53 protein-coding genes, 1 pseudogene and 1 riboswitch are annotated in these 57,402 nt (G+C 74.1%); of the genes and pseudogenes, 38 read left to right on the forward strand and 16 right to left on the reverse strand.

Annotated features, from left to right (window positions below; genetic code table 11):
- Positions 1-69: 69 nt before the first annotated feature.
- From iolD to purM, 14 genes are all read left to right on the forward strand, one after another.
- Positions 70-1,998 (forward strand): 3D-(3,5/4)-trihydroxycyclohexane-1,2-dione acylhydrolase (decyclizing), encoded by a 1,929-nt coding sequence (gene iolD / locus GTR02_RS00880; protein ID WP_166605586.1) that lies wholly within the window; start codon positions 70-72, stop codon positions 1,996-1,998.
- Between the two features lie 143 nt (positions 1,999-2,141).
- Positions 2,142-3,041 carry a TIM barrel protein gene (locus tag GTR02_RS00885; protein ID WP_166605587.1) on the forward strand — a complete coding sequence of 300 codons (900 nt, stop codon included), beginning with the start codon at positions 2,142-2,144 and terminating at the stop codon, positions 3,039-3,041.
- Between the two features lie 149 nt (positions 3,042-3,190).
- Complete coding sequence (locus GTR02_RS00890; protein ID WP_166605588.1) at positions 3,191-4,186, forward strand: sugar ABC transporter substrate-binding protein; 996 nt, start codon at positions 3,191-3,193, stop codon at positions 4,184-4,186.
- 7 nt (positions 4,187-4,193) lie between these two features.
- Positions 4,194-5,255, forward strand: a complete 1,062-nt coding sequence (locus tag GTR02_RS00895; RefSeq protein WP_338073487.1) for an ABC transporter permease — start codon at positions 4,194-4,196, stop codon at positions 5,253-5,255.
- A complete protein-coding gene (locus GTR02_RS00900) occupies positions 5,252-6,082 on the forward strand; it encodes an ATP-binding cassette domain-containing protein (RefSeq protein WP_166605589.1) in 831 nt (276 codons plus the stop codon). The genes GTR02_RS00895 and GTR02_RS00900 overlap by 4 nt, the downstream gene beginning before the upstream one ends.
- A 7-nt stretch (positions 6,083-6,089) precedes the next feature.
- Positions 6,090-7,139 (forward strand): Gfo/Idh/MocA family protein, encoded by a 1,050-nt coding sequence (locus GTR02_RS24090; RefSeq protein WP_338073488.1) that lies wholly within the window; start codon positions 6,090-6,092, stop codon positions 7,137-7,139.
- A gap of 106 nt (positions 7,140-7,245) precedes the next feature.
- Positions 7,246-7,539 carry a Dabb family protein gene (locus tag GTR02_RS00910; RefSeq protein ID WP_166605590.1) on the forward strand — a complete coding sequence of 98 codons (294 nt, stop codon included), beginning with the start codon at positions 7,246-7,248 and terminating at the stop codon, positions 7,537-7,539.
- Positions 7,540-7,631: 92 nt separating this feature from the next.
- A complete protein-coding gene (locus GTR02_RS00915; protein ID WP_166605591.1) occupies positions 7,632-8,858 on the forward strand; it encodes an AAA family ATPase in 1,227 nt (408 codons plus the stop codon).
- Positions 8,859-8,923: 65 nt separating this feature from the next.
- Positions 8,924-9,017, forward strand: a riboswitch (glycine riboswitch).
- A 132-nt stretch (positions 9,018-9,149) separates the two neighbouring features.
- Positions 9,150-10,256: a glycine cleavage system aminomethyltransferase GcvT gene (gene gcvT, locus GTR02_RS00920; RefSeq protein WP_166605592.1), complete on the forward strand. Its 1,107-nt coding sequence runs from the start codon at positions 9,150-9,152 to the stop codon at positions 10,254-10,256.
- Between the two features lies 1 nt (position 10,257).
- A complete protein-coding gene (locus tag GTR02_RS00925; protein WP_166605593.1) occupies positions 10,258-11,658 on the forward strand; it encodes an L-serine ammonia-lyase in 1,401 nt (466 codons plus the stop codon).
- 62 nt (positions 11,659-11,720) lie between these two features.
- A complete protein-coding gene (locus GTR02_RS00930) occupies positions 11,721-12,125 on the forward strand; it encodes a sterol carrier family protein (protein ID WP_166605594.1) in 405 nt (134 codons plus the stop codon).
- Positions 12,122-12,529: a hypothetical protein gene (locus GTR02_RS00935; protein WP_166605595.1), complete on the forward strand. Its 408-nt coding sequence runs from the start codon at positions 12,122-12,124 to the stop codon at positions 12,527-12,529. The genes GTR02_RS00930 and GTR02_RS00935 overlap by 4 nt, the downstream gene beginning before the upstream one ends.
- Positions 12,530-12,583: 54 nt before the next feature.
- Positions 12,584-14,107, forward strand: a complete 1,524-nt coding sequence (gene purF / locus GTR02_RS00940; RefSeq protein ID WP_166605646.1) for an amidophosphoribosyltransferase — start codon at positions 12,584-12,586, stop codon at positions 14,105-14,107.
- Positions 14,104-15,219, forward strand: a complete 1,116-nt coding sequence (gene purM / locus GTR02_RS00945; RefSeq protein WP_166605596.1) for a phosphoribosylformylglycinamidine cyclo-ligase — start codon at positions 14,104-14,106, stop codon at positions 15,217-15,219. The genes purF and purM overlap by 4 nt, the downstream gene beginning before the upstream one ends.
- Positions 15,220-15,280: 61 nt before the next feature.
- On the opposite strand, the gene GTR02_RS00950 is transcribed toward purM, so the two are convergent.
- Positions 15,281-15,526: a DUF3073 domain-containing protein gene (locus GTR02_RS00950; RefSeq protein ID WP_166605597.1), complete on the reverse strand. Its 246-nt coding sequence runs from the start codon at positions 15,524-15,526 to the stop codon at positions 15,281-15,283.
- Positions 15,527-15,725: 199 nt separating this feature from the next.
- On the opposite strand from GTR02_RS00950, the gene xylB reads away from it, so the two are divergent.
- Positions 15,726-17,138 carry a xylulokinase gene (gene xylB, locus GTR02_RS00955; protein ID WP_166605647.1) on the forward strand — a complete coding sequence of 471 codons (1,413 nt, stop codon included), beginning with the start codon at positions 15,726-15,728 and terminating at the stop codon, positions 17,136-17,138.
- Between the two features lie 26 nt (positions 17,139-17,164).
- On the opposite strand, the gene GTR02_RS22590 is transcribed toward xylB, so the two are convergent.
- From GTR02_RS22590 to GTR02_RS00970, 3 genes are read right to left on the reverse strand one after another with little or no spacing between them, the layout of a single operon-like run.
- Positions 17,165-18,025, reverse strand: a complete 861-nt coding sequence (locus tag GTR02_RS22590; RefSeq protein WP_166605598.1) for a diguanylate cyclase domain-containing protein — start codon at positions 18,023-18,025, stop codon at positions 17,165-17,167.
- Entirely contained in the window at positions 18,022-18,330 is a 309-nt protein-coding gene (locus tag GTR02_RS00965) for a hypothetical protein (protein WP_166605599.1), read from the reverse strand. The genes GTR02_RS22590 and GTR02_RS00965 overlap by 4 nt, the downstream gene beginning before the upstream one ends.
- 45 nt (positions 18,331-18,375) lie before the next feature.
- Entirely contained in the window at positions 18,376-19,038 is a 663-nt protein-coding gene (locus tag GTR02_RS00970; RefSeq protein ID WP_205708398.1) for a LuxR C-terminal-related transcriptional regulator, read from the reverse strand.
- Positions 19,039-19,181: 143 nt separating this feature from the next.
- On the opposite strand from GTR02_RS00970, the gene GTR02_RS00975 reads away from it, so the two are divergent.
- From GTR02_RS00975 to GTR02_RS00985, 3 genes are all read left to right on the forward strand, one after another.
- Complete coding sequence (locus GTR02_RS00975) at positions 19,182-19,460, forward strand: GlsB/YeaQ/YmgE family stress response membrane protein (RefSeq protein WP_166605649.1); 279 nt, start codon at positions 19,182-19,184, stop codon at positions 19,458-19,460.
- A gap of 134 nt (positions 19,461-19,594) precedes the next feature.
- Positions 19,595-21,004, forward strand: coding sequence for a TonB-dependent receptor (locus tag GTR02_RS00980; protein ID WP_166605600.1), 1,410 nt, complete (start codon positions 19,595-19,597; stop codon positions 21,002-21,004).
- 126 nt (positions 21,005-21,130) lie between these two features.
- Positions 21,131-22,348 (forward strand): FAD-dependent oxidoreductase, encoded by a 1,218-nt coding sequence (locus tag GTR02_RS00985; RefSeq protein ID WP_166605601.1) that lies wholly within the window; start codon positions 21,131-21,133, stop codon positions 22,346-22,348.
- Between the two features lie 45 nt (positions 22,349-22,393).
- Here the strand turns inward: GTR02_RS00985 and GTR02_RS00990 are convergent, their stop codons facing one another.
- From GTR02_RS00990 to GTR02_RS01005, 4 genes are all read right to left on the reverse strand, one after another.
- Positions 22,394-23,716, reverse strand: coding sequence for an MFS transporter (locus tag GTR02_RS00990; protein WP_166605602.1), 1,323 nt, complete (start codon positions 23,714-23,716; stop codon positions 22,394-22,396).
- A gap of 98 nt (positions 23,717-23,814) precedes the next feature.
- Complete coding sequence (locus tag GTR02_RS00995; RefSeq protein WP_166605603.1) at positions 23,815-24,822, reverse strand: amidohydrolase family protein; 1,008 nt, start codon at positions 24,820-24,822, stop codon at positions 23,815-23,817.
- Positions 24,823-24,844: 22 nt separating this feature from the next.
- The gene (locus GTR02_RS01000) at positions 24,845-25,549 is read right to left on the reverse strand and encodes a TetR family transcriptional regulator (protein ID WP_166605604.1); all 705 of its coding nucleotides are present in this window, start codon (positions 25,547-25,549) and stop codon (positions 24,845-24,847) included.
- A gap of 5 nt (positions 25,550-25,554) precedes the next feature.
- On the reverse strand, positions 25,555-26,715 hold the full coding sequence (locus GTR02_RS01005; protein WP_166605605.1) for an LLM class flavin-dependent oxidoreductase: 1,161 nt from the start codon (positions 26,713-26,715) through the stop codon (positions 25,555-25,557).
- A gap of 277 nt (positions 26,716-26,992) precedes the next feature.
- Between GTR02_RS01005 and GTR02_RS01010 the strand changes: the two genes are divergently transcribed.
- The 13 genes and pseudogenes from GTR02_RS01010 (at position 26,993) to GTR02_RS01070 (ending at position 37,542) form a co-directional block, all read left to right on the forward strand.
- Positions 26,993-27,472 (forward strand): nuclear transport factor 2 family protein, encoded by a 480-nt coding sequence (locus GTR02_RS01010; RefSeq protein ID WP_166605606.1) that lies wholly within the window; start codon positions 26,993-26,995, stop codon positions 27,470-27,472.
- Positions 27,462-27,722, forward strand: a pseudogene (locus GTR02_RS01015) (hypothetical protein); the annotation flags it as partial. The gene GTR02_RS01010 and the pseudogene GTR02_RS01015, both read left to right, overlap by 11 nt.
- 211 nt (positions 27,723-27,933) lie before the next feature.
- Positions 27,934-29,124 carry an acyl-CoA dehydrogenase family protein gene (locus GTR02_RS01020; RefSeq protein ID WP_166605607.1) on the forward strand — a complete coding sequence of 397 codons (1,191 nt, stop codon included), beginning with the start codon at positions 27,934-27,936 and terminating at the stop codon, positions 29,122-29,124.
- Between the two features lie 59 nt (positions 29,125-29,183).
- The gene (locus GTR02_RS01025; RefSeq protein WP_205708401.1) at positions 29,184-29,588 is read left to right on the forward strand and encodes a hypothetical protein; all 405 of its coding nucleotides are present in this window, start codon (positions 29,184-29,186) and stop codon (positions 29,586-29,588) included.
- Positions 29,589-29,704: 116 nt separating this feature from the next.
- Complete coding sequence (locus GTR02_RS01030) at positions 29,705-30,907, forward strand: aromatic ring-hydroxylating oxygenase subunit alpha (protein WP_420814669.1); 1,203 nt, start codon at positions 29,705-29,707, stop codon at positions 30,905-30,907.
- Positions 30,904-31,428, forward strand: coding sequence for an aromatic-ring-hydroxylating dioxygenase subunit beta (locus GTR02_RS01035; protein ID WP_166605608.1), 525 nt, complete (start codon positions 30,904-30,906; stop codon positions 31,426-31,428). Before GTR02_RS01030 ends, GTR02_RS01035 begins: the two co-directional genes overlap by 4 nt.
- Entirely contained in the window at positions 31,425-32,195 is a 771-nt protein-coding gene (locus GTR02_RS01040; RefSeq protein ID WP_338073491.1) for an SDR family NAD(P)-dependent oxidoreductase, read from the forward strand. The genes GTR02_RS01035 and GTR02_RS01040 overlap by 4 nt, the downstream gene beginning before the upstream one ends.
- A gap of 63 nt (positions 32,196-32,258) precedes the next feature.
- Positions 32,259-33,209: a 2Fe-2S iron-sulfur cluster-binding protein gene (locus tag GTR02_RS24095; protein WP_166605609.1), complete on the forward strand. Its 951-nt coding sequence runs from the start codon at positions 32,259-32,261 to the stop codon at positions 33,207-33,209.
- 141 nt (positions 33,210-33,350) lie between these two features.
- Positions 33,351-33,884 (forward strand): flavin reductase, encoded by a 534-nt coding sequence (locus tag GTR02_RS01050; protein WP_166605610.1) that lies wholly within the window; start codon positions 33,351-33,353, stop codon positions 33,882-33,884.
- Positions 33,881-35,146, forward strand: coding sequence for an amidase family protein (locus GTR02_RS01055; protein ID WP_166605611.1), 1,266 nt, complete (start codon positions 33,881-33,883; stop codon positions 35,144-35,146). The genes GTR02_RS01050 and GTR02_RS01055 overlap by 4 nt, the downstream gene beginning before the upstream one ends.
- Before the next feature lie 47 nt (positions 35,147-35,193).
- Positions 35,194-36,312 (forward strand): mandelate racemase/muconate lactonizing enzyme family protein, encoded by a 1,119-nt coding sequence (locus tag GTR02_RS01060; RefSeq protein WP_166605653.1) that lies wholly within the window; start codon positions 35,194-35,196, stop codon positions 36,310-36,312.
- Between the two features lie 56 nt (positions 36,313-36,368).
- Complete coding sequence (catA, locus tag GTR02_RS01065) at positions 36,369-37,229, forward strand: catechol 1,2-dioxygenase (protein WP_166605612.1); 861 nt, start codon at positions 36,369-36,371, stop codon at positions 37,227-37,229.
- A 7-nt stretch (positions 37,230-37,236) separates the two neighbouring features.
- Positions 37,237-37,542: a muconolactone Delta-isomerase gene (locus GTR02_RS01070; RefSeq protein ID WP_338073493.1), complete on the forward strand. Its 306-nt coding sequence runs from the start codon at positions 37,237-37,239 to the stop codon at positions 37,540-37,542.
- A gap of 74 nt (positions 37,543-37,616) precedes the next feature.
- On the opposite strand, the gene GTR02_RS01075 is transcribed toward GTR02_RS01070, so the two are convergent.
- Complete coding sequence (locus GTR02_RS01075; protein ID WP_205708402.1) at positions 37,617-39,038, reverse strand: aldehyde dehydrogenase family protein; 1,422 nt, start codon at positions 39,036-39,038, stop codon at positions 37,617-37,619.
- A 228-nt stretch (positions 39,039-39,266) separates the two neighbouring features.
- Between GTR02_RS01075 and GTR02_RS01080 the strand changes: the two genes are divergently transcribed.
- Both GTR02_RS01080 and GTR02_RS01085 read left to right on the forward strand, forming a co-directional pair.
- Complete coding sequence (locus GTR02_RS01080; protein WP_166605614.1) at positions 39,267-39,944, forward strand: response regulator transcription factor; 678 nt, start codon at positions 39,267-39,269, stop codon at positions 39,942-39,944.
- 7 nt (positions 39,945-39,951) lie between these two features.
- Complete coding sequence (locus GTR02_RS01085; protein WP_205708403.1) at positions 39,952-41,433, forward strand: ATP-binding protein; 1,482 nt, start codon at positions 39,952-39,954, stop codon at positions 41,431-41,433.
- On the opposite strand, the gene GTR02_RS01090 is transcribed toward GTR02_RS01085, so the two are convergent.
- Positions 41,420-42,391: an AraC-like ligand-binding domain-containing protein gene (locus GTR02_RS01090; RefSeq protein ID WP_166605615.1), complete on the reverse strand. Its 972-nt coding sequence runs from the start codon at positions 42,389-42,391 to the stop codon at positions 41,420-41,422. The two genes, GTR02_RS01085 and GTR02_RS01090, sit on opposite strands and share 14 nt — an antisense overlap.
- A 184-nt stretch (positions 42,392-42,575) precedes the next feature.
- Between GTR02_RS01090 and GTR02_RS01095 the strand changes: the two genes are divergently transcribed.
- Positions 42,576-44,087, forward strand: coding sequence for a GMC family oxidoreductase (locus GTR02_RS01095; RefSeq protein ID WP_166605656.1), 1,512 nt, complete (start codon positions 42,576-42,578; stop codon positions 44,085-44,087).
- A 26-nt stretch (positions 44,088-44,113) separates the two neighbouring features.
- Here GTR02_RS01095 and GTR02_RS01100 read toward each other — a convergent pair whose 3' ends face one another.
- A complete protein-coding gene (locus tag GTR02_RS01100; protein ID WP_166605616.1) occupies positions 44,114-45,361 on the reverse strand; it encodes a haloalkane dehalogenase in 1,248 nt (415 codons plus the stop codon).
- Between the two features lie 246 nt (positions 45,362-45,607).
- On the opposite strand from GTR02_RS01100, the gene GTR02_RS01105 reads away from it, so the two are divergent.
- From GTR02_RS01105 to GTR02_RS01115, 3 genes are all read left to right on the forward strand, one after another.
- On the forward strand, positions 45,608-46,621 hold the full coding sequence (locus GTR02_RS01105) for a DJ-1/PfpI family protein (protein WP_166605617.1): 1,014 nt from the start codon (positions 45,608-45,610) through the stop codon (positions 46,619-46,621).
- A 212-nt stretch (positions 46,622-46,833) separates the two neighbouring features.
- Complete coding sequence (locus GTR02_RS01110; protein ID WP_166605618.1) at positions 46,834-47,466, forward strand: HD domain-containing protein; 633 nt, start codon at positions 46,834-46,836, stop codon at positions 47,464-47,466.
- 177 nt (positions 47,467-47,643) lie between these two features.
- Positions 47,644-49,302 (forward strand): amidohydrolase, encoded by a 1,659-nt coding sequence (locus GTR02_RS01115; RefSeq protein WP_166605619.1) that lies wholly within the window; start codon positions 47,644-47,646, stop codon positions 49,300-49,302.
- A gap of 51 nt (positions 49,303-49,353) precedes the next feature.
- On the opposite strand, the gene GTR02_RS01120 is transcribed toward GTR02_RS01115, so the two are convergent.
- The 4 genes from GTR02_RS01120 to GTR02_RS01135 form a co-directional block, all read right to left on the reverse strand.
- The gene (locus tag GTR02_RS01120; protein WP_166605620.1) at positions 49,354-50,568 is read right to left on the reverse strand and encodes a thiolase family protein; all 1,215 of its coding nucleotides are present in this window, start codon (positions 50,566-50,568) and stop codon (positions 49,354-49,356) included.
- Positions 50,569-50,641: 73 nt separating this feature from the next.
- Complete coding sequence (locus tag GTR02_RS01125) at positions 50,642-51,037, reverse strand: YybH family protein (protein WP_205708404.1); 396 nt, start codon at positions 51,035-51,037, stop codon at positions 50,642-50,644.
- A gap of 210 nt (positions 51,038-51,247) precedes the next feature.
- The gene (locus GTR02_RS01130) at positions 51,248-54,109 is read right to left on the reverse strand and encodes a SpoIIE family protein phosphatase (protein ID WP_338073494.1); all 2,862 of its coding nucleotides are present in this window, start codon (positions 54,107-54,109) and stop codon (positions 51,248-51,250) included.
- Positions 54,110-54,216: 107 nt separating this feature from the next.
- Complete coding sequence (locus GTR02_RS01135; RefSeq protein ID WP_166605622.1) at positions 54,217-55,794, reverse strand: ATP-binding protein; 1,578 nt, start codon at positions 55,792-55,794, stop codon at positions 54,217-54,219.
- A gap of 319 nt (positions 55,795-56,113) precedes the next feature.
- On the opposite strand from GTR02_RS01135, the gene GTR02_RS01140 reads away from it, so the two are divergent.
- Positions 56,114-56,848 (forward strand): DUF4184 family protein, encoded by a 735-nt coding sequence (locus GTR02_RS01140; protein WP_166605623.1) that lies wholly within the window; start codon positions 56,114-56,116, stop codon positions 56,846-56,848.
- Positions 56,849-56,875: 27 nt separating this feature from the next.
- Here GTR02_RS01140 and GTR02_RS01145 read toward each other — a convergent pair whose 3' ends face one another.
- Entirely contained in the window at positions 56,876-57,379 is a 504-nt protein-coding gene (locus tag GTR02_RS01145) for a MarR family winged helix-turn-helix transcriptional regulator (protein WP_166605624.1), read from the reverse strand.
- Positions 57,380-57,402 lie beyond the last annotated feature (23 nt).

Raw genomic sequence — 57,402 nt, forward strand, 5'->3', positions numbered from 1 at the left:
CGCCCGGACCGTTCCCGCCCGAGCCGACCACCCGTCTGACCCGACCACCCCCGACCGGAGCCGATCGCCATGAGCGTCACCCCGACCCCCCGCGAGACCGTCCGCCTCACCGTGGCCCAGGCCGTGGTCCGGTTCCTGGCCGCGCAGTTCTCCGAGCGCGACGGGGAGCGCCGGCAGTTCTTCGGCGGGGTGTTCGGCATCTTCGGCCACGGCAACGTCGCGGGCGTGGGGCAGGCGCTGCTGGAGGCCGAGCTGGCCGTCGACGCGGGTGACGGCTGGAAGCCGCCGGCCCACGTGCCCTACGTGACGGGGCGCAACGAGCAGGCCATGGTGCACGCGGCGGTCGGCTACGCGCGCCAGCAGGACCGCCTGCAGACCCTCGCGGTGACGGCCTCGGTCGGCCCCGGGGCGACGAACATGCTGACGGGCGCCGCGCTCGCGACCATCAACCGCCTCCCCGTGCTGCTGCTGCCCAGCGACGTGTTCGCCACCCGGGTGTCCTCACCCGTGCTGCAGGAGCTGGAGCTGCCGTCCGGGTACGACGTCTCGGTCAACGACGCCTTCCGTCCCCTGTCGCGGTTCTTCGACCGCGTGTGGCGCCCCGAGCAGCTGCCCGCCGCCCTGCTCGGCGCGATGCGCGTGCTCACCGACCCCGCCGAGACCGGCGCCGCCACGATCGCGCTGCCGCAGGACGTGCAGGCCGAGGCGTTCGACTGGCCCGTCGAGCTGTTCCGCGAGCGCACGTGGCACGTCGCCCGGCCGGTGCCGGAGACCGCGCTCCTCGCCCGCGCGGCCGACCTCGTCCGCGGCGCCCGGACTCCGCTCGTCGTGGCCGGGGGCGGCGTCACCTACTCGGGCGCGACGGACGCGCTGCGGGCCTTCGCCGAGGCGACCGGCATCCCCGTCGCGCAGTCGCAGGCGGGCAAGGGGACGCTGCCCTACGACCACCCGCTGTGCCTGGGGGCGATCGGCGCCACGGGCACGACGGGAGCCAACGAGATCGCCGCCGAGGCGGACCTCGTGATCGGCATCGGCACCCGGTACTCCGACTTCACCACCGCCTCCCGCTCGGCGTTCCAGAACCCCGGCGTGCGGTTCGTCAACATCAACGTGGCCTCCCTCGACGCCGTCAAGCACGCAGGGCTCGCGGTGCAGGCGGACGCGCGCGAGGCGCTGGTGGCGCTGACGGCTGCGCTGCAGGGGTTCTCGGTGCCGGACGCCTACCGGGAGCGGACGGCGCGGCTGAACGCGGAGTGGGACGCCGTCGTCGAGGGGTTCTACCGCTCGGGGATCGGGGAGCGCACGGGCGTGCTCGCGCAGGCGGAGGTCCTCGGGGCCCTGGACGAGGTGGCCGGCCCGCGCGACGTCGTGGTGTGCGCCGCCGGGTCGCTGCCCGGGGACCTGCACTGCATGTGGCGGGCGCGCGACCCGAAGGGGTACCACGTCGAGTACGGCTACTCCTGCATGGGTTACGAGATCCCCGGCGGGATCGGCGTGAAGATGGCGGCACCCGACCGCGACGTCTTCATCACGGTGGGGGACGGCTCGTACCTCATGATGCCGACGGAGCTCGTGACGGCGGTGCAGGAGGACGTCAAGGTCATCGTCGTCCTGCTGCAGAACCACGGGTTCGCCTCGATCGGCGCGCTGAGCGAGTCCCTGGGCTCGCAGCGCTACGGCACCCGCTACCGCAGGCGCTCGGCCTCGGGCCGCCTCGACGGCGACAAGCTCCCCGTCGACCTCGCGGCCAACGCCGAGAGCCTCGGGGTGCGGGTCCTGCGGGCAGGCACCCGCGAGGAGCTCGTGGAGGCGCTGCGGGACGCCAAGGCGTCCACGGAGTCGACCCTCGTGCACGTCGAGACCGACCTGCACTCGGAGGCCCCCGACGGTGGCGGCTGGTGGGACGTCCCCGTCTCCGAGGTCTCCCACGTCGACTCCACGCGCACGGCGCGCGTCGCCTACGAGGCGCACAAGGCGCGGCAGCGACCGCTCGTCTGACACCCCTCGGCCGGGGGCCCTCGGGAGGCCCCCGGAGAGGTGAGCATGTCCGGACAAACTCTTGACACCGTCCGGGCCGCGCAGCAGAGTTCCAGGAGCCCGCACGAGGCGCAGGCGCACGACGACGTGGAGGACACCGCGACATGGGCCGCACCATCACCATCGGCTCCGCCCCCGACTCCTGGGGCGTGTGGTTCGCCGACGACCCGCGCCAGGTCCCGTACGGGCGGTTCCTCGACGAGGTCCGCGCGGCGGGCTACGAGTGGATCGAGCTGGGACCGTACGGCTACCTGCCGGCCGACCCGGGACGCCTCACCGAGGAGCTCGGCCGCCGCGGCCTGAAGGTGTCGGCCGGGACGATCTTCGCGGCCCTGCACCGGCCCGACCACTACGACGAGGCGTGGGCCCAGGTCGAGCTCGTCGCCTCGCTCACGCAGGCCGTCGGGGGCACGCACCTCGTGGTCATCCCCGGGCAGTGGCGCAGCGACACGACGGGGGAGGCGCTGGAGGACCGCACCCTCACCGACGAGGGCTGGCAGCGGCTGGCCTCGGGCACGGACCGCCTCGCGCGCGACGTGCGGGACCGCTACGGCCTGCAGCTGGCCTTCCACTCCCACGCCGACACCCACGTGGACACGCACGAGCAGATCGACCGGTTCCTCGAGATGACCGACCCCGAGGTCGTGAAGCTCTGCCTGGACACCGGGCACGTCAGCTACTCGGGCGGGGACAACCTCAGGATCATCGCCGAGCACCCCGACCGGATCGCCTACGTCCACCTCAAGCAGGTCTCGCCCGAGGTGGTCGCGAAGGTCAAGGCCGAGGACCTCGGCTTCGGCGAGGCGGTGGCGATGGGTGCGATGGTCGAGCCGCCCACGGGCGTCCCGGACATGCCCTCGATCCTCGCCGCGCTGGAGGGGCTCGACCGCGACCTGTTCGCCATCGTGGAGCAGGACCTCTACCCGGTCGCCCCCGACGTCCCCCTGCCGATCGCCCGCCGGACCTTCTCCTACCTGACGTCCTGCCGGACGCCCGGCGCCTGACCGGGACCGGGGCCGGGCGCCCGTCGTCGGGCCCGGGTACCGTCCGGACGGCACCGCACCGCCGCAACACCGCACCCCCGCACACCGGATCGGGCCCGCAGCCCCAGGACCGGGCCGCTCCCCGCGGCCCGACAGGAAGGACCGGATCGATGAGGATTCGCTCGCGCAAGGCCGCCGTCATCGCCCTCGCCGCCACCGCGGCGCTCACCCTGGGCAGCTGCAGCAGCAGCGGCGGCCGGGAGGACACCGACACCGGAGGGGCGGCGGCCGGGGTCGCGGACACGCCCCGCATCAAGATCGCCATGGTGACCCACGCGGCGCCGGGCGACACGTTCTGGGACATCGTCCGCTCCGGCGCGGAGGCGGCCGCGAAGAAGGACAACGTCGACCTGAACTACCAGGGCGCACCCGAGGCGGCGGACCAGGCCAACCTCGTGCAGAGCGCCATCGACGCCAAGGCCGACGGGATCGCCGTCACGATGGCCAAGCCGGACGCCATGGCCCCGACCGTCAAGGCCGCGGTCGACGCCGGCATCCCCGTCACCGTCCTCAACGGCGGCATCGACGCGTGGCAGGCCACCGGCGCGATCGGCTACTTCGGCTCCAACGAAACCGTCGCGGGCGAGGCCGTCGGCACGCGGCTCAGCACCGAGGGCGCGAAGAAGGTCCTCTGCGTGATCCAGGAGCAGGGCAACGTCAGCCTCGACGCCCGCTGCGCCGGGGTCAAGAACACGTTCACGGGCACGACCGAGAACATCTTCGTCACCGGCACCGACATGCCGTCGGTCCAGCAGTCGATCACCTCCAAGCTCCAGCAGGACCCGGCCATCGACCGGGTGGTCGCCCTGGGCGCGCCGTACGCCCTCACGGCCGTCAAGGCCATCGCCGACGCGGGCAGCCAGGCGAAGGTGGGAACGTTCGACACCAACGAGGAGCTCGTCAAGGCCATCCAGGGCGGCACCGTGGAGTGGGCCGTCGACCAGCAGCCCTACCTGCAGGGCTACCTCGCGGTCGACGCGCTGTGGCTGTACAAGACCAACGGCAACTCGATCGGCGGGGGCCAGGCCACGCTGACCGGGCCCGCGTTCATCGACTCCACCAACGTCGACCGCGTCGCCGACTTCGCCGCCAAGGGAACCCGGTGAGGCTCGCGTGAGCACCTCGGTGAGCAGCCCCAGCGCCTCCGCGGCGCTGCAGGGCAAGGACGACCGCGTCAAGACGCGCTCGGTGACCTCGCGGCTGCTGTCGCGTCCCGAGATCGGCTCCCTCATCGGTGCGGTCGCGGTCTTCGTGCTCTTCTGCGTCGTCGCCCCGACGTTCCGCACGGCCCCCTCGCTGGCCACCGTCGCCTACTCGGCGTCCACGATCGGCATCATGGCCGTCGCGGTCGCCCTGCTCATGATCGGCGGGGAGTTCGACCTGTCGGCGGGCGTCGTCGTCACCACGTCGGCGCTGGCGGCGTCGACGTTCGCCTTCCAGCTGCGGCTGAACCTGTGGGTCGGCATCGTCGTGGCCCTCCTGCTCGCGCTGGCCGTCGGGGCGTTCAACGGCTGGCTCCTGATGCGCACGGGGCTGCCCAGCTTCCTCATCACGCTGGGCACGTTCTTCATGCTGCAGGGCCTGAACCTCGGGGTGACGAAGCTGCTGACGGGCGGCGTCTCGTCGGACTCGGTGGCGGACATGGACGGCTTCTCCGCCGCCCAGGCGGTGTTCGCCTCGACCGTCCAGGTCGGCGGGGTCGGCGTCAAGATCACCGTGTTCTGGTGGATCCTCTTCGTCGCCATCGCCACCTGGACGCTGCTGCGCACGCGAGTCGGGAACTGGATCTTCGCGGCCGGCGGGGACGCCGCGGCGGCCCGTGCGGTCGGCGTCCCCGTGCGGCGCACGAAGATCGGCCTGTTCATGGCGGTCGGGTTCTGCGGCTGGTTCGTGGGGATGCACCAGCTGTTCAGCTTCGACTCGATCCAGTCCGGCGGCGGCGTCGGGCAGGAGTTCATCTACATCATCGCCGCGGTCGTCGGCGGCTGCCTGCTGACCGGCGGGTACGGCTCCGCGATCGGGTCGGCCATCGGTGCGCTGATCTTCGGCATGACGAGCCTCGGCATCGTGTACGCGGGCTGGGACGCCAACTGGTTCAAGCTGTTCCTCGGCGTCATGCTCCTGCTCGCGACGATCGTGAACCTCGTCGTGAAGAACCAGGCGTCCAAGCGGTGAGCGCCGCGACCGCGGGCGCGGCCCCCACGAGCGAGATCCTCCGGCTGACGGACGTCGGCAAGAGCTACGGCAACGTGCACGCCCTGCGCGGGGTGTCGCTGTCGGTGCGCCAAGGCGAGATCACCTGCGTCCTGGGCGACAACGGCGCCGGCAAGTCGACGCTGATCAAGGTCATCGCGGGCCTGCACCAGCACACCGAGGGGCAGCTGGTCGTCAACGGCGAGGAGGTCCGCTTCACCTCGCCGCGCGACTCGCTGGAACGCGGCATCGCGACGGTCTACCAGGACCTCGCGCTGGTGCCGCTCATGTCGATCTGGCGCAACTTCTTCCTCGGCGCGGAGCTCAGCACGGGGTGGGGCCCGTTCAAGCGCCTGGACGTCAGGACCATGGTGCGCACCACCGACGAGGAGCTGACGAAGATGGGCATCAGCGTGCCCGACCTCGAACGCCCCGTCGGGGCCCTCTCGGGCGGGCAGCGCCAGTGCATCGCCATCGCCCGGGCCATCCACTTCGGGGCGAAGGTCCTCATCCTCGACGAACCCACCGCGGCGCTCGGCGTGAAGCAGTCCGGGGTGGTCCTGAAGTACGTCGCCAAGGCCCGCGACGCGGGCCTGGGCGTCATCTTCATCACGCACAACCCGCACCACGCCTACCTGGTCGGCAACCACTTCGTCATCCTCAACCGCGGCAACGTGTCCCTGGACCGGTCGCGGCAGGAGATCACGCTGGAGGAGCTGACCAACGAGATGGCCGGCGGCGCCGAGCTGGCGGCCCTGAGCCACGAGCTCTCCACCGCCGTGCCGGCTCCCGACACCACCGGACGGTGATCCCCGCGTGAGCACGGCGACGGCCCCCCGGGCCCCCCGTCCGGGGGGCGACCGGGACCTCCGCGTCGCCGTGCTCGGCGTCGGGGCGATGGGCCAGGACCACGCCCGGCGGCTCGCGCGGCTGACGAGGGGGACGCAGCTCGTCGTCGTCAGCGACGTCGACGCGGCCCGGACCGACGCCGTGGCCGCCGAGTTCGGGGTCCGCGCGGTGCACGACCCGGTGGCGGCGGTCCACGACCCGGACGTCGACGCCGTGGTGATCGCCACGCCCGGTTCCACGCACGAGGGCCTGGTGCTGGAGGCGCTCGCGGCGGGCAAGCCGACGCTGTGCGAGAAGCCGCTGACCACGTCCCCAGCGACGGCCCGCAGGATCGTCGACGCCGAGCACGCGCTGGGGCGCCCGCTCGTGCAGGTCGGGTTCATGCGCCGCTTCGACGCCGAGTACGAACGGCTGCGCGCTCTCGTCGCCTCCCGCGAGCTGGGCCGGCCGCTGTTCCTGCACTGCGTGCACCGCAACGCGAGCACGCCGCCGAACTTCTCCTCCGAGATGCTCGTCCTCGACTCGGTGGTCCACGAGGTCGACGTCACCCGGTTCCTGCTGGACGAGGAGGTCACGGCCGTCACCGTGCTCACGCCCCGGCGCAGCGCCACGGCCCCCGAGGGGCTGCAGGACCCGCAGTTCGTGCTGCTGGAGACCGAGAGCGGCACGCTCGTGGACGTCGAGGTCTTCGTCAACACCACCACCGGCTACGTCGTGCGCACCGAGCTCGTGGCCGAGCGCGGCAGCGCGCAGATCGGCCTCGGTGTCGGCCTGGTGCAGCAGTCGGGGACCGGTTGGGGCGGCGCGGTGGCCCCGGGGTTCAAGGAGCGCTTCGGCGCGGCCTACGACACCCAGGTCCAGCGCTGGGCCGACGCCGTGCGCAGCGGGGCGGGCGTCGACGGGCCCGGGGTGTGGGACGGCTACGCCGCGGCCGCCGTCTGCGCGGCCGGGGTCGAGTCGCTGCGCACGGGCCGCCGCGTGGAGGTCGACCTGGGCGCCCGTCCCGGCGGCGCCTGAGGCAGGTGGTGCTCGACGCGGCGCGCCCTCGACGCCACCACGGAGCGCGGGGGCCCGTCGTGCCGGCCGCTGGTGACCCGACGGTGTCCTCCGGCACAGTGGGCCCGTGATCGAGCACACCGTCTGCTTCACCCTCGTCCACCCCGAGGGCTCCCCGGCCGAGCGGGACTTCCTCACCGAGGGCCGCGACGTCCTCACCGCCGTCCCGGGGGTGGAGGACTTCACCGTCAGCCGCCAGGTCAGCCCGAAGAGCCCGTTCCGCTTCCGGTTCTCCATGCGCTTCGCCGACGAGGCCGCCTACCGCGCCTACGACGAGCACCCCGCGCACCGCGGCTTCGTCGAGCAGCGCTGGGCCGTCGAGGTCGCCGACTTCCAGGAGTTCGACTTCACCGCCTGGTGACGAGGTCGGCGCTCCTCGAGCTGGGTCCTCAGTCGAAGTGGCCGACTTCATCGACATAGGATAAAGCCAGGCAAAGCTCCTAAGGTGAGGCCGTGCGCGCTCTCACCAACCCGTACACGCCCAACGCGGGTGCAGAGCCCGAGGCCGTCGTCGGTCGCGACGACCAGCTGGAGTCGTTCGACCTCCTCCTCGCCCGTCTCGCTCGCGGCCGCACCGAGCAGTCCATGATCGTCACGGGACTGCGCGGAGTGGGCAAGACCGTCCTCCTGGGCCAGTTCCGCTCCAAGGCGCTGGCGCAGGAGTGGGTCGTCATCGAGCAGGAGGTCAGCAAGCACGACGAGGCCGACTTCCGCCGGGACATGTCGAGCCGGCTGCGAGCCGGCCTGCTGGAGCTGTCACCACGTGCACGGTGGAGCGACCGCTTCCAGCACGCTGCGGCAGTCCTCCAGTCCTTCGCGCTCAGCGTGGACCCGTCCGGCGGCTGGTCCGCCGGCCTGGACGTCCAGGCGGCCGAGGGCTTCGCCGACCACGGCAACCTCGCCATGGACCTGACGGACGTGCTCCTCGCCCTGGGAGAGGCGGCGAGGGAACGGGAGCGCGGGGTGGTCCTCCTCCTGGACGAGGTCCAGTTCCTCAGCAAGCAGCAGCTCGAGGCGCTGATCCAGGCGCTGCACAAGATGGTGCAGCGCAAGCTGCCCATCACCATGGTCGGTGCCGGTCTGCCGCAGATCGCCGAACTGGCTGGTGACGCCAAGTCCTACGCCGAGCGGTTGTTCAAGTTCCCCGAGATCGGCGACCTCTCGGACGCTGACGCGAGGGCTGCGCTGGCGCGACCGGCTCGGGAGGAAGGTGTCACCTACACCGCGAGCGCGCTCGATCGAGCGGTTGACATCACCGGTGGCTACCCCTGCTTCGTCCAGGAACTGGGGTACGCGGTGTGGACGGTGGCCGTGGGTCCCGAGGTGATCGAGGAGGACGTCGAGGCGGCTGTCCCCGCCTACGAGGCGAAGCTGGACGCGTCCTTCTTCCGAATCCGCCTCGACCGTGCGACGGACCTGCAGCGCGCCTACCTGCGGGCCATGGCCCAACTCGGGCCTGCCGCGCAGAAGGCGTCCGATGTCGCCGACGTGATGGGGCGTGCCTCGACCAACCTGGGCCCGACGCGAGCCGAGCTGATCAACATGGGACTGCTCTGGACGCCTCAGCACGGCTACGCCGCCTTCACCGTTCCCCACTTCGACCGCTTCCTCCTGCGGGCGATCCCCAGGCTCGACGTACCGGCACACCGTCCCCGCGGCCGGCGCTCCTCGAGCGAGTAGCCCAGGCCGTCGCCGTTGTGCGACGCTCGGCCTGCACGCACAACAGAACAGCACCACCAGGCCGCATCCCCCGGGCGGGAGAGCCCTGCCGCGCCAGCGGTGGGCACCGAAGGAGCAACCACCCCGGAACCTCTCAGGTCCACGGACCGCCACGGGCAGGCCGCTCTGGAGAGCCGGGCCACGTCGTGGTCCCCGTCGACGGACCCGCTGCGGCGCCGCGGCCCGACGGCTCGACAGAGGGGGTCCCCGTGCGGTCGCACCCGGCGACGGCACGCTTCGAGAGGAGCCCCGATGAGCCGCCCGTCCCCCCTGCACGAGGTCCACGCCGCCCTCGGCGCCACGTTCACCGACTTCGCGGGCTGGTCGATGCCCGTGCGCTACGCCTCCGACCTCGCCGAGCACCGGGCCGTGCGCGAGACGGCCGGCGTGTTCGACCTGTCCCACATGGGCGAGATCCGGGTCACCGGGCCCGCCGCGGGCGCCGCGCTCGACGCGGCCCTCGTGGGGACGCCGTCGGCCATGCCGCTGGGCCGGGCCGCCTACGGGATGCTCGTCGACACCGACGGCGGGATCCTCGACGACCTCGTGACGTACCGCCTCGGCGAGCAGGAGTTCCTCGTCATCGCCAACGCCTCCAACGTCGAGGTCGTGGCGACGGCGCTGACCGAGCGCGCCGCGGGCTTCGACGCCGTCGTGGCCGACGAGTCCGAGCAGCACGCCCTCGTCGCCGTGCAGGGCCCGGCGTCCGCGGCGATCCTCGCGCCGCTCGTCGACGTCGACCTCGCCGTCGTCCGCTACTACCGCTCGCAGCCCGCGACCCTGCGCACCGCAGGCGGTCCCGTCGACGTGCTGCTCGCCCGCACCGGGTACACGGGGGAGGACGGCTTCGAGGTGTTCACCGCGACCGGCGACGCCGTGGCCGCCTGGGAGGCCCTGCTCGGCGCCGGCCGCGAGCACGGCGCCGTCCCCGCCGGCCTGGCCTGCCGCGACACGCTGCGCCTGGAGGCCGGCATGCCGCTGTACGGCCACGAGCTGACCCGGGACCGGAACCCCTACGAGGCGCGGCTGGGCCGCGTCGTGAAGCTCGACGCGCCGGGCGACTTCACGGGCCGCGCGGCGCTGGAGGCGGCCGCCGCCGCCGAGCCCGCCGAGCTGCTCGTGGGTCTGCGGGGCAGCGGCCGGCGCGCGGGCCGCGAGGGGTACGCGGTGCTGTCGGGCGACGACGTCGTCGGCCGCGTCACCAGCGGCGCGCTCTCCCCGACGCTCGGGTACCCGGTCGCGATGGCCTACGTGCGGGCGGACCTCGCGGCCGTCGGGACCGCCCTGGCCGTCGACGTGCGCGGCAGCGCGCAGCCCGTCGAGGTCGTCGAGCTGCCCTTCTACCGCCGGGTGCGCTGACGTGGCCGTCAGCGTGTTCGACATGTTCTCGATCGGCATCGGCCCGTCGAGCTCGCACACCGTGGGGCCGCTGCGCGCCGCCTGCGCCTTCGCCGAGGCGCTCGAGACCGACGGGCACCTGCCCCGGACCGCCCGCGTGAGCGTGGAGCTGTGGGGCTCGCTCGGCGCCACGGGACGCGGGCACGGCAGCGACCGGGCCGTGCTGCTGGGCCTGCTGGGCCAGCACGCCGAGACGGTGGACATCGAGATCGTCCCGACGCTGCTGGAGTCGGTGCGCGAGCGCGGCACCCTCGACCTCCTGGGCCGGCACCGCATCGCCTTCGACGTCGACGCCGACCTGGTGCTCGTCGGGAACCGGGCGCTGCCGGACCACCCGAACGGGATGGTGTTCCGCGCGTTCGCCGCGGACGGTGCGCTGCTCGCCGAGCGGACCTCCTACTCGGTCGGCGGCGGGTTCGTCCGCGACCACCCGCTGGACGCGACCGCCCCCGTCGCCGAGGTGGGCGCGGAGCTGCCGCACCCCTTCCGCACGGGCGCGGAGCTGCTCGACGCGTGCCGCGCCACGGGGCTGAGGGTCGCGGACCTGGTGCGCCGCAACGAGGAGCACGTGCGGACGTCCGCGGAGGTCGACGCGGGCCTGCTGCGCATCTTCGCGGCCATGGCGGCCTGCGTGGACCGCGGCCTGGTCTCGGGCGGCACCCTGCCCGGCGGCCTCGGCGTGCGCCGCCGCGCTCCCGGGCTGCACGCGCAGCTGCTCGCCGAGGACGCCGATGCGGACTCACCCGTCGACGCCCTGCGCGCCATGGACTGGGTGAGCCTGTTCGCGCTCGCCGTCAACGAGGAGAACGCGGCGGGCGGACGGGTCGTGACGGCGCCCACCAACGGCGCCGCGGGCATCGTCCCCGCCGTCCTGCACTTCTACCGCCGCTTCGTGCCCGGCGCCGACGACGCCGGCACCGTCCGCTTCCTGCTCGCCGCGGGGGGCCTCGGGATCGTCCTGAAGGAGACGGGGTCCATCTCGGGCGCGGAGGTCGGCTGCCAGGGCGAGGTCGGGTCCGCGAGCGCCATGGCCGCGGCCGGTCTCGCGGAGGTGCTGGGGGGGACCCCGGAGCAGGTCGAGAACGCCGCCGAGATCGCGATCGAGCACCACCTCGGCCTGACGTGCGACCCCGTCGGCGGGCTCGTGCAGATCCCCTGCATCGAGCGCAACGCGGTGGGCGCCACGACCGCGATCCACGCGGCGCGCACCGCGATGCGTGGCGACGGGGTGCACGTCGTCAGCCTCGACACCGTGATCCGCACGATGCGCCAGACCGGGGCGCACATGCGCTCGGAGTACAAGGAGACCTCCCGGGGCGGGCTCGCGCTCACGGTCGTGGGGGTCAACGTCCCCGAGTGCTGAGGGCCGGGTGCTGAGGGCCGGGTGCTGAGGCGGGCCGCCGCCGCGTGCCGGACGATGGGAGCATGCCCGCACGTCGTCGCACCGATCCCGTCGAGGGGCTCGCGGCCGCCCGGGCCGCTCTGAGCACCATCGCCGAGGGCGGCCAGCCCCCGCGCTCGGTGCTCGCCACCGGCGTCCGCTACGCCCTCGAGGAGCTCGCCGCGCGCTACCCCGGCGGCAGCGTCGAGGTGCGCGTCCCGCCCTTCGGTGCGGTGCAGGTCATCGAGGGCCCGCGGCACACGCGCGGCACGCCTCCCGCGGTCGTGGAGATGGACGCCGTCACGTGGCTCGAGCTGGCGGGCGGGCGGGTGCCCTTCGAGGTCGCGCGCACCGCCGGACGGGTCCTCGCCAGCGGCAACCGCGCCGACCTGAGCGACCTGCTGCCGGTGCTCGAGCCGGACGCGGCAGGACGTACGGTCGCAGGGTGACCGACGCCGAGCACCGCCCCGCTCTCGACGAGCCGGCCGGGGACCCCGACGCCGCCGCCCGGCCCGCGGCGGCGCCCGAGCCCGTGGCGTCGCCCGAGCCCGTGGCGTCGCCCGAGCCCGTGGCGTCGCCCGCGCCGGGGAGCGAGCCCTCCGACGCCGCCGCGGAGGCGGCCGACGGGACGGCCTTCGTGCAGGTCACCCGCCGGCGGGCGCCGCGGTACAAGGCCTTCGTGCTCACGGGGATCGGCGTCGCGGTCCTCGTCGCGTTCGTCACGGCCCTCGTGAGCACCCCGAACGGGGGGTACTCGCAGCGCCAGCTGTTCGGCTTCCTGCTCGTGTCCCTCGGCATGGTGGGGGCCATCGTCGGCGGCCTCGTCGCGGTCCTGGTGGAACGCCGGCGCTGAGCCGGGGCCGCACCCACGCGGTCGGCCCGGGCGGGCCCGGTGTGCCACACTCGGATCGTGGCCCGCGGTGACGGACGTCTCAACCACGACCTGCTTCCCGGAGAGAAGGGACCTCAAGACGCGTGCGGCGTCTTCGGGGTCTGGGCTCCCGGTGAGGAAGTCTCCAAGCTCACCTTCTACGGTCTGTACGCCCTGCAGCACCGGGGGCAGGAGGCCGCCGGCATCGCCGTGAGCAACGGCGAGCAGATCCTCGTGTTCAAGGACACCGGGCTCGTGTCCCAGGTCTTCGACGAGTCGGCGCTGGAGTCCCTGCAGGGGCACATCGCGGTCGGGCACACCCGCTACTCCACGACCGGTGGGGGTGGCTGGGAGAACGCGCAGCCGACGCTCGGCGCGACGGCCGGTGGCACGGTCGCCCTGGCCCACAACGGCAACCTCACCAACTCCTTCGCCCTGCGGGAGCTGCTCGCGGAGCGCTACCCCGACCAGCCGGGGCCGGCGGGCCGCGCGTCCTCCGTCGGGGAGATCGCCCGCGGCAACACGACCGACACGGCGATCATCACGGCCCTCTTCGCGGGCGACCCCGACCACACGCTCGAGGCCACCGCGACCGAGGTCCTGCCGCACGTGGAGGGCGCGTTCAGCCTCGTGTTCATGGACGAGCACACGCTCTACGCCGCGCGCGACCGCCACGGCATCCGTCCCCTCGTGCTCGGCCGCCTCGACCGCGGCTGGGTCGTGGCCAGCGAGACCGCCGCGCTCGACATCGTGGGCGCCAGCCAGGTCCGGGAGATCGAGCCGGGCGAGCTCATCGCGATCGACGCCGACGGCCTGCGCTCGTCGCGGTTCGCGGAACCCAAGCCCAAGGGCTGCGTCTTCGAGTACGTCTACCTCGCGCGCCCCGACACGACCATCAGCGGCCGCGTCGTGCACGAGGCCCGCGTCGAGATGGGCCGCACGCTGGCCCGCGAGCACCCCGTCGAGGCGGACCTCGTCATCCCGACGCCGGAGTCGGGCACGCCCGCCGCGATCGGCTACGCCGAGGCGTCCGGGATCCCCTACGGCCAGGGCCTGGTGAAGAACGCCTACGTCGGGCGCACGTTCATCCAGCCGAGCCAGACGATCCGGCAGCTGGGCATCCGGCTGAAGCTGAACCCACTCAAGAACGTGGTGCACGGCAAGAAGCTGATCGTGGTCGACGACTCGATCGTCCGCGGCAACACCCAGCGGGCGCTCATCCGGATGCTGCGGGAGGCGGGCGCCAAGGAGGTCCACGTGCGGATCTCCTCGCCCCCGGTGACCTGGCCGTGCTTCTACGGCATCGACTTCGCGACGCGTGCCGAGCTCATCGCGACGGGCCTGGGCGTCGAGGACGTGCGCACGAGCATCGGGGCGGACTCGCTCGGCTACATCTCTCCCGAGGGGATGATCGAGGCGACCGAGCAGCCCGTCGAGAAGCTGTGCACGGCCTGCTTCAGCGGGACCTACCCCGTGCCGCTGCCCGACGTGGAGCGGCTCGGCCGGCACTCCCTCGACGCGCGGCGCATCCCGATCACGCCCGTCGCCGCCACCCGGTGACGGCCTCCGGCAGCGGGCGGCCCACGGGCGGCACGACGTACGCGGACGCGGGCGTCGACGTCGTCGCGGGGGACCGCGCCGTCGAGCTCATGAAGGCGTCCGTCGCCCGGACGCACGGCCCGCAGGTCGTCGGCGGCTTCGGCGGCTTCGCGGGGCTGTACGACGTCAGCGCGCTCAAGGCGTACCGTCGCCCCCTCCTGGCGACGAGCACCGACGGCGTCGGGACCAAGGTCGCCGTGGCGCAGGCCCTCGACGTGCACGACACGATCGGCGCCGACCTCGTCGGCATGGTCGTCGACGACGTCGTGGTGTGCGGCGCGACGCCGCTGTTCATGACCGACTACGTGGCCTGCGGCCGGGTCGTGCCCGAGCGGATGGCGGCGATCGTCGCGGGCATCGCCCGCGCGTGCGAGGAGGCGGGCGTCGCGCTCGTCGGCGGCGAGACCGCGGAGCACCCGGGGCTGCTGGGCCCCGACGAGTACGACGTCGCGGGTGCCGTGACGGGAGCCGTCGAGGCCGACGAGCTGCTCGGCGCCGAGCGGGTGCGCGCCGGCGACGTCCTCGTGGCGATGGCGTCCTCGGGCCTGCACTCCAACGGGTACTCGCTCGTGCGCCGGGTCGTCGCGGACGCGGGCTGGGGCTACGAGCGCCACGTGGAGGAGTTCGGTCGCACGCTGGGCGAGGAACTGCTCGAACCCACCCGCATCTACGCCCGGCCGGCGCTGGCGACGCTGGCCACCGGCGGGGTGCACGCCATGAGCCACGTGACCGGCGGGGGGCTCGCGGCGAACCTGGCGCGCTGCCTGCCGGCCGACGTCACGGCGGAGGTCGACCGCTCGACCTGGACCCCGGGGGCCGTGTTCTCCACGGTCCGCGACCTGGGGGGCGTCCCCGCGGCGGACCTCGAGCGGACCCTCAACCTGGGGGTGGGGATGGTGGCCGTCGTCACGGCCGGATCGGTGGAGGCCGTCGTCGGCAGCCTCGAGGGCGCGGGCGTCCCGGCGTGGGTGTGCGGTGAGGTCCGGCCCCGCACCGCGGCGGACGGCGAGAGCAACGGCAAGGGAGTGTCAGGCGGCGTGACGCTCCTCCGTGGCCGGCACCCGGGCTGGTGACGGTGGTGGCAGCGGCACGCCGACCGGCATGCGTGACTTCAGGACTGGGACGGACGCTGCGTCAGGCGCGGCGCTTGGTCGCCCAGTCCTCGTAGTCGTCCTCCGGGGGCTGGTACGAGTCCACGTACGGCTCGTCCTCCTCGGCTTCCGGCTCCGGAACGACGGGGGCTGTGTTGCGCCCCGCCGGACTGAAGCGGTCGGGCCCGTGCAGCTCGCGTTGCAACGCGTTGTAGTCGGTCTCGGGACTGAAGTACTTCAGCTCCCGAGCGACCTTCGTCTGCTTGGCCTTCTGACGGCCGCGCCCCATGGCGTCGACCCCCTCGCGCGTCGGCCGGGGCAGGCTGAGCGTGCCCCGGAGCAGCTGTCATCTCTCCGTGGTCCCAAAGGTACATGCCCGCGGGAGCTTCCGGCATCCCGGTCGCGCGCGTCGGCCCCGCACGGTCCCCGGGGTGCCTGCGGAGTCACCCGTGCGGCGCAGCGCACGGCCGACCGTGTTAGCTGTGCGCATGCCGAAGGTGGCGGGGATCGACTCCTCGACCCAGTCCTGCAAGGTCGTCGTGCGCGACGCCGAGACGGGGGAGCTGCTCCGCGCGGGGCGCGCCGGGCACCCCGACGCGACGGAGGTCGACCCCGCGCACTGGTGGCGCGCGCTGACGGAGGCGGTGGCGGACGCGGGCGGCCTGGACGACGTCGACTCCCTCGCCGTGGGGGCGCAGCAGCACGGGTCCGTGCTGCTCGACGACGCCGGTGAGGTGGTCCGGCCGGTGCTGCTGTGGAACGACGGCCGGTCCGCGGCCGCCGCGGCGGACCTCACGGCAGAGCTCGGCGGCCCCGGCGCCTGGGCCCGCGAGGTCGGCAGCGAGCTCGTGGCCTCCTTCACGGTCACGAAGCTGCGCTGGCTCGCCGAGCACGAGCCGGAGTCGGTGGCCCGGACCCGGTCGGTGTGCCTGCCCCACGACTGGCTGACCCACCGCCTCGCCGGCGGGACCGCGGCCGGGGCCGGGCTCGCGACCGACCGCGGCGACGCGAGCGGCACGGGCTACTTCTCACCCGCCTCCGGCGAGTACCGCCACGACCTGCTGCGCCGCGCGTTCGGCGCCGACGCGGAGCTGCCGGTCGTCCTCGACGCGGCCGGCTCCGCCGGGACCAGCGCGAGCGACCTCTCGCGCGGCGCCGTGCTCGCCGCCGGCACGGGCGACAACATGGCCGCCGCCCTCGGGGTCGGGGCCCGGCTGGGCGACGTCGTGGTCTCCATCGGGACGTCGGGCGTGGTCAGCGTCGTCAGCGACGTGGCGACGGCCGACCCGAGCGGTCTGGTGGCCGGGTTCGCCGACGCCACCGGGCACTACCTGCCCCTGGTCTGCACGCTCAACGCGGCCCGCGTCCTGGACTCCGCCGCGACCCTGCTGGGCGTCGACCACGCCGAGCTGTCGCGGCTGGCCCTCTCGGCGCCCGCGGGCTCGGGCGGCCTCGTCCTGGTTCCCTACCTGGAGGGCGAGCGCACGCCCGTGCGCCCGGACAGCACGGGCGCCCTGCACGGGCTGACCCTGGCGACGGGCACACCCGCGCACCTGGCGCGCGCCACCGTCGAGGGCCTGCTGTGCGGGCTCGCGGACGGCCTCGACGCCCTCGCCGCCCAGGGCGTGCGCGTCGGCCGGGTCGTCCTCGTGGGCGGCGGCGCCCGGTCCGAGGCGGTCCGGCGGCTGGCGCCGGCCGTGCTCGGCCACCCCGTCGTGGTGCCCCCGCCCGGTGAGTACGTGGCCGACGGCGCGGCGCGCCAGGCCGCGTGGGCGCTCGCCGGCAGCGACGCGCCGCCGACGTGGGTGCTCGGCGAGAGCGCCACGTTCGAGGCGGACCCGACGCCCGCCGTCCGCGAGCGGTACGCCGCGGTGCGCGAGCTGACGGCGCCCCGGACCTGACGTCCGGAGCCGGCGGGTCCAGCACCTCAGCGCGGCGTCGGGCGGGCCCCGCGCTTGTCCTCGTACATCCGGGCGTCCGCCTCCGCCAGCACGGCCTCCTCGGGCCGGCCGAGGTCGTCGGCGGCCCAGCCGACGCTGAGCCGGACGGGCCGACCGGGGGCTCCGCCGGCCGGGAGGACGTTGCGGCGCAAGCGGTCGCAGAGCCTCGCGACGTGGTCGGCCGGCACGTTCTCGACGAGGAGGACGAACTCGTCACCGCCCAGGCGGGCGACCGTGTCGCTGGGGCGGACCTCGCGCGTGAGCGCCTTCGCGGCCTGCACCAGCACGTCGTCGCCCGCCCCGTGGCCGCGCAGGTCGTTGACGTCCTTGAGCCCGTCCACGTCGCACACCAGCAGGAACGACGTCCCGCCCGTCTGCCGCGCCCGCTCCCGGGCGCTCTGCCAGCGGTCGGCCAGCAGCGCGCGGTTGGGCAGCCCCGTGAGGCCGTCGTGGGTGGCGCGGTGGGTGAGGGCCCGCTCCCGCGCGAGGCGCTCGGTCACGTCCCAGGCCGCGACGGCGACCTCCCCCGTGCGCGTGGCGGAGAGCGCCACCTCCAGGCGCAGCGCCGGGGCGGCGCGCAGCCGGACGACGGCGGTCTCGACGCGTTCGGTGCGGGCCCGGTCCAGGGCCCGGCGGGCGCGGTCCCGGTCGGCCGGGACGAGCAGGCCGGGGGCGTCGGCGCCGCACAGCTCCCCCGAACCGCCGCAGCCCGCGAGAGCCGCGGCGCGCGCCGAGGCCCACAGCACACGGGTGCCGTCGATCAGGGCCGTGGCCGCGGGGCCGCGCACCGCGAGGGCGCGCCAGTCGACGCCTGCCGCGCGGTCCGGGCCCTCGACCGGGTCGGTCACGGCCTGCCGCGGCCTCCGTCGGCCCACGCGGACACGACACCGGTCGCGGCGCCCGTCGCGAGGACGGCCGGCCAGGTGCCGAGGCGGCGCGAGAGCGGGTGCGAGGCGCCGACGAGGGCGACGGTCACGGCGGCGGCCGCCGCGGCGGTGAGGGGGGAGCGGTGGGTGGCCCAGCGGGGCGCGGCGGCCGCGAGACCCGCCGCGAGGGCGACCCCCGCGAGGGCGCGGCGCCCCGTGCGGCGGCCGACGGCGAACCCGGCGACGACGCTCGAGGGGACCAGGAGGGCGGACGGGATCCGGGGCACGACGGCAGGGTAGCGACGCAGGGGCGCGACCCGACGACCGCCCGGTCAGGGCCCCCCGAGCCAGTGGTCGATGCGGCGGTGGTCGGGCGTGAAGCCGTGGGCGACGCCCCACAGCACCGCCCGGGTCCGGCTGTCCACGTCGATCTTGCGGTAGATCGAGCGGATGTAGGACTTCACGGTGTTGGGGCTCAGGTACGTGAGCCGGGCGATGTCGGCGTTGTTCTTGCCCTGGGTGATGAGGGCGAGGATCTCCGACTCCCGGTCGGTGATCCCCTCGGTGCGCCCCGGCCAGTCGAGGCCGAGCGCGCTGGAGGCGCGGCGCGGCGGCGTGCTGAACACCCGCTCGCCGGCGTGCACGGCCTCGATCGCCGCGACGAGGTCGCGCGCGGGCAGGGTCTTCGAGAGGTAGCCGTGCACCCCCAGCTCGCGGGCCGTCTCGACCAGCGTGGGCTGGAAGTTCCAGGTGTAGACCACGACGCGGTGGACCCGCGGGTTGCGGACGAGGGCCGCCACCTCCTCCTCGTCGGACTCCGGCTGGGCGAAGGAGTCGTACAGCACGACGTCGACGTCGTCGTGCAGGGAGGCGTTGGCGTCGATCTCCGCCACGACGACGCGGTCGCGGTAGGCGTCGAAGAGGTGCGCGAGCCCCACGAGCACGACGTCGTAGTCGTCGACCAGGGCGACGGTGATGGGGCGGGTCCTCGTCACGGTGCTGATGCCGGGCAAGCTACCACCCCTAGGGGTGTGCCGACCCTGCCCCGCCGGGTGGTCGAGTGGGACCACGGCCCGGCACCGGGCACCGTCACCCCGCGCGGACCACCGCGCCACACCACCAGGAGAACGCCATGGGCATCATCGGCACCGTCGTCACCGTGATCGTCGTCGGCCTCATCGCCGGCGCCCTCGCCCGCCTGCTCGTCCCCGGCCGTCAGTCGATGTCGGTCGGCACGACGATCCTGCTCGGCATCGTCGGCTCGTTCGTCGGCGGCTTCCTCGGCTACCTGATCTTCCGCCAGGACGCGGCCGACGGCTTCCTGCAGCCCGCCGGCATCATCGGCGCGGTCATCGGCTCCGTCATCGTGCTCCTGCTCGTCGGCGCCCGCGGTGGCCGCCGCAACGCCGTCCGCTGACCCTGCCGCGGCCGGTCGGGAGGCACGCGCCTGCTCCCGCCCGGCCGGCGTCGTCCGCCACGAGGTGACACGCCGCGACCGGGTCCAGCAGGATGGGCAGCACCGGACGTTGCCGCGACTCGGAGGACACCCGCATGGAGATCGCCGCCGACACGCTGCAGAAGGCTCTTCGGGTCAACCTCGACCCCCGCTGGTACGGGACGATCGCCGAGATCGGCGCCGGGCAGGAGGTGGCCCGCTGGTTCTTCCGGGCCGGCGGCGCCGCAGGGACCGTGGCCAAGTCGATGTCCGCCTACGACATGGCGGTCAGCGACGCCGTCTACGGCAAGAGCGACCGCTACGTGTCCCTGGGCCGGCTGCAGGCGATGCTGCAGCACGAGCTGTCCCTCAACGTCGAGCGCCTCAGCGAGGCGCGGGGCGACGACACCTGCTTCTTCGCCTTCGCCGACACCGTCGTGGCCCGCAGCTACCGCGGCGGGAACGAGTGCCACGGGTGGATGGGTGTGCGGTTCCAGGCCCACCCGCACGACGAGCCCAGCCAGATCGTCCTGCACGTCCGCATGCTCGACGACGACGCCGGCCTGCAGCAGGAGGCCCTCGGCATCGTCGGGGTCAACCTGCTGCACGCGGCGTTCTTCGAGCGCCACGAACCGGACCAGGTCGTGGCCAGCCTGCTGGACCGGCTGTCCACCGGGCGCATCGAGATCGACGTCATCCAGTTCCGCGGGATCGAGTTCCGCAGCGTCGACAACCGGCTGATGGCGCTGCAGCTGGTGCAGCTGGGCCTGTCGGGCGTCGCGATGTTCGGCCCGGACGGCGAGGTCCTGCAGCCGTCCGAGGCGCTGCGCAAGCACGCGGTCCTGGTCGAGCGCGGCAGCTTCCGCCCCCCCACGGTGGTCAACATCGACATGCTCTCCTGCGCGGAGGAGAAGTTCGCGCAGGAGGACGCCGTGGGCGGCGCCCCGGTGCTCGCGCTGACGGAACTCACCATGCGGAACCTCCGCGCGGCCGGCGACAAGGTCGACCGGCGCGACTTCCTGGCCCGCGCCGACCTGCTCGGCGCGTGCGGCATGACCACCGTCATCACGGACTACTACGAGTACAACCGCCTCGCCGAGTACCTGCAGCGCCGCACCAAGGAGCGCATCGGCATCGTCATGGGGGTGCCGAGCCTGGTCAACCTCTTCGACGAGGAGAACCACGCGCACATGCAGGGCGGGATCCTGGAGAGCTTCGGCCGGCTCTTCAAGAACGACCTGAAGCTGTTCGTCTACCCCATGCAGGACCAGGAGACGGGCGCGACGGTCACCGTGGAGGACATGCAGGTCGCCCCCGACCTCCAGCCGCTCTTCGACTTCCTCGCCCGTCGCGGCAGTTTCGTGCACCTGGACAACTACCGGCCCGAGTACCTGCCGATCCTGAGCCGGGACGTGCTGCGGCGCATCGCGGCCGGCGACGACACGTGGGAGTCCATGGTCCCCGAGGAGGTCGCCGCGACGATCGTCAAGCGCAACTTCTTCGGGTACAAGCGTCCCAGCGACTGAGGGGTCCCGGACGGCCGACGACGCCACGGTCGGTCGGGCGGGAGCCCGCGAGCTCGGTGCCCGGTGGACCGGTGGTCGCGCGGCCACCGACTGGCGTGCGGCGGCTGCGGCGCCGAAGGTGGCCTGGTGCCCCCTCCCCTCCGCGCTCCCCGCGCCGGCGCGTCGGTCACCCACGCTGAGGTCCTCATCGTCGGTGGCGGCAACGCCGGCATCTCCCTCGCCGCCAAGCTCCTGCGGGACGGGGCCCACGACGTCGTGCTCGTCGAGCCGTCCCCGGTGCACCGCTACCGACCGCTGCTGAACTACGTCGGCAGCGGGGAGGCCCGACCGGCCGCGGAGGAACGGCCCACGAGCTCGGTCGTCCCGGCCGGGTGCCGGTGGGTCCGGGACGCCGTCGCGGCCGTGGATCCCGTGAGCCGCACCGTGCGGACGCGCCGCGGGACGAGCCTCCGCTACACCACGCTGGTGCTCTGCCCCGGGATGCGCGAGGACTGGGCGGCCACTCCGGGCCTGCAGGACGCCTACAGCGCCGGCTGGGCGGGGTCGACGTACGTGCCGAGTTCCGCGCCGTTGGTGTGGCCGGCGCTCCGGGCGGTCCGGGAGGGCGCGGTGCTGTTCACCGTCCCGCCGGAGCCGGCGCCGTGCGGGCCCACCGCGCTGAAGCCGGCCCTCATGGCGTGCGACCACTGGAACCGCCGCGGGGTGCTGGGCGACCTCGACGTCACCGTGGTCCTCCCCGAGGCCCGACCGCTCGACGTCGCCGGGGCCGACGAGCACCTGGAGGCGGTCTTCGCCTCCTACGGCGTCACCGTGGTGCGCCGGTCCCGCGTGGCGAGCGTGGACCCGGTCCTGCGCTCGGTGGACGTCGCCACCCCCACCGGTACCCGCCGCCTCGACGACGTCGCGTACGCGCACGTGGTGCCGCACTACCGGGCCCCCGAGTGGATCAGCGAGAGCGGGCTGGGCGGGGCGTCGCCCGCCGGGCTCGTCGACATCGACCCGACCACGCTGCGGTCCACGCGCCACGACGACGTCTGGGCGATCGGTGACGCGGCCGCGATCGGCACCCGGTCCTCCGGTGGAGCGCTGCGCAAGCAGGTCGCGGTCCTCGCGCACAACATCGCCGCCGCCGCGTCGAACCGCCGACTGCGTGCGTACGACGGCTACACCGTCATGCCCGTGACCACCAGCCGTCACCAGCTCATGCTGGTGCAGGCCGACCGGGAGGGGCCCCGCCCGCTGCCGCTGCCGCACCCGTTCGCGCCGCGCCGTTCCGCGTGGTGGTTCGACCGGTACGTCCTGCCGCAGATCTACTACCGCCGCCTGCTGCGCGGCAAGGTGTGAGCAGCGCCGCGGGGGCCGACCGGCGACCGTCCCCCTCAGCAGGGGTCACCGGACACTGCGGATCCTGCCGACGCTCACGACGCTGACGAGGGCGAAGACGGCGCTGCCGGCGAAGAGCGTCGTGTAGTTCTGGCCGGGGGCCTCGCCGACGACCGAGAACAACCCGATGGACAGCAGGACCGGCGCGAAGGCCGGCGCGAGGGTGTTCGGGAGGGTGTTGGCGATGTTCATGACACCCAGGTCCTTGCCCGCGCCCGCGACGTCGTCCGGCAGCACGGCGGTCATGAGGGCGATGTCGACCGAGTTGTAGACGCCGGTACCGAGGCCGATCAGGAGCATGCCGACGAGGTACGCGGGAACGGCGGGGGCCAGGGCGAGGAGGACCAGCCCGAGCAGGCACGCGGCGGCGGCCGCGGCGACGAACGGCTTGCGACGCCCGATCCGGTCCGACAGCGGCCCACCGACCGCGGCGCCGAGAACGGTGGTCAGCACCTGCGCCGCGGTACCGAGCGGGACGTACACGGCGTTCGCCCGGTCCTCGGCGATGCCGAGGTGGTTGGTCAGGTAGTAGAGCTGGTACGTCACGACGCTGGCCTGGGCCAGGTAGAACGTGAAGCGGCTCAGCCAGCCCCAGGCGAAGTCGGAGTGGCGGCGGGGGCTGAGGTAGAACGCACGGGCGAGGCTCGGCAGGTCCAGCGGGGCGCGCCGCACCCCGAACGCCGTGGCGGGGTTGTCCGGGAGGACGGCGACCAGGACGACGACGCCGACGACGCCGACCACGGCCACGGACAGGAACGCGAGCGGCAGCCGGCCGGAGCCGGCGAACGTCCCCGTCAGCACGACCCCGATGATGGTCGCCACCGCCGTCGTCACCCCGAGCGCGCCGCCCACCGTTCCCCGGCGACCCGGCGGGACGTGCTCGGGCAGCAGCGCCAGCAGGACGGCCGTCGTGCCCCCGAGGCCGATCTGCGACAGCACGGCCCCGGCGAGGAACACCGGGACGCCGGGCGCGAAGGCCAGGGCGACGACACCGACCAGTCCGATGCCCATCGACCCGAGCAGCCACGGCCGCCGCCGCCCGAACCGCGAGGTCGAGCGGTCGGACAGGTGCCCGACGACCGGTCCCGCGAGGAACCCCACGCAGGTCGCGACGGCGAGGGTGAGGGAGAGGTACCACGTGTAGTGGTCGGGGGACAGCAGCCGGATCTTGGCCGGGACCGCCGTCAGCACGGGCGTGAAGTACGTCATCCACACACCGCCCTGCGCGAGCAGGAGCGCGGCGAGGAGCGCCGGGCGGACACCGAGCCGGTGTGCGGGCGCGGCCGGGGCCGTCCGGGTGGGCGAGTCGGGCCGGGGTTCGGTGGGCATGGACGGCTCCAGGGCCTGGGCGACGTCGGTGTCGCCGGGTCGGGACTGCGGAGGGGATCCGCTTCCGGCGCAGCCGGTTTCCCCGGCGGCGGAGCGGGTCAGCGGACGACGGCGGCGGTGGCGCGGTCGGGCAGGTGCAGCAGGCTCTGGGCGTTGGTGTCGAGGATCGCCGTCTTCTCGGCGTCGGTGAGGTGCGGGGAGTCCCGGACGTAGGCGACCGCCTCGACCAGGGAGGCGTGGGTCTCGTCGCTGCCGAGCAGCAGGCGGTCGGCTCCGTAGCTCTCCTTGGCGGCCAGCAGGGCCAGGGGGACGTCCTGGGTGCTGCAGTCGAACCAGAACTGCTTCACCCCCGCGAGGGGGGCGTCGGGATCCATGGGCACCCCCTGGTAGGGCGAGGGGCGGTTCGCGCCGGGGCCGCGGTGCGCCGCCAGGGTGCGCTTCACGGCGCGCTCCTGCCGGTGGTAGAGGAAGGGCAGGTTCCCGCCGCAGAGCGCGAACACGAACTGCAGGTCCGGGTACCGGGTGCTGAGCCCGGAGAACCAGATGCGCAGCGGCGCGACAGCGATCTGCAGCGGGCTGCCGTGGGCCATGCCGAGGTTCCACTCGCCGAGGCCCGGGTGGACCGCCGAGTCGGAACCGACCGGGTGGACGTACACCACGGTCCGCCCGTGCCGCGCCAGGTTGGCCCAGAACGGTTCGAAGTCGGGGTGGTCGATGGCCTTGCCGGCCACGACGCAGGGCAGGGCGACGCCCTTGACGGCCTCGAGGGCCAGGGCCCGCTCCGTCTCAGCGATGGCTTCGTCGAGGTGTGGCAGCGGGACGGACGCGAAACCCAGGAACCGGCCGTCGAAGCGCCGGTGGGCGTCGACGTAGAGGTCGTTGACGTGCCGCGCAGCGCGCGCCGCACCCGCGGGTTCGGCGACCTCGGTGTTCAGGCCGATGGCCGAGAACACCTGGTAGTCGACCCCGACGGAGTCCATCACGGCCAGGCGGTCCGCCAGGTCGTCCGGCTGGCGCGCCATCGGGGGGAGGTCGGTGCGGCCCAGTTCGGCCAGCAGGTCCAGGTAGCTGGCGGCCCAGTAGTGCGCGTGGACGTCGATCCGCATGGTTCTGCCTCTCGAGAACGGGTCAGGAGTTCGCGGCGGGCGGCCCGTCGGGCACCGCGGTCGCGCTGAGGGTGGTGACGAGCGTCTCGAAGGCCGCGGCCGTGTCGACCTGGTCGTCGAGGAGCCACTGGGCCTGGAGGCCGTTGATGGCAGAGGACACGAGCGTCGCCAGGGCGTCGAGGTCCAGGTCGCGGCGCAGTTCCCCGGCCTCGGCCGCCTGGTGCAGCCGGGCTCGCACCTGCCGACGCACGTTGGACAGGCGCTGGCGGGCGAACCGCTGGGCGGCGGGGTGCCCGCTGACGGCCTCCCCCTGGAGCATCTGCACCATCTGCAGCCGCACGCGGGAGTCGTCGTCGCGGCCGATGAAGGGGACCAGGGAGCGCAGGGTGGCCAGCGGGTCGTCCGCCACCGGCGCGTCGTCACCCAGGTAGCGCCGGCGAGCCCACTCCTCCTGGTCGGCGATGACGGCCTCGAAGAGGGCGTCCTTGGAGGGGAAGTGGTGGAGAACCCCGGGCCGGGTCAGCCCGACGAGCTTCGCGATCGTCTCCAGGGTCGTCCCCGCGAACCCCTTCTCGGCGAACACCCGGAGGGCCGCCTGCACGATCTCCGCGCGGTTGCGGGCGTTCTCCTCCAGCTGGCGCGGGCTGCGGGCCCGCGGCGAGCGGGAGCGCCGCACGGACGCCGGCGCCGCGGGCTCGCTCGTCCGGGTGCTGCGGTCGGTCGCCACGGCGTCTACCTCGCCCCCGGTCCGCCGGCGTCGCGGACCTCCTCGGGGGCGAGCGCGGGGAAGGGCCGGGCGTCGACCCGGGGCAGCACCTCGTCCAGCAGGAGCCGGTGCATGCGGGTCATGAGCTCGTCGTCGTAGGCGCCCACGGTGGTGCGGACGTTGAGGTGCCCGATGCCGAGCGACTCGTACTCCTTCACCTGGCGGGCGACGGTGTCGGGGGAGCCGACCAGGAGCCACGACTGGGCGAACACCGAGTTCGCCACGACGGGGTTGGCCTTCGGCCCGGGCACCGGCCCGCCGAGGAGCGCCGGGTCCTCGCCCGAGAGGTCGGCCTCGGCCATCTCCCGCATGGACCGCGGGTCCGAGCGGCGGTCCATCCAGAAGGTCCGCCCCATGACCTGCTCGGCCAGCGCCCAGGCCTCCTCGTCCGTCTCGGCCACCACGAGGTTGCGCGTGACCAGCGACAGGGCAGAGACGCGCCGCACGTGGGCCTCGCTGAAACCGGCGCTCGCCACGGCCCGGCGGTGGGCGGTGAACTTCGCCGCCGCGTCCGTCGGCAGGCACGGGCCCAGGAACACGGGCCAGCCGCGCGCCGCCGCACGGGCGAGCGTCGCGTCGGTGTTGCTGCCGATCGCGATCTGGGGGCCACCGGCGCGCCACGACCGGGGCACCAGGCGCCCGTCGAGGACGCCCGTGTCGAACGGCGTGTCCACCACGAGGGGCGGGTCGCCGGGACGGTGGGCGAAGGCGCTCGTCAGGACGTCGAGCTTGCTCTCGAACGCGGCCCCGCGCTGGGCGGGGTGCAGGCCGAAGTTCGCCCAGTCCGGCACCGGCCCGCCGCGCCCCATGGACGTGCCCAGCACGAACCTGCCGCGCAGCAGGAGGTCCGTCACGCTGGCGTCCTCGGCCAGGCGCAGGGGCTGGTGGAAGGGCAGGGGCACGATCGTCGTGCCGAACCAGGTGTCCCCGAGGTCACCGGCCAGGCGCGCCGCCATGAGGAACGGGTTGCAGTAGGGCTCGTAGCCGGAGTAGTGCTGCTCGCCGAACGTCACCATGGCGATGCCCGCCCGGGCGGCCTCCACGGCCTGCGCGAGGCAGAGGTCGATCACCGGGGCGTCGTCCTGCGGCGTCCGGGAGAACGGCCCCAGGAACAGGGACAGGTGCACGGCGCTCCTCGAGGGTCCGCGCCGCACTGCCGGCGGCGCTGCTCACCGGAGAGCGGTGCCTCCCCGTGCCGACAAGCTACCGACTGACTCGTCAGTAAGTCTACAGGTCGACCCCTGTGCGTTCCTGTGACCCTCGATAGGGAGAACCCTTCTCGGCCCCCGGGACCGGCGTACCCGCGTCAGGAACCGGCTCATTGCCGGCCGAGACGGCCGTTCGTACGGTCGAGGCGTCGAGTTCGGCGGACCGTCGGACGTGGACCCACCCGCTGGAGGACCCGTGGACGTCGCCACCACCGTGGAGCGCTCACTGCTCACCTACCTCCAGCTGTGCGACGTCCCCGCGGGGCACGCACCGGGGGTCGGCCTGCGCGAGCTGTTCACACCCGACGCCGTCTGGGAGGGCGTGGGGGCCGACTACGGCCAGGAGTTCGGCCGGCACGAGGGCCGCGAGGCGGTGCTGCGCGTGCTGGCCCGGTACCTCCCGCCCTCTCCGCACTTCCGGGCCAACGTCCACCTCCTGTCGCCGGGACTCGTCGAGGTGACCGGTCCGGACACCGCTCGCGGCAGCTGGACGATGCAGCAGTTCGCGCGGTACGACGACGGTTCGGCTGACGTGCGCCTCGCTCGGCTCGACGTCGGCTTCGTCCTGCCCGCCGGTGGCGAGCCGGCGCGCATCTCCTCCTTCCGCACCCGCGGGATGTTCGCCCACCCCCTCGCGGCGGAGAGCACGGCCGTCGGGGGTGACCGTGTCCGCTGAGGGACGGCACACCTTCCTGACCTGCTACGCCGACACCCACGGCTACGGCTGGCACCACGTCGACCTGTTCGTGCACGACGCGCAGGGCAACGAGCTCAACTGGGTGCACTGGCAGACGGAGCAGGACGGTCCCGACGGCGCCGACGCCGCGACGGCCAGGGTCGAGCCGACCCTGCGCCGGACGACGGAGTGGGAGCGCGGGGTGAGCGCGGACGGCAGCGAGTACTGGCTCGCCGACGCGGCCTGGGCCGACGGCGCGGACAGCGCGACCGCTGGGGCGCAACACCTCCCCGGGCCAGCCCCCAGCGGCACCGGCTGAGGTGAACCCCTACGGCGGCAGGGGGGAACCCCGGTGCGCTCGGCGACAGTCCTCATTGTCGCCCCGCAGGTGCGCTCCTAGCGTCGACAGCAGTTCGCGACCTCCCGGTCCTGCGAACGCCCCCGTGATCGAGGAGGATCCCATGACCCAGCTCTCCGACGGAGTGGCCGTCGACCTCACCGTGCCGGACGCGCCGGCCGGTCCTCCGCCGGCGGCCGGTACCGGTCTGGCGGCGGTCGTCGCCCGCGTGGCGGACCAGCGCAGTCGCTTCGAGGACCTCCGCCACGTGCCCCGCGACGTCGTCGCCGACTTCAAGGCGGCCGGGATCTACCGGGCGGCGACGCCGCGCCGCTTCGGCGGGGACGCGCTGGCTCCCGCCGAGTTCCTGCGCATGGTGGAGGCGATCTCCGTGGCCGACGGCTCCGCAGGCTGGGTCGCCAGCTTCGGGCAGGCGACGACGTACCTGGCGGCCCTGCCCCTGTCGACGCAGGCGGAGATCTACGCCGACGGCCCCGACCTCGCGTTCTCCGCCGGCATCTTCCCCGTGCAGCCCGCCGAGGTGGTGCCCGACGGCTACCTGGTGCGGGGCCGGTGGTCCTTCGCCAGCGGGTGCGTGGGCGCGGACCTGCTGGGGGTGGGCATCTCGAGCAGCGTGCAGGGCATCGCCGGCAAGCCGATGGTCGCCGTGCTCCCGCCCTCCCGGGTGGAGATCGTCGACAACTGGGACGTCGTGGGGATGCGGGGCACCGGCAGCCACGACCTGCGCGTCGACGGGGTGGTCGTCGACCCGGACTGGACGTTCGTGCGGGGCGGCGCGCCGACGGTCGACGAACCGCTCTACCGCTACCCGGCCGTCCCGTACGCGGCGCAGGTCCTCGCCGTGGTGGGCCTGGGGGTCGCGCGGGCCGCGCTCGACCACGCCGCCGGGCACGGGGGGCAGCGGCGGAGCCTGACGGCCGGCAGCAAGGCGGCCGAGCGTCCCACCTACCGCATCTCCCTCGCGCGGGCGGAGGCGGATCTCCGCTCGGCCCGGGCCTGGTTCTTCGAGGCGGCCGAGAGCGTCTACGACACCGTCCTGCGCGGAGACGACGTCTCACGCGAGGAGAACAGCGTGCTCCGGCTCTCCGCGGCGCACGCCGCCCGGGTCGCCTTCTCGGTGACGCAGGCCGCTTACACCCTCGGCGGCATCGGGGCGATCCAGAGCGCCGGGCCGATGCAGCGCCTGCTGCGCGACGCCTCGGTGGTCCCGCAGCACGCCTTCCTGTCCGAGAGCGTCTACGACGGCGCGGGTTCGGTCTTCCTGGGAGCAGAACCGTTCCCGGGCTACGTCTGAGCCGCTCCGGCGACTCCCGCCCGGCCCCGAACACCCGCCCTGCGACCACGAGGAGTCTCGTGCCCGAACCCACCGCCGCCCTGCGGACGCTGTTCTGCATCGGCATCAACCAGAACTTCTTCGACCTGCCGGCCGACGGCAAGAAGCACGTCTTCGAGGCGTTCGGCACGATGCTGGCCGACCTGGCGGCGCTGCCGGGGATCGAGGTGATCGCCGACCTCGACGACGACCAGAGCATGGTGGGCCCCTCGGCCACCTACCCGTGGACGTCGTACGTCCTCGCCGACGCCGACGACCTGGCCGCCGTGGCCGCGGCCTGCTCGCTGTTCCGCACCACCGGCGTGGGCCCTCCCGGCGACGACACCGCGCTCTGGCGCTACGCGAAGGTCGAGGCGCGCGTGGGCCGTCCGCTCACGTCGGCGGGCAGCACCACCCTCTCCGTCGCCGAGGAGGCCGGGCGGTGACCACCCTGTCGAACCGAGCGGGTCTGGTGGACCGCGTCGTCGCCGGCGTCACGGGACGCGCACCGCATGCCGAGGGTTTCGGGCACCTCGTCCAGGGTGACCGGGTCGCGGCCGCCCTGTACACCGACCCCGCGCTGTACCAGGAGGAGCTGCAGAAGATCTGGTACAGGACCTGGGTCTGGGTCGCGCACGAGAGCCAGCTGCGCAAGGCCGGCGACTTCGTCACGTCCCACGTCGCGGACCAGCCGGTGATCGTGTCGCGCGACCGCAAGGGCAACCTCAACGTCCTGGTCAACCGCTGCCGGCACCGCGGCGCCAGCGTCTGCGAGACCCCCCGGGGCAACGGCAACGGGTTCACCTGCCCCTACCACGCCTGGTCGTACGGCCTGGACGGCAAGCTGCGGGGCATCCCCTACCCCGAGGGCTACGAGGACGTCACGGACAAGAAGGACCTGCCGCTGCAGCGCCTGCAGGTGGCCTCGTACCACGGCATGGTCTTCGCCAGCTTCAACGCCGACGTCGAGCCGCTGGAGGAGTTCCTCGGCGGTGCCCGGCTGTGGATCGACCGCTTCATGAAGCAGGGTGCCGGTTTCCCGGTGATGATCCAGGGCGAGCACAGGTTCCGGTTCCAGGGGAACTGGAAGATCCAGCTGGAGAACACCACCGACGGCTACCACTTCCCGATCGTGCACCGCTCCTGGATGTCCTCGGTGGACGCCGAGACCGCCAGCATGCTTTCCTTCATGACCGACGAGCTGGCGGTCACGCACGCCCTGGGCAACGGGCACAGCGCCGCGGTGATGGTGCCCGAGCACGTCGACCTCGACGACGACGACGGCACCGAGCAGGTGCAGGCGCGCTTCGAGCACGTGGTCCAGGTCCTGTCCAGGGACTTCGAGCCGGCCAAGGTGCGCCGCATCATGCGCTCGATGCACGGCGCGGGGTTCAACCTCAACCTCTTCCCGAACGTCGCCTGTTCCATGTCGTTCTTCCGGGTCCTGCGGCCCATCGGCCCCACCGAGACCGAGATCCGGCACTGCGCGCTGGGGATGGAGGGCGGCCCCGACATCGTCAACCGGGAACGCCTGCGCATCCACGAGCACTTCCAGGGGCCGTTCGGCTTCGGCACCCCCGACGACTCCGAGGCCTGGGACCGCGTGCAGCGCGGCGCCGTGGGCGGGACGGACCTGCCCATCCTCGTCAACCGCGGGCTCGCCCGGGAGCAGGTCGCCGACAACGGCGACAAGGTGTCGCACGTGACCGACGAGACCGGCATGCGCGAGGCGTACCGGAAGTGGCAGGAGCTGATGTCGGCATGACCGCGCTGGACTCCCTCGGACCCCTGACCGCCGACGGGTCGCACCTGTTCGACGGCCGCGTCGCCGCGGCGATCGAGCTGGTGTGGCGCGAGGCGACGCTGCTCGACGCGCCGGACTACGAGACGTGGGACGGGTTGTTCACCGCCGACGCCCGCTACGTCATCCCCATCGACCCGACGGCGACCGACTTCGAGGCGTCGCTGAACATGGTCTACGACGACGAGCGCATGCGGAGGATGCGCGTCGAGCGCCTCGTCGGCGGGTTCTCCATGTCCGCCGTGTCGGCGGCGCGGACCGTGCGGACGCTGTCGCGCTTCGTCGTGCGGGAGCAGACCGAGGACGAGCTGGAGCTGACGTCTGCGCAGGTGCTCGTCGGGCACAAGCGCGAGCGCACGTTCGTGCTGGGGGCGGACGTCACCCACCGGATCCGGTTCGTGGACGGGCGCCCGGCGATCGCGCTGAAGGTGGTCCGCCTGGTCAACTCCGACGAGTCGGTCAGCGCCTCGGGGTTCCTGCTGTGAGCACCCGAGGCCCCGGGGCCGCGGCCGAGCGGCGGGTGGCGGTCGTGACCGGCGCCGGGCGCGGGCTGGGCCGGACGATCGCGCAGGTCCTGCACCGCGAGGGTTACGCGGTGGTCGTCACCGGCCTGAAGCAGGAGGCCGTCGAGCAGGTCGCGGCGGACCTGGACCCGAGCGGGGCCACGGCGTGGGGGGTGTCGCTCGACGTCCGCGAGAAGGACGAGTTCGAGAGGGTCCTGGCGGGCTCGGTGCAGCGGTTCGGTGGGGTGCACGTCCTCGTGAACAACGCCGGGACCGCGCGCGCGGAGAAGCTGCTCGACATCTCCCCGGACAGCTTCCGCGACGTGCTGGCCACCAACATCAGCGGCGCCTTCTTCGGGGGCCAGGTGTTCGGCCGGTACTTCGCGGAGCGGGGTCACGGGCGCATCGTCAACATGGCCTCCCTCGCCGGGCAGAACGGCGGGACCTCGACGGGCAGCCACTACGCAGCGGCCAAGGGCGGGGTGCTCACGCTGACGAAGGTCTTCGCCCGCGACCTCGCTGCGCAGGGCGTCACCGTCAACGCCGTCTCGCCCGGTCCGGTGGAGTCGCGCGCCGTGGAGGAGATCGTCGGGCCGGAGGGCGTCGACGCCCTCACCCGGAGCATCCCGGTCGGTGCCCTGGGCTCCCAGGAGTTCATCGCCAAGGCGGTGGTGCTGCTCGCGGGGGTCGATGCGGGCGGCGTGACGGGGGCCTGCTGGGACGTCAACGGCGGGCTCTACCTGCGCTGAGCGGCGCCAGGACGGACGGCCCCGGAGGGCCGGAGGCTCGAGCGAGGGGACGGTGGTGGCGCGGTGACGAGGGTGACCGTGGTGGAGGTCCGCGACGAGGGGCAGGGGGTCAAGCTCTTCCGCGTCCAGCGCACGGACCGGAGGGCGTTCGAGGAGTTCACGGCCGGTGCGCACGTGGACGTCACGGGGCCGACGGGGGTCACCCGGCAGTACTCGCTGTGCGGACCACCCAAGGACCGGACGCGGATGACGTTCGCCGTCAAGCGCGAGGCCTCCTCGCGCGGCGGGTCGGTGGCGCTGCACGACCGGGTCGTCGCGGGGGACGAGCTGACGCTCAGCGCGCCGCGCAACCTCTTCCCGCTGCAGCTGCGCGCCGCGCACCACGTGCTGGTGGGTGCCGGCATCGGGATCACGCCCCTGCTCAGCATGGCGCACGAGCTGCACCGGCTCGGCCGGGCGTTCGCCCTGCACTACTTCGTGCGCGACGCGTCGACGGCGGCCTTCCTGCCACAGCTGAGGGCCGCCCCGTTCGCCGCCGCGGTGACCGTCCACGACGGGCTGGCCCGCGCGGCGCAGGGGGAGGTGCTCGAGGGCGTCCTGGGGCGCCTCGGGGAGGACGAGCACGTCTACACGTGCGGACCCGGGGGCTTCATGGACCGGGTCGTCGAGATCGGCGCCCGGACCCTGCCCGCGGACAACCTGCACCGGGAGCACTTCACCGCCCGCGACGTCAGCGGCCTGGCGTCCGACGCCTTCGAGGTCGAGCTCGACACCGGCGAGGTGTTCGAGGTGCCGGCCGACCGGAGCATCGTCGAGGTGCTGGCCGCCCACGGGATCGACGTCGACACGTCGTGCCGCGAGGGCATCTGCGGGACGTGCGTCCTGCCGGTCCTGTCCGGCGTGCCGGACCACCGCGACCACTGCCTGACCGCCCGGGAGAAGGCGGCCAACGACCAGATGGCGACGTGCGTCTCGCGGTCGCGCTCCGCGCGGCTCGTCCTCGAGCTCGAGTAGCGGGGAAAGCTTCAGCGGCGCAGGCCGTCTCCCCAGCGGAGCGCGGATGTTGCCGATGGTGCCGGGCCCCTCCGGGCGAGCACCGTGGGAAGGGCCACCGGAGCACTCCGGTCGCAGGGTCCGATGTTCGAGGAGGAACAGATGAGCACGGTGACGACGGAAGCGGCGGGCGACACGCAGCGTGGGTTCCGCCACGCCATGGCGCACCTCTCGGCCGCGGTGAACGTCCTGACCACCGAGGGCGAGGACGGACCACGGGGCATCACGGTCAGCGCCGTCTGCTCGGTCACCGACTCACCGCCGACGGTGCTGGTGTGCGTCAACCAGAGCAGTTCCTCGCACGAGGCCTTCCGCAGCAGCGAGCGCGTCGGCATCAACGTCCTCGGCGGCACGCAGACGGAGGTGGCGCGGGACTTCGCCGGGATGACCCGGCTGCCGATGGCCGACCGGTTCGCGGCGCACGACTGGACCCACGAGCACGGTGCCCCTCTGCTCGACGACGCCGTGGTCGCCGTCACGGGCACCGTGCGCGACACCGTGCAGCGCGGGACCCACACCGTCTTCTTCGTCGAGGTCGACCACGTCGAGGTCCGCCCCGAGGCGGACGGCCTGGTCTACTTCGGCCGGCAGTTCCACCGCCTCGGCACCGCGGAGCAGCTGCAGGTGGCCACGTGAGCACCGCGACTCCGGTTCACCGCCCCGACGCCGGACCGGGACGCGCGACGGGTGCCGTCGCCGCGGTCCGCGCGTCGTTGCAGGCGATCGAGGCGACCGAGGGCGACGTCCGCGCCTGGGTGTCCGTCGACGGTGAGGGTGCGCTGGGCGCCGCGGTGGCGCTCGACCGGATCGAGGCGTCGGCGCGGGGCCCCCTGCACGGGGTGCCGTTCGGGGTCAAGGACGTCATCGACCTCGCGGGGTCCGCCACGGGGTGCGGTTCGGTCCTGCGCCGCGGCCGGGTCGCCGAGCGCGACGCCTGGATCGTCTCCCGCCTGCGAGGGCTGGGCGCCGTGCCGCTCGGCAAGACCGTCACCACGGAGTTCGCGTACTTCTCGCCCGGACCCACGCGCAACCCCCGCGCCCTGGACCGCACGCCGGGCGGCTCCTCGAGCGGGTCCGCCGCCGCCGTGGCCGCGGGCCACGTCCCGCTGGCCCTGGGAAGCCAGACCGCGGGGTCGCTGACCCGGCCCGCCGCCTACTGCGGCGTCACGGGTTTCGTCACCCCGGTCGGGCGGGTCCCCACCGCCGGCGTCGTGGGGCTCAGTCCCACCCTGGACGCGCTGGGGGTGCTGACCCGCACCGTCACCGACCTCGTCCCGGTGCTCCAGGCGCTGGGACTCCTCGGCGAGGTCCCCGGGCCCGCGCGACCGGCCGCGGTGGCGCTCTGGAGCGGTGCGCCGGTGGCGGCGGTGGAACCCGGCATGGCCGCGGCCCTCGACCGTGCGGCGTCGGCGGTCGTCGACGGCGGCGGGCGCACCCGGCCGTTCCTGCCGGAGTCCGTGGTGGAGCGGGCGACCGAGCTGCACGAGGTCGTGATGGCCTTCGAGGCCGTGCGCCTGCGGGCGGCGGAGGCGGCGAGACCGGAGGCGCTCAGCGACGCGCTCAACGCGCTGTTCGAGCGGGGCCGGCGGATCACCGCGCAGCAGCACGCCGCGGCCCTCGCCGAGCGCGCCTCCCTCCGGGCCCGCGCCCTGGCCGGTCTGGGAACCTCCGACGCCGTCCTGGGGCCGGCCGCGACGGGGGTCGCGCCGGAGGGGACGTCGGCGACGGGGTCACCGGTGCTCAGCCGGGCCTGGCAGTACCTCGGGCTCCCCACCGTCACCGTCGCCGGGCTGCGCGACGCCGCGGGGTTGCCGCTCGGGGTGCAGCTCGTCGGGCACCCGTCGCGCGTCGGGCCGCTGCTGCAGGCGGCCGCCTGGCTGGAGGCCCGGCTCCCGTGACGCCGCCCACCGGGTCCCTCCCCACCGCGTCCACCGCCGGGAGCGGGCTGCGCACGGACGTCCGCGTGACGCGCGTCGACGCCGTCCCCTTCTCCATCCCGTACCGCAAGCCGCTGCGCTTCGCGAGCGGTGAGGTGCACGCCGCCGACCACGTCCTCGTCCGGGTGCACACCGACGCGGGGGTCGTCGGGATCGCCGAGGCCCCGCCGCGCCCGTTCACCTACGGCGAGACGCAGGCGTCGATCGTCGCGGTGGTCGACCAGCTCCTCGGACCCGCCCTCGTGGGGCGGTCGCTGCACGACCGCAACGCGCTCCGCGCCGCGATGCACCGCACCGTGGGCAACCCCACGGCCAAGGCGGCCGTCGACATGGCGGTGTGGGACGCGCTGGGCCGCTGCCTGGGGCTCACGGTCACGGCGATGCTCGGCGGGGGAGCCGGACGACCGCTGCGCGTGTGCCACATGCTCGGTTTCGACGACCCCGCGGTGATGGTGGCCGAGGCGGGCCGCATGCTCGCCGACCACGGCGTCGACACGTTCAAGGTCAAGGTGGGGCGTCGCCCGCTCGAGCTCGACGTCGCGGTGGTGCGCGCCCTGCGGGCCGAGTTCGGGCCGGGCATCGACCTCTACGTCGACGGCAACCGGGGATGGACCGCCTCGGAGTCCCTGCGCGCCCTGCGCCTCATGGAGGACCTCGACCTCTCCTTCGCGGAGGAGCTGTGCCCTGCCGACGACGTCCTGGACCGCCGGCGCCTGGTGCGCCGCAGCACGATCCCGGTGCTGGCCGACGAGAGCGCGACGACGCCCGCGGAGGTGACGCGGGAACTGCTGTCCGGGGCGGCCGACGCCGTCAGCATCAAGACGGCGCGCACGGGTTTCACGGTCTCGCGGGTGGTGCTCGACCTGTGCGACGGGCTGGGCGTCGAGGTGGTCGTCGGGAACCAGGTCGACGGCCAGCTGGGGACCAGCTGCTCCGCCGCCTTCGCCGCCGCCCATCCGCTGACGGCGGCCCGCGCCGCGGAACTCTCCAACTTCCTCGACATGTCCGACGACCTGCTCACGGAGTCGTTGCGCATCGAACAGGGGCACCTGGTCCTCCCCGTCGGACCAGGAGTCGGTGTGGTCGTCGACGAGGAGAAGCTGGAGCACTACCGACGAGACCGCTGAGACCCGACCGGGTCCGGTGAGGCAGAGGACGACGACGTCGAGAAGGGCACGAGACCATGACCAGCACGAGCACGGAGGCCACCGCGGAGGCCACGGCCGCCGCATCCGGGGCGAGCGCGACCGAGCGGTTCCAGCGCGACAAGCAGATCACGGCGACGGTGTCGCAGGAGCGGGTCAGCACCCTGGCCACCGACCTCCTGACGGCGGTGCACGACGTCGTCCGCCGGCACCGGGCGACCTACGAGGAGTACAACGCCCTGAAGGCGTGGCTCATCCGGGTGGGTGAGGACGGTGAGTGGCCGCTGTTCCTCGACGTGTGGGTCGAGCACGTCCTCGAGGAGGTCGTGAACAGCTCGCGCGAGGGGACCAAGGGCACGATCGAGGGTCCCTACTACGTCCCCCGCGCGCCGAGCCTCCCCGCCGACGCGGACCTGCCGCACCGCGAGGGCGAGCGCGGCACGCCCCTGCTGTTCCAGGGGCAGGTCCGCGACCTCGACGGACGGCCGGTCCCCGCCGCGACGATCGAGGTGTGGCACGCGGACGACGAGGGCTACTACTCGCAGTTCGCGCCCGGGATCCCCGAGTGGAACCTGCGCGCCTCGGTGGTCGCGGACGGCGACGGGACCTTCCGCATCCGCACCATCCAGCCGGCCCCGTACCAGATCCCCACCGACGGTGCGTGCGGCGCGCTGATCACGGCTGCCGGCTGGCACGCCTGGCGCCCCGCGCACCTGCACCTCAAGGTCTCCGCCCCCGGCTCCAGGACCATCACGACGCAGCTCTACTTCGCGGGCGGGCAGCACGTGGACGACGACATCGCTCAGGCGGTCAAGCCGGAACTCGTGCTCACACCGCAACCGGCCGCGGACGGCTCCGGCCACGAGGTCACCTACGACTTCGTCCTCGACCCGGCCTGAGGCCCAGGTGCTCGTCGCCGTCACCATGGACGTCTCGCTGCCGGCGGACCTCCCGGAGCCCGTCCGCAGCGAGCTCCTCGCGCGGGAGAAGGCCTACTCCCAGGAGCTGCAGCGGGCCGGCGTCTGGCTGCACCTGTGGCGCTGCGCCGGTCGGTACGCCAACCTCAGCGTCTTCGACGTGCGCGACAACGACCACCTGCACGAGGTGCTCTGGGGGCTCCCGCTGTTCGCGCACCTGACGATCTCGGTGACTCCGCTGGCCCGGCACCCGTCCGCGATCGGTTCGGAGGCATCGGTTCCGCGCCCCACCTGACCGGGGTCGCGGTGGGCCGGGGCGACCCGCGTGGCCCCTGCCCCTCTCCCGGGGAGAGGGGCAGCGGCCGCACGTCAGCCGACGGGAGTGGTGATCGCCTTCGGTGCCGCGACCGACTTCAGCCCCTCGACGCCGAACTCGAGGCCGTACCCGGAGGCCTTGACCCCGCCGAAGGGCGCGAACGGGTGCACCATCCCGTGCTGGTTGACCCACACGGTGCCGGCGTCCAGGCGGTCGACGACGGCGCGGGCTCCGGCCACGTCGGAGGTCCACACCGACGCACCGAGGCCGGCGTCGAGGCGGTTCGCGCTGGCGATGGCCTCCTCCACGTCGGAGTACCTGATGATGGGCAGCGCCGGGCCGAACTGCTCCTCGTCCACGAGCGCGGCCCCGTCCGCGATGTCCGCGACGAGGGTGATCGGGTAGAAGAGGTCCCCCAGCTCGGTCGCGGGTCGGCCGCCGGTGACGATGCGGGCGCCACGAGCCTTGGCGTCCTCGACGAGACGTTCCACGACCTCGAACTGCGCCCGGTTCTGCACCGGGCCGAGCAGGCTGTCCTCGTCGAGGCTCCTGCCCATCGGGACCTTCTCGGCGTAGGCGGCGAGGCCGTCGACGACGCGGTCGTACAGGGACTCGTGCACGTAGAGGCGCTTGAGCGCGGCGCAGGTCATCCCCGTGTTGAGGAAGGCTCCCCAGAAGAGACCCTCGACGATGCCGTCGGGTTCGGCGTCGGGGAGGACGATGCCGGCGTCGTTCCCGCCGAGCTCGAGGGTGAGCCGGGCGAGGTTCTTCGCCGAGCTCTCGACGATCCTGCGCCCCGTGGCGGTCGAGCCGGTGAACATGATCTTCGCGATGCCGGGGTGCGCGGTCAGCCGGGCCCCCACGTCCGGGCCACCCGCCACGGCCTGCAGCACGTCGGGAGGCAGGACGTCGTTCACCAGGGAGACCAGGGCCAGCACGCTGAGCGGGACGTACTCGGAGGGTTTCACCACGACGGCGTTGCCCATGCGCAGGGACGGCGCGATCTGCCACATGCCGATCATCAGCGGCCAGTTCCACGGGCCGATCGCGGCGACGACGCCGAGCGGCCGGTACACGAGTTCGGTCCGCTGGGACTCGTCCTCCACCACGACCTCGGGCTCGAGCGGGGTGGCCGCGGTCGCACGGAGCCAGGCGATGGTCCCGCCGACCTCGAAGCGCGCGCCCTGCCCGTTGAGGGGTTTGCCCTGTTCGCGCGCGAGCAGCTGTGCGAGGGCTTCGGCGTTGTCCTGCAGGTGGTCGGCCACCTGGTTCAGGACGCGGATGCGGCCCTCGTGGCCGAGGGCGTCCCAGGCCGGCTGTGCGGCGCGGGCCGTGCGCACGGCCGTCTCCAGGTCGTCCACCCCGTGCTCCGGCGCCTCGGCCAGCGCGTCGCCGGTGGCGGGTTCCCGCACCGGGCGCCCCGTCCCTCGGGGCGCGGCCACCCGGGCCAGGAGTTCCTCGTAGCTGAGCACCATCGTCTCCTCCGTCGTGCGGCCTCGGGGGCCGGTCCGATGAGTTCTACCTCCGCCGCCTCGGCCGTCGGCGCACACCTCTCGGCCGCGGGCGCACGTCCGGCGTCCGGCGGTCCGTGGGCGCGGCGTTCCGCGGCGAGGACGGAACACGGCTGGTTAGAGTCCGTCCCGTGGTGGAGGGACCGGGACTTCCGGGCCCCTCCCGAACCACGCCCGGCGACGGGAGCACTCATGGCAGCGGACGGACGGTTCCACGGGGTCACCGGCGCGGCGGGCCAGGACGAGCCCGTCGTCTACGTCGTGGACGACGACCGGGAACTGAGCGACTCGGTCGCGTGGCTGCTCGGTTCGCTGGACATCGACTCGCGCTGCTTCGGTGACCCGGAGGAGTTCCTGGGGGCGGTGCAGCCGCAGCAGTGGGGCTGTGTCGTCCTCGACGTCCGCATGCCGCGGATGAGCGGGTTCGACGTCCAGGAACGACTCGCCGAGCTGGACTCGTGCCTCTCGGTCGTCTTCGTCTCCGCGCACGGCGACATCCCGATGTCGGTGCGCGCTCTGCGGGCCGGGGCCGTGGAGTTCCTCGAGAAGCCCTACGACCCGCAGCACCTGCTGGACAGCATCCAGGTGGCGCTGCGGACCTCCCGCACCCGCCTCGAGCGGGCCACCGCGTCCGCACGGCTGCGGCACCGGCTCGCCCAGCTGAGCGAGCGGGAGATCGAGGTGCTCGACCTCGTCGTCGAGGGGCTGCCCAGCAAGAACGTCGCCACCCGGCTGGGGATCAGCGTCAAGACGGTCGACGTCCACCGCACGCGGATCCGCGAGAAGACGGGTGCGGTGAGCATCCCCGTCCTCGTCCGCGACATCCTCCTCAGCGGGGCACGCACCGTCGCCGAGCTGACGGGGAGGTGAGGGGCCGGTGACGGACCGCCGGCTGGGCGACGACGACCTGGCCCGCCTGGTGGGGGCGCTGCGCTACTGCGTCCTCGTCCACGACGCGCACACGAAGGACATCCTCTGGGCCAACGACGCCGCGTGCGATCTCCTCGGCTTCACCGTGGACGAGCTCCGGCCGCTGAAGGCCAACCACATGAGCTCCAACGCCAGGGAGTACCGCCGCGAGCTCGGCGTGGCGTGGCTGCAGCACGCCGTCGAGCGCGGCACGAGCTCGATCGAGTGGTGCTACCGCGCGAAGTCGGGCGTCGAGGTCCTCACCGAGGCCGTCGCCGTCCGGGTGGACCTGGCCGGCGGGCCCGTGGTCATGGTGCAGTTCCGGGACATCGCGGCGGAGAAGGCGGTGCAGGCCGACCTGACGCGCACGTCGTCACGCCTGGAGGTGTTCCTGCGCCACCTCGGCGAGGGGATCGTCGTCGTCGACGCCGACGCCACCGTGCTGTTCAGCAGCCAGTCCGCGACCCGGTTGCTGGGCGAGGAGGACCTCGTCGGTCGCCGGTTCACCGACTCCTGCGACGGACCGTCGGGTGAGCGGCTCCTGGACGCGCTGTCGCAGACCACGCCGGGCCAGCCGCTGCGTGCGGCGCGCTACCGCTGGCGGCGCGGTGACGGTCGATGGCGGTGGCTCGCCGGCACCTGTCAGTACATCGACCTCGAGGAGGACCTCCGCGGACACCTGCTGCTGCTGCACGACATCACCGACCGCGTCGAGACCGAGGACCGGCACTGGCGCGACACCCAGTACCTGCAGCACCTGGCCCGGTACACCGCGATGGGTGACATGGCCATGGCGATCGCCCACGAGGTGAGCCAGCCGATCACCGCGGCGGGCAACTTCGTGAGCGGGGTCCGCAGCCGGCTCCAGGACGTCGACGGCGGCACCGCCGACGTCGTCTTCGGCCTCGAGCACGCCGCACGGCAGATCGACCGGGCCAGCCGGATCCTCACGGCGCTGCGGCAGTACGTCGTCCGTCTCGAGCAGGCCGAGCGCGTCAACGACCTCAACGACATCGTGGCCGACGTCGAGTACTTCGTCAGCCTGCGAGCAGCCCAGCAGTCGGTCCACGTGGGCTGGGACCTCGCCGCCGACGCCCTGCCGGTGCTGTGCGAGAGCGTGCTGATCGGCCAGGTCATCACGAACCTCGCGTTCAACGCCATCGAGGAGCTGGCGCGGTGGGACGACCGCGAGCGGCGCCTCGACGTCTCGACCCGCCGCCGCGACGGTGTGGTGCAGGTGGTCGTCGCCGACAACGGCGGGGGCATCGCGCACCTCGACCCGGCCGGCCTGTTCGACGGCGCGTTCACGTCCAAGGAGAACGGTCACGGCATCGGTCTCGCGCTCACCCACCGGATCGTCACCCGGCACGGCGGCCGCATCGACGCGACGTCCAACGTGCCGCAGGGCACCGTGTTCGTCGTGGAGCTGCCCGCGGTCACCGGGGGGTGACGGGCGCGGCACCGCGGCCCGGGCCCGTGAGGCGGTACTCGCTGGGGGTGGTGCCGAAGGAGCGGTGGAACAGCCGCGTGAAGTGGGTCGGGTCGTTGAAGCCCCAGCGCCGCGCCACGGTGGCGATGCTCACCCCGCTCATCCGGCCGTCGGCCAGGTCCCGGCGGCAGGCCTCCAGGCGCCGCTCGCGGACCCAGGCCGAGACGCTCGTCCCCTCCGCGGCGAACAGGCCCTGGAGCTTCCGCGGTGACATGTAGTGGGCGGCGGCGATTCGGCCGGGGGAGAGGTCGGCGTCGCCCAGGTGCTGCTCCAGCCACCGCCGGACCTCAGCGGTGGGCGGTGCCCCCCGGCGGTCGTCCCCCGTCGCCTCGAGCAGGCAGGTCGCGATCAGGTCCAGCACCATCTGGTGCGTCCGCGACCCCACGGTCCCCCGCAGGTGCGCCGGCTCCTCCGCGACCCGGCGGAGGAACGGGACCGCGAGGCGACCGGAACCCACCTCGGACGTCAGGCGCGTCCCCGCGATCCGGGAGACCTGCGTCCCGGTCACGCCGAGCGCGGCGAGGGGGAACATCACGACGATGCTCCGGAAGCCGGCCCCGTTGTGCAGCTCGTACGGCTCGTCGACGTCGTAGACGCTGAACTGGCCGGCCTCGAGGACGGTCTCCTCGCCGGCCCGGCGCAGGACGCTGCGCCCCTCCACCTGCAGGGAGAGCTTGTGCAGCTGCGCCGCCGGGTCCCGCACGGCGTGGCGGCGGTGCACGACGTGCGAGGTGTCGGCGGTCAGGTCGCTCACGACGATGCCCCGGGCGCGCTGCACCCGGGCCCAGGCGTGGAAGGCGGAACCGGGGCCCGACACGTCGACGGGGACGAAGGCGTCCGAGGCCAGCCGCGACCACTGGTCGAGCGAGTCGACCCGCCCCTCGGACGTGCTCGCGTGCCCGACTCCCGTCGTCGTCATGCGGCCTCCATCGTGGTCTCCCGCTCATGGTGCCCGATGCGTCCGCGGACCGACAGCAGTTCCGTCCCCTCGCGTGCGCCGAACTGGTGCGTGCCCCGCCGAGTCGCCTGCGCGCCCGTCCTACCGGGTGGTGGTCCCCGGCTCCGAGGATGGGCCCGAGACTCGAGGAGGAGGCGACGTGGTGATGACGTTCGACGTGATCGTGGTGGGTGCCGGTTCCGCCGGTGCGGTGGTGGCGCGCCGGGTGCTGGACGCGGGGTTGAGCGTGCTCGTGCTGGAGGCCGGCGGCCGGGACGCGAACCCGGCGATCCACGACCCGGCGAGGGTGTTCGAGCTGTGGCACACCGACGAGGACTGGGACTACCGCACCGTGCCCCAGGCGGGCGCCGCGGGCCGTTCCCTGCACCTGCCCCGGGGGCGGGTGCTCGGGGGTTCCCACGCCCTGAACGGGATGATCAACGTCCGCGGGACGCGCCACGACTACGACCGCTGGGCCGCCGAGGGAGCTGCCGGCTGGTCCTGGGACGACGTGCTCCCCTTCTTCCGCAGGCTCGAGACGCACGACCGCGGGGCCAGCGAGGTGCACGGCGGCGAGGGGCCGGTGCACGTCTCGACCGGGTACCCGTTGTCCCCGGTCCACGCCGCCATCATCGACGGGGCGCAGGAGTGCGGCATCAAGCTGAACTCCGACCCCAACGGCGGGGACAACGAGGGCGTCTCGAAGATGGAGCTGACGCTGCGCGACGGTGCGCGGCTGACGTCCTGGACCGCCTACGTCGGCCCGGTGCTGGGGAACCGGCGACTGTCCGTCGCGACCGGTGCGCAGGTGCACCGGCTGGTGCTGGAGGGGGACCGCGTGGTCGGCGTGGACTACGTCGACGCGGGGGGAGTGGCCCGCCGGGCACGCGCGGAGCGGCAGGTCGTCCTCAGCGCCGGCGCGCTCGGCACCCCGGCCCTGCTGCTGCGCTCGGGCATCGGCCCGGCGCAGCAGCTGCGGGCGGCGGGTGTCGACGTGCGCCTCGACCTGCCCGGGGTCGGTGCGAACCTGCAGGACCACCTCCTGTGCCCCGTTCCCTACGGCGCCGACCGGGACGTGCCGCCGCCGGCCCCGGGCGTGCCCTGGGCGCAGTCGCACTGGTTCGCGAAGTCGGACCCGTCGCTGCCCGTGTGCGACACCCAGCCCATCAACTGGAACCTGCCGCTGTACCCGGAGGGGACCAGCGGGCCGGCGAACGGCTTCACGCTGATGGGTGGCCTGATCCAGCCCTTCTCCCGGGGTTCTCTCTCGCTCGCGCCGGACGGCGACGTCCTCGTGGACGTCGGCGCCCTGTCCGACGACCGCGACCTGCTCGCGCTGGAGTTCTCCGTGCGACAGGTCCGCGAGGTGGGCCGGTCGGCCGCCCTGGCGGCGTTCGGCGCCCGCGAGGTGCAGCCCGGCCCCCGAGGGGACGATCCCGCCGCGCTCCGCGAGCACGTGCGGCGCACGGTCGGCAGCTACCACCACCAGGTCGGCACCGCGAAGATGGGGGTCGACGCGGCGTCGGTCGTCGACCCCCGGCTGGCGCTGCACGGACTGTCGGGGCTGCGGGTCGTCGACGCGTCGGTCATGCCGACGATCCCGGCCGGCAACACCAACACGCCCACCATCATGATCGGGGAGCGGGGTGCCCACTTCCTGCTCCAGGAGGTGGGCTGAGGCCCCGAGCCGGGGGCACACCGGGGTCACCGGCCGACGGTCTCCTCCAGCCAGGTGAGCAGCGCCCGGCCGATGCCGTGGGGGTCGTCCTCCGAGGGCCAGTGGACGCCCCGCACGGCCACCTCCTGCTGGTTCCGCCAGGTCCGCAGGAGGTCGAGCCGGCGGCCGGCCGTCAGCGCACCCGGTTCGGCGCGCAGCAGCAGCTTGGGGACGTCGCTGTCGGCCATCCACCGGCTGTGCGCCTGCACGAGGGCGGCCGTCTCGGGCCTGCGCCCTCCCAGCGGGACCTCCCGCGCCCAGTCCAGCGGCGGACGGCGGTCCTCGCCCGGCCGGCGGTACGGCGCCCGGTAGACGTCCAGCTCCGTCTCGGACAGGCTGCGCAGCACGCCCATCCGGATGTTCTCCACGAACTGGTTGTCGCCGAGCTGGAACGCCTCACCCTCGTCCGAGTGCATGGTCCGGAACATCGGCCGGATCATCGGCGGCGTCCAGTCGTCCCACTCGAACGGGGGTGTCACCGCCTCGGTGTGGGCCACGCCCGCCACGGCCCCGGGGTGGTCCTTGGCCCACTCGAAGGCGAGGTTGGCCCCCCAGTCGTGTCCGACGAGGACGACGTCGCGCGTGACGCCGAGCGCGTCCAGCAACCGGCTCAGGTAGTCGTACTGCGTGCGGAACGAGTAGGCGCCGTCGAAGGAGTGCGGCAGCTTGTCGGACTCGCCGCTGCCGAGGAGGTCCACGGCGATCGCCCGCCCGGCCTGCGCGGCGTAGGGCAGCACGTTGCGCCAGAGGTAGGCCTGACCGACGTCGCCGTGCAGGAAGACGATCGGGCGGCCCTCGCCGAGGGTGACCGTGCTCATGCCGAGACCGTCGACCGTGGTCGTGCGACGCTCACCGGTCATGACCGGCGAGATGTCCTCGGGGGAGGGGCGCGGCGGGGCCAGGGCGATGTTGTCCCCCAGGACCGCGGGCGGGCTCATGGCGGTTCCGCCGGCGTTGACGTGCTCGAAGTAGTCGTACCAGCCGGACGCCGCGATCCCCGCCTGCAACCGCTCGAACAGCTCACGGTTCGGCAGGCGGTAGACCCCGAAGAAGTCGAAGTCCGCCCGCAGGTCGACGCTCGGGTCGTTGGGCCCCCACGCGATGACCTCGACCCCCGCGGCCGTCATGCTCGCGACCATGGGCGCGAGCCGCTCCGCGTACTCCTGCCGGGCGTCGACACCGGCGTCGCGCCAGGCGTCCTTGTACTTCCAGAGCTCGATGAAGATGTGCTGCACGGCTCGTCCTCGGGGTCGTCGGGGTGGTGGGCGGGAAGACCTCCGGCCGGTGGCCGGTCCGCGGTGGCCGGTCCGCGGTGGCTGTGTTCCAGCTCGCGGTCCGGCTGTTCCGGGCCCGCAGCCAGTGTTCCCCGGCGGCCGGGCCGGCCACCAGGTCGGGTCGTTGTCAGATCCGGACACCGCCGTGGGGCCCTCGCGCGTCGGCGGCCCTTGCCCCCCGCGTCGACGCGAGGCACCCTGACCCGCGTGGAACCTCCCGCGGCGAGCCCGCACGTGGTGGCCGTCGTCCTCTTCCAGGGCGTCGACGCCGTCGACGTGACCGGTCCCGCGGAGGTGTTCAGCACCGCCAACTGGCTGCTGCGGCAGCGTGGCCGGGAGCCGCGGTACGAGGTGCACCACCTCGCCGATCGAGCCGGGCCCGTCCGGACCGTCTCCGGGGTCCGCCTGTACGCCGACGAGACCTTCGACGGCTGGCGCCTCACCCCCGACACGCTCCTGGTCCCCGGGGGGATCCAGCTCACGGACGACGGCCCCGTGCCGGTGATCGACGCCACCGCCGTCGAGTGGATCCGCGAGGCGGGACGCGAGGCGCGCCGCATCGTCTCCATCTGCGCGGGAACGCACCTGACCGCGGCGGCGGGTCTGCTGCGCGGGCACCGCGCCACGACGCACTGGTCGACGGTCGACCGCCTGGCGGCGGAACAGCCGCTCGTCCAGGTGGAACGCGACCCGATCTTCGTCCGGTCGGGTCACGTGTGGACGAGTGCCGGCATGACCGCCTCGCTCGACCTGGCCCTCGCCCTCGTCGCCGAGGACCACGGGGCCGAGCTGTCCCTCGAGGTGGCGCGCATCATGGTGATGTACCTGCAGCGACCGGGTGGTCAGAGCCAGCTCAGCGTCCCCCTCGCGCGCAGCGGTGGCGGCCGGCGCGACCTGCGTGACCTGCGGAGCTGGATGGGGGAGAACCTCGACGGTGACCTGTCGGTGCCGGCCCTGGCGTCGCGGATGTCCTTGAGCGAGCGGCACTTCGCCCGGTTGTTCCTCGCCGACACGGGGATCACGCCGGCCGTGTTCGTGGAGCAGCTGCGGATCGAGGGAGCCCGGCGCATGGTCGAGCAGACGGACCTCCTGCCCCGCCAGATCGCGAGGTTCTGCGGCCTGGGGTCGGTCGAGACCCTGCACCGGGTCTTCCGCACCCACCTGGGCACGACGCCGGGGGAGTACCGACGGCGGTTCCGCCCCGCGCAGCAACGCCTCTGAGCCGCTGGGCGGGCGACGGTCGGCTGCGCCGTCGCGGACCGCCCGTCACCGTGACCCACGTCACCGCGATGGTTCCTTGCGGGGAACCACGGACGTGGTGGGACGGTGGCGCGAAACCGCCGCACACCGGGAGTCACGATGACGACGAGCACCTGCCCACCGATGAGCCCGATCGCCGCCACCGGCCGCGTGTCGGTGTGACCGTGACGGACGTGAGCGAGTTCCCCGAGACGCCCCTGGCGCGCACGGCCCACGAGTTCCTCGTGGGGGGCTCGGCGCAGACGCTGGTCAACCACAGCCTGCGCAGCTACCTGTTCGCGCGCCGCGTGGCCGACCTCCGCGGCCTGCGCCCGGACGTCGACTTCGACGACGAGGTGGTCTTCGTCAGCTGTGCGCTGCACGACGTCGGCCTGACCGAGGCCGGGAACGGTGATCAGCGGTTCGAGGTCGACGGAGCGGACCTCGCCGTGCGGGTGCTGCGCGACGCCGGCATGGCCGCCGACCGCACCTCGCTGGTGTGGGACGCGATCGCCCTGCACACGTCGGCCGGCATCGCGGACCGCAAGGCGCCGGAGATCGCCCTGTCGTTCTACGGCATCGCCCTGGACGTCTTCGGCCTCGGCGCCGAGCAGTTCCCCGGCGAGGTCCTCGCGGGTGTCCACGCGGGTCGCCCGCGCCTGCAGCTGGCGGACGAGCTGGCCCGGATGGTGGTCGACCAGACCGTGGACAAGCCGGCGAAGGCCCCGCCCCTGAGCTTCCCCTCCCTCCTCGTCGGCGAGGTGAGGGGCGCCGGGAGCGTGCCGGACTTCCGGGGGCTCGTCGCCGCCGGCCCGTGGGGTTCCTGACGAACCACGATACGGGCGTGGCCGGTGCCCCCCGCCGCTGAAGGCTTCACCAGCGCCCGTGCGGGAAACCCTCATGGCCGCAGACCGTTCCGCCCCCCTAGCGTCGAGCCAGCCGGTCGCGCCCGGTCCGTCCGTCGGACCGCACCGTCGGCGCCGACGACGAGGAGAGGACCAGCGATGGTCGAAGGACACGCCCAGGCCGACCTGGTCGTCACCGGCGCGGTCGTGCGCACGCTCGACGCGGACAACCCCTCGGCGCAGGCGTTCGCCGTCGCGGGCGGCGTGGTCCTCGCCGTCGGCGACGACCACGCCGTCCGCGCGCTGACCGGTCCGGGCACGCAGACCGTCGACCTGGGGGGCGCGGTCGTCCTGCCCGGCCTCGTCGACGTCCACAACCACCACGCCATCGCGGGCGAAGTGGACCTGCACCAGCTGAAGGTGTCCTCGACGGCGTCGGTCGAGGACGTCATCGCCGCCGTCGCCCGTCGTGCGGCTGACCTGCCGGACGGCGACTGGGTGGTCGGCGAGTCCTGGGGCGTGGCGATGATCGACCAGCTCTCCGACCGGACCGTGCTGGCCGCCCTGGACGAGGCTGCGGCGGGACACCCGGTGGTGCTGACCGACGACAGCCACCACAACAGGTGGGCGAACACCGCCGCGATGCGAGCGGGCGGTGTCCTGGACCTGACGGGTGACCCGCCGGGTGGGCACGTGGTCCGCGACGCCACCGGGGCGCCGACCGGTGTGCTGGTGGAGTCGGCGGGGGCGATGGTCTCCCGCGCCCACCGGTCCACCACGCACCGGAACACCGAGTACCACGCCCGGAACTCCGAACGCGGCATCGAGCTGTTGCACCGGTTCGGCATCGTCGCGTTCCAGGAGGCGGCGGCCTCGCTCGACACCATGGCCGGGCTGCACGCGCTCGACACCGAGGGGCGCCTCGCGGCGTGGGTGGTGAGTTCGATGCTCGTCAACGACCTGATCTTCGGCACCGAGGTCGTCGGGGAGCCGCTCATCTCGGCGGGCGAGCAGTTCCGCAGCGCGCACCACCGACCCGACTTCATCAAGATCTTCCTCGACGGCATCCCGCCCTCGCGGACCTCCGCGTTCCTGCAGCCCTACCTGCCCGACGAGGCCCACGGCGCCTGCTTCCACGGGGCCACCACGATGGACGCGGACGCGCTCGAGGCCTGGATCCGCCGCGCCGTCGAGCTGGGTCTCGGGGTCAAGGTGCACGGCATCGGCGACGCGTCGGTCCGCATGGTCCTGGACACGGCCGAACGCGTGCGCGCCGACCTCGGCGCCCTCCCGCCGATGCACGTCGCGCACGGCCAGTACGTGCACCCCGACGACGTCCCGCGCTTCGGGCAGCTGGGCGTGCACGCCGACATCTCCCCGCCGCTGTGGTTCCCCACCCCCCTCCTGCAGGCCCTGCGGGCGGTCCTGCCCCGGCCTGCCGCCGACCGCGTGCACCCCAACCGCGACCTGCTGGACTCCGGGGCGGTGCTGGCCGCCGGGTCCGACTGGCCCGTGACGGGAACTCCCGACCCGTGGCTCGGCATCGCCGGCCTGGTGACGCGGTCGGACCCGACCGGCCGGTTCCCGGGCGAGCTGTGGCCGGAGCAGGCCATCACCGTGAGCGAGGCGATCGCCGCCTACACGACGGGTGCGGCCACCGCCATGGGCCTGGCCGACGTCACCGGTCGCCTCACGCCGGGGATGTCCGCGGACTTCGTGGTGCTGGACCGGGACCCCTTCGCCGTACCGGCGCAGGAGCTGGGTTCCGTCACCACTCGGGAGACCTGGTTCGCCGGCACGAAGGTCTTCGAGGCCTGACCGTCCGGCCGCGAGGGCGGGCCGAGGAACTGCGGACCGGCCCGATCGGCCTCACGGACGGAGCACCGCGCTGCCCGCGGGGGAGGTGTCGAGGTTCTCCACCACGACGGCCAGGCCCTGCCCGACACCGATGCAGACCGCGGCCAGGCCCCAGCGCTGCCCCGTCGCCCGCAGCACCGCGGCGAGCGTCCCGAGCACCCGTCCACCCGAGGCCCCGAGCGGGTGCCCCAGCGCGATCGCCCCACCCCACTGGTTGACGATCCCCGGGTCGACCTCCCACGCGTCCAGGCACGCCAGCGACTGCACCGCGAACGCCTCGTTCAGCTCCACCGCGCCCACGTCGGACCAGCCGATCCCCGCCCGCACGAGGGCTCGTCGGGCGGCCTCCACGGGGGCGTAGCCGAAGAACTGCGGTTCCAGCGCCGAGAGTCCCCGCCCGGCGATCCGCGCCACCGGCGAGCGCCCGATCCGCCCGGCGGCCTCCGCCGAACCCAGCAGCAGTGCGGACGCCCCGTCCGACAGCGGGGAGGCGTTCCCGGCGGTGATGCTGCCCGCGGGGCGGAACGCCGGGATCAGCTGCGCCAGGAGCTCCGGCGTGGTGGTCGCCCGGATGCTCTCGTCGCGCAGCAGTTCCGTGCCGGGGACCACGGTGACCTGGTCGTCGTAGTGGCCTGCGGCCCAGGCGGCGTCGGCGCGCTGGTGCGAGAGCGCGGCGAAGACGTCCTGGCGTTCCCGGGTGATGCCGGAGCGCTCGGCGAGCTGCTCGTTGCCCTCGCCCAGCGAGACGGTCCACTCCGCGGGCATGCGGGGGTTCACCAGCCGCCAGCCCAGGGTGGTGGAGACGGCGGTCGTGTCCGCGGGCGGGAAGGCCCGCTCCGGCTTGGGCAGCACCCAGGGGGCCCGGCTCATGGACTCCACGCCCCCGGCGACCACCACGTCGCCGTCGCCGGTCTCGACGGCTCGCGCGGCGTCGACGACGGCCTGCAGGCCGGAACCGCACAGCCGGTTCACCGTGACGCCGGGCACCGTGACGGGGAACCCGGCCAGCAGGGCGGCCATCCGGGCGACGTCCCGGTTGTCCTCCCCGGCGCCGTTGGCGTTGCCGAGCACGACGTCGTCCACGGCCGCGGGGTCCAGGTCCGGTGACCGTTCCCGCAGCGTGGTCAGGACGTGCGCGGCCAGGTCGTCGGGCCGCACGCCGGAGAGTCCTCCGCCGTAGCGGCCGAACGGGGTTCGGACGAAGTCGTAGAGGTAGGCGGACGTCATGGAGTTCTCCCGTTCGCTGCGCCGGCGTGGGCCCTCCCGGGCACGTCGGGGTCCTGCTCCCGCGACGGCCGGCTCAGGCGCTGAAGAACGGGTCGTCGACCTCGAAGCGCCACCGGCCGTCGGTCCCGCGCCGGAGCACCTCGGTCGACGTCGTCACGACCGGGCTCCCGTCGGGCGTCATGCCGGTGAACGTGATGACGAAGGACGTCACGGCGAGGTCGCCGGCGATGTGGAAGGCCCGGGGTTCCATCGTGAGTCCGGCTCCTCGGGCGTGGGCCGCCTCGAAGGCGGCGCGGATCGCCGCACGGCCCTCGGCCCGCTCCCCCGGGGCCCAGACGAGGACGGCGTCCGGCCCGTACTGCTCGGCGATCGCGTCGAAGTCGCCGGCGGCGAAGTGACGCTCGAAGCTGCGGAACGCGTCCGCGAGGTCGTCGGGCCAGGTGGTCGTGGTGGTCGTGGTCACCGTCATGCACTCCTCGTCGGCACTGCAGGGTCCGGGTGGCGCGGCCTCGCGGCGGAGCGCCCTGACGCCGACGACGCTAGGTCCGGCCGGCGGGTGGGTTCCATGCGAGGTTCCCGAGCGCGCCTAGGGGAGTTCCTCAGGGAGCTCCCCGGCGATCCGCACCGCCACGCGGTCCGCGCGTGGCGCCGAGCGCCGGACCAGGACGCACGGACGACGTCAGCGGGCCGTCCCCGGTTCCGGCGGGACGTGGGGCGGCACCCGCCGCGGGCCGGCCGCGGCCGGGCGGGGACGGTCCTGGCGGTGCAGCCGGACGGCGATGACGGCGACGTCGTCCTCCGGGCGCTCCGGCAGCATCCGCTCGAGCAGGTCGTCGACGAGGGCGTCCAGGGTGCCGTCGCGCGCGGCCAGCTCCTCCAGGACGGCCTGCAACGTCGCCAGCCCCTCCGCCAGCGGCTGGTCGCGCCGCTCGACGAGGCCGTCGGTGTAGAGGACCACGGTGGACCCGCGGTCGACGACGACCTCGGCGTCCTTGCGCGCAGTGTCGGGCAGGACGCCGAGCAGGAGGTCGGCGTGCAGTCCGAGCAGGGGAGTCACGGCGCCGTCGGTGGCGATCACCATCGCCGGTGGGTGCCCGGCGTTCGACCAGCGCAGGCGCGTGACCCCGCGCGAGCGCTCGTCGAGGGTCTGCTCGAGGCGGGCGACGATGGCGGTGGCGGTGGTGTCGACCTGCAGGTTGGCCAGGGCCCGGTCGGTGTTGGCGAGGATCCGGGCGGGCGACGCGTCACCCAGGGCGCCCATGGAGCGCACGACGGTGCGGACCTGGCTCATCGCCGCGGCGGCCTGGTTGTCGTGACCGATGACGTCGCCGATCACGAGGACCGTCGCGCCGTCGGGCTGCATGAACGCGTCGTACCAGTCGCCCCCGACCTGCGCGGCCTCGGCAGCGGGGGCGTAGCGGACGACGATCTCGCCGTGGTCGGGTTCGGGCGGGGCGCTCAGCAGGGAGCGCTGCAGGGCGGCGGCCAGGTCGCGCTGCTGCCGGTAGAGCCGGGCCGAGTCGAGCGCGAGACCGGCGCGGTCGGCGACCTCGGCCGCGGTGGCCAGCTCCTGGGGGCTCAGCGGCGGCCGGTCGGGGCCGGTGAACAGGCTCATGAGCCCCACGGTGCGCCCGCGGCCGAGCAGCGGCAGGACGGCCGCCGAACCCGGCGCCAGCCGGGCGAGGGCCTCGTGTGCCCGCCCGCCCGGGGTCAGGGCCGCGGTGATGGCCCGGGTGGCGTCCGGGACGACGACCGGGCCCGGCTCGCGCAGCGCCCGCCAGAGGTCGGCGGTGCCGGTCAGCTCGCGCAGGCGGTGCTCCGCGTAGTCCGCCACCAGCGGGCGCAGCGCCGCGTCGCGGTGCCAGCTGCCCACGTCGCGCAGTCCGCGGCGCAGCAGGCCGGGCTGGTCCGCCGCGGTGCGGGCCCCGCCGCCGGCCCGCGCGGACACCGGGGCGCTGGCCAGCGCGTCGTCCTCGACCAGCGTGATGACGCACCAGTCCCCCAGGGCGGGGACGACCAGTTCGGCCAGCCGCGCCACGGCCTGCTCGGCGTCGAAGGTCTCGGCCATCTGCCGCGACGTGGAGGCCAGCAGCGCCAGGCGGGCGCTGGCGTCCTCGGCCGCCCGCTGGTCCGCCTTGCGCGCGCTGATGTCCAGGAAGTAGACCGACAGCCCGTCGGGCGAGGGCCAGGCCCGCACCTCGTACCAGCTGTCGAGCGGCGGGGGGTAGTAGGCCTCGAACGTCACGGCCCGGCCCGTGTCGACCGCCCGGTGGTACTCGGTGCCGAAGGTGGCCCCCACGGTGCCCGGGAAGACCGCCCAGAGGTTCTCGCCCAGCAGGGCGTCCCGGGGCTGCTGCAGCAGCCGTTCGGCCTCGGCGTTCACGTAGGTGAAGCGCCACCGGGTGTCCAGGGCGTAGAACGCGCTCGGCATCGACTCCAGCACCCGCGCGACGCGCACGTCGGCCTCGCGCTGGGCGGTGGTGTCGTAGGCCGCGCCCAGCAGGCGCACGGCGGCGCCGTCCTCACCCGCCAGCGTCTTGCCGCGTGCCTGCACCCAGCGGGTGGAGCCGTCCGGTCGCACGACCCGGTACTCGGCCTCGAAGTCACCGCAGGCGGCGATGCACTCGGCGATGACCTGACCGACCCGGGGGAGGTCCTCGGGGTGCAGGCGGGCGTTGAACGCCTCGATCGACCGGTCGAACGCCTCCGCGCCGGTCGCGCCGTCCGCGTCGCCGTCGCTGTAGCCGAAGAGCTCGATCAGGCGCTCGTCCCAGACCAGCTCACCCGTCACGAGGTCCCAGTCGAAGCTGCCGATGCCGCCCGCGGTGATCGACAGCTGCCAGCGCAGGCGTGCCGCCTCGTAGTCGACGTTCAGCGCCGACAGCTCCAGCTCGCTGACCGCGGCAGCAGCCAGGTCACCCAGCAGGGCGATGTCGGAGACGGACCACGTGCGCGGCGACGGGTCGAAGACGCACAGCGCCCCGACCACCTGCCCGTCCAGCCCGCTGAGCGGGACGCCCAGGTAGGAGGCGACCAGGCCGGACGCCACCGGCGCCAGGTCGGCCACGCGCGCGTCGGCGCTGGTGTCGGCGATGGCCAGCGGGGCGCCGGCCGCGGCGGTCTGCGTGCACAGCCACTGCGCCAGCGGCCCACCGTCCCGCTCGAGCGCGTCGGGCTGCCGCCCCGCGGCCCCGACCACGGTCTGCACGTCGCTCAGCAGCACGACCCGCCCGGACGAGGCGTTCAGCAGCCGGGCCGCCAGCGCGGCCAGGCGGTCCAGGCCGGGCACGGCCCCGCTCCCGGTGACCGGGACGGACCCTCGGGCGGTCCCGGCGAGGCCGGTGGACGGCTGCAGGCGGCGTGCCGCGGCCACCCGGGCCGGGTCCGCGGACAGGGACCGCGCGGCGATCGCCCCTGCCGTCTGGGGTGCGGCCGTCTGGGGTGCGGCGGTCACGGGTGTGGCCGTCTCGGGCCCGGTCGCCGCGCCGGCGTCGGACGCCGGGGAGTCGGCGGGTGGTGGGGACGAGCGGTCCAGCGGCACGTGCACTCTCCTGACGCCGTGATCGCCTGGCGTCCTGCCAGCGCCCTGGTGGGCGGTCCAGTATCCCTCGGCGTCGGCGTCGGCGTCGGCGTCGGCGGCTCGCGACGTCACCCCGTGGCGCTGAGCTCGACCCACACGGTCTTGCCCACGTCCTCCTCGCGGACGCCCCACGCGCTCGCGAGCCGGTCGACCACGGCGAGGCCGCGCCCCCCGAGGGCCTGCGGATCCGTGGCCGCGAGCACGGGCAGCCGCGAGTCGTCGTCGCGGACCTCCAGACGGACCCCCGTCGGGGTGGACGTCACCTCCAGCCGGGTCTGGCTGCGCCCGTGGGAGATGGCGTTGGTGACGACCTCGCTCACCAGGAGCGCGAGGGTGTCGCAGGCGTCGTCGCAGTGCGCCAGCCGGCAGCACGACTCGTGGACGAAGACGCGGGCCTCGCGGACGGCGGCGGGGTCGGCGTCCAGGACCAGGACCCTGCTCACGAGTCCGTCCTCGCCCCGGCCGGCGGGGTCCCGGACGTCCACGACGGTGACCACCTCCGCCTCCGCACCCGGCCCGAGCTCGGGCTGCGTGCCGCCGGGCACCGGTTCCCGCCACGGGTCGTGGTCGGCGCCGGCGGAGACGGCTGCGGCGGCGCGGGGGTCGAGCCGTTCCAGCGCCGGCGTGATCAGCGCGGCGACGGCGTCGAGCAGGTCCCGGTCCTGCCGGGTCCAGGCGCGGGGCCGGGCGCACGCCATCGACAGCGACCCGAGCAGGCGCCCGTGCGCCCGCAGCGGCACGGTGGCCGAGGCGTGCGCGTCGGCGGCGACCCGGAGCGCCTCGGCCGCGGGGACGCGGGCCACGGCGGCGAGGCCGTCGTCGAAGTGCGCCTCACCGGTGACGGCGGTGTGCACGAGCGGCGAGGGGACGTCCAGCGGCACGGTGCGCGCCACCTCGCGCACCGCGTCGGTGTCGGTGTCGGTGTCGCTGTCGGTGACGAGGAGGCGGACGTGGCGCCCGTCGGGTTCGCGCAGGCACAGGCCCGACCCCGAGGCGCCCAGCAGGCGAGCGCCCTGCCGGGCGACGGCGCGCAGGACGGCGCCCTCGTCCCGCGCCCGACCCGCGGAGCGCGCGAGCTCGACCAGGCCGGCCTGCTGGTCGGCCCAGCGCCGGGTGGCCTCCCGTGCCGCCTCGAGCTCGCGCCCGAGCGCGTGCAGCTCGTCCTCGGCCTGCCGCAGGTGGGCGCGGGCGTCGCGCAGGGCCGACGCGGGCCCCGGCTCGCCGGCGCTCGCGGTGGCGGGCTGCGGCTCCGGGTCGACGCGGCCGAGGACCTCGTCGGCCCGGTGCAGCACCCACGCGACCTGACCGGTCTCGTCGAGCAGGGGCAGGTGGACCGGGAGCCGCCACCGCCGCCGGTCCCCGCTGCCACCGGTCGCGACGGCGTACGACCGCAGCGGGAGCGCGTCCGGTCGGCCCGTCCGCCGCACCTTCCGCAGCGAGGCGTCGAGCTCGGCCGCTCCCGAGGCGCCGGGGTCGACGGGCACGACGTCGGCGAGGGGCCGCCCGACCAGGTCGGCGCGGTCGCGGTGGACCTCGCGCAGGTACGCGCGGTTGACGGCCACGACGACCCCGTCGAGGTCCAGCACCAGGGACGGCGTGCTGGTGATCTCGAAGACGCCCGCGACGTCGACGTCTGCACGTGCCACCGAGTCCTGCACCGGTCTCCTCGTCCTTGAGCCGTCCGAGATGTGCCCCCGGGTCCGTCGAGGAGTCGTCGCCGGGACGAGCACCTGCAGACACGAGAGCACACGGGGAGGTGGGTGTCGCGCCGGCGGATGGCGTCACCCCGGTCCCGTGCCGGAGCCCGGAGGTGCGCAGGGCTGACGGACTCCCGCGATGGCCGTCCACGCTTCCGCGAGAGGACTCCTCGGCGGGCACCGCTGCTCGGTGGACATCCGGCGGAGCGGTGGTGGTGGCTAGGGGACGATCCCGCTCGCGCGGGTGCGCTGACCTAGCGTCGCGGGCGTGCCCTTCACCCCGAGCCACGCGGCCGCGGTCCTGCCCCTGCTGCGGACGCCGCTGCCGGCGTCCGCGCTGGTCATCGGCAGCGTGAGCCCCGACCTGCCGTACTACCTGCCCGGTGCACCGGCGTGGCCGACCCACTCCGCGGTGGCGGTCGTGACCACGGACCTGGCGCTGGGCGTGCTGGCGTGGGTCCTGTGGCACGCGCTGGTCAGCGCAGCGGTCCTGCACCTCGCGCCGCGGCCGCTGCGCGCGCGCCTCGCGGGACGGGTCCGGGTCGGCCTGCGGTGCCGGGCCGGTGGGCTGTCGGCGCTCGCCCTGGTCGTCGTGGCGCTCGTGGTGGGCGCGGCGACCCACGTGGGGTGGGACGAGTTCACCCACGCGGGCCGCTGGGGGACCGGGAACGCCCCGGCGCTGAGCCGGACGTGGTTCGGGCTGGAGGGTTTCCGCTGGGCCCAGTACGGCAGCGGGGTGGGGGGCCTGGTGGTGCTGTCGGTCTGGTGCCGGCGGTGGTGGCACCGGGCCCCGGTCGTCCCGGTGCCCGGACGTCGCGGCGCAGCGGCCGTCTGGGGCGTCCTGGTCGGCGCGTCGACGGTGGCCGGACTCCTCGCGGCCGGGCAGACGAGCGGCGCCCGGGCCTGGGCCTTCGCCGGCGCGACCACCGGTGGGGCGGTGCTGCTGCTGGGGTTGACGTCGGTCGCGCTGGTGCTGCGGTTCACGGCGTCGGAGCGGCGCTGACGACCCGTGGTTCCACGGGGCGCATCGTCAGCCCCCGTCGTCGCTGCGGCCTCGGGCGAGGTCGGTGGGCCGGACCCGGAGCTTGGCGGCGACGCGGGCCAGGGCCCGGCCGTCGGCGGCGCTCACGTGGTCGAGCACGACGTCGCGGACGGCGCGCACGTGGGTCGGGGCCGCAGCCACGACCGTCGCGTACCCGGCCTCGGTCAGGGACGCCACGGTGAAGCGTCCGTCCTCGGGGTCGGGGGCTCGCGTCAGCCAGCCGCGCTGCTCGAAGCGCTTGGCCACGTTGGACAGCCGTGACAGCGATCCGTTGGCCAGGTAGGCGAGTTCGCTCATGCGGATGCGGTGGCCCGGCGCCTCGGACAGCTGGCTGAGCACGAGGTACTCGAACAGCGTCAGGCCCGCGTCCGCCTGCAGCGGTGCCTCGAGGCGGCCGGGCAGCAGCAGGATCAGCGAGACCAGTCCGGTCCACGCCTCCTTCTCCTCCGGCGTGAGCCACGGCGGCCCGTCCGCACCGGCACCCGACGTCATGGCGGCATCGTAGCGAGGGCGTG

This window comes from Kineococcus siccus (assembly GCF_009906795.1).
Lineage (GTDB): Bacteria > Actinomycetota > Actinomycetes > Actinomycetales > Kineococcaceae > Kineococcus > Kineococcus siccus.

Bases quoted from the DNA above. Each gene is read 5' to 3' on its own strand.
- GTR02_RS01145 (WP_166605624.1), bottom strand. From the start codon at position 57,379: ATGACGTCGGGTGCCGGTGCGGACGGGCCGCCGTGGCTCACGCCGGAG.
- GTR02_RS00930 (WP_166605594.1), top strand. From the start codon at position 11,721: ATGCCCGCACGTCGTCGCACCGATCCCGTCGAGGGGCTCGCGGCCGCC.
- gcvT (WP_166605592.1), top strand. From the start codon at position 9,150: ATGAGCCGCCCGTCCCCCCTGCACGAGGTCCACGCCGCCCTCGGCGCC.
- GTR02_RS00990 (WP_166605602.1), bottom strand. From the start codon at position 23,716: ATGCCCACCGAACCCCGGCCCGACTCGCCCACCCGGACGGCCCCGGCC.
- GTR02_RS00890 (WP_166605588.1), top strand. From the start codon at position 3,191: ATGAGGATTCGCTCGCGCAAGGCCGCCGTCATCGCCCTCGCCGCCACC.
- iolD (WP_166605586.1), top strand. From the start codon at position 70: ATGAGCGTCACCCCGACCCCCCGCGAGACCGTCCGCCTCACCGTGGCC.
- GTR02_RS01020 (WP_166605607.1), top strand. From the start codon at position 27,934: ATGACCCAGCTCTCCGACGGAGTGGCCGTCGACCTCACCGTGCCGGAC.
- xylB (WP_166605647.1), top strand. From the start codon at position 15,726: ATGCCGAAGGTGGCGGGGATCGACTCCTCGACCCAGTCCTGCAAGGTC.
- GTR02_RS00980 (WP_166605600.1), top strand. From the start codon at position 19,595: ATGGAGATCGCCGCCGACACGCTGCAGAAGGCTCTTCGGGTCAACCTC.
- GTR02_RS01050 (WP_166605610.1), top strand. From the start codon at position 33,351: ATGAGCACGGTGACGACGGAAGCGGCGGGCGACACGCAGCGTGGGTTC.
- GTR02_RS01075 (WP_205708402.1), bottom strand. From the start codon at position 39,038: ATGGTGCTCAGCTACGAGGAACTCCTGGCCCGGGTGGCCGCGCCCCGA.
- GTR02_RS01125 (WP_205708404.1), bottom strand. From the start codon at position 51,037: ATGACGGTGACCACGACCACCACGACCACCTGGCCCGACGACCTCGCG.
- GTR02_RS01035 (WP_166605608.1), top strand. From the start codon at position 30,904: ATGACCGCGCTGGACTCCCTCGGACCCCTGACCGCCGACGGGTCGCAC.
- GTR02_RS00995 (WP_166605603.1), bottom strand. From the start codon at position 24,822: ATGCGGATCGACGTCCACGCGCACTACTGGGCCGCCAGCTACCTGGAC.
- GTR02_RS00885 (WP_166605587.1), top strand. From the start codon at position 2,142: ATGGGCCGCACCATCACCATCGGCTCCGCCCCCGACTCCTGGGGCGTG.
- GTR02_RS00950 (WP_166605597.1), bottom strand. From the start codon at position 15,526: ATGGGGCGCGGCCGTCAGAAGGCCAAGCAGACGAAGGTCGCTCGGGAG.
- GTR02_RS01120 (WP_166605620.1), bottom strand. From the start codon at position 50,568: ATGACGTCCGCCTACCTCTACGACTTCGTCCGAACCCCGTTCGGCCGC.
- GTR02_RS01095 (WP_166605656.1), top strand. From the start codon at position 42,576: ATGACGTTCGACGTGATCGTGGTGGGTGCCGGTTCCGCCGGTGCGGTG.
- catA (WP_166605612.1), top strand. From the start codon at position 36,369: ATGACCAGCACGAGCACGGAGGCCACCGCGGAGGCCACGGCCGCCGCA.
- GTR02_RS01090 (WP_166605615.1), bottom strand. From the start codon at position 42,391: ATGACGACGACGGGAGTCGGGCACGCGAGCACGTCCGAGGGGCGGGTC.
- GTR02_RS01080 (WP_166605614.1), top strand. From the start codon at position 39,267: ATGGCAGCGGACGGACGGTTCCACGGGGTCACCGGCGCGGCGGGCCAG.
- GTR02_RS01115 (WP_166605619.1), top strand. From the start codon at position 47,644: ATGGTCGAAGGACACGCCCAGGCCGACCTGGTCGTCACCGGCGCGGTC.